General features: G+C 59.0%; 54 protein-coding genes and 2 pseudogenes (2 of these 56 cut by a window edge). 25 read left to right on the plus strand and 31 right to left on the minus strand.

What is annotated here, in order from left to right; all coding sequences use genetic code 11:
* From nuoE to CKW11_RS19875, 14 genes are all read right to left on the minus strand, one after another.
* Positions 1-8 carry the beginning of an NADH-quinone oxidoreductase subunit NuoE gene (nuoE, locus tag CKW11_RS19815; protein WP_003223804.1) on the minus strand. 490 nt of this gene lie to the left of the window's left edge, so the window shows 8 of its 498 coding nt (coding positions 1-8); the start codon lies at positions 6-8; its stop codon lies beyond the left edge, outside the window.
* A 2-nt stretch (positions 9-10) separates the two neighbouring features.
* Entirely contained in the window at positions 11-1,795 is a 1,785-nt protein-coding gene (nuoC, locus tag CKW11_RS19820) for an NADH-quinone oxidoreductase subunit C/D (protein ID WP_027614664.1), read from the minus strand.
* Between the two features lie 69 nt (positions 1,796-1,864).
* Complete coding sequence (locus CKW11_RS19825; protein ID WP_003223809.1) at positions 1,865-2,539, minus strand: NADH-quinone oxidoreductase subunit B family protein; 675 nt, start codon at positions 2,537-2,539, stop codon at positions 1,865-1,867.
* 10 nt (positions 2,540-2,549) lie between these two features.
* Entirely contained in the window at positions 2,550-2,963 is a 414-nt protein-coding gene (locus CKW11_RS19830) for an NADH-quinone oxidoreductase subunit A (RefSeq protein WP_003223812.1), read from the minus strand.
* A 643-nt stretch (positions 2,964-3,606) separates the two neighbouring features.
* Positions 3,607-4,932, minus strand: coding sequence for an isocitrate lyase (gene aceA / locus CKW11_RS19835; RefSeq protein ID WP_016775277.1), 1,326 nt, complete (start codon positions 4,930-4,932; stop codon positions 3,607-3,609).
* 473 nt (positions 4,933-5,405) lie between these two features.
* Positions 5,406-6,167: a secretin N-terminal domain-containing protein gene (locus CKW11_RS19840; RefSeq protein ID WP_095138928.1), complete on the minus strand. Its 762-nt coding sequence runs from the start codon at positions 6,165-6,167 to the stop codon at positions 5,406-5,408.
* A gap of 262 nt (positions 6,168-6,429) precedes the next feature.
* Positions 6,430-6,855, minus strand: coding sequence for a GNAT family N-acetyltransferase (locus CKW11_RS19845; protein WP_095138930.1), 426 nt, complete (start codon positions 6,853-6,855; stop codon positions 6,430-6,432).
* Positions 6,848-8,020: a cupin domain-containing protein gene (locus CKW11_RS19850; RefSeq protein WP_095138932.1), complete on the minus strand. Its 1,173-nt coding sequence runs from the start codon at positions 8,018-8,020 to the stop codon at positions 6,848-6,850. Before CKW11_RS19850 ends, CKW11_RS19845 begins: the two co-directional genes overlap by 8 nt.
* A gap of 86 nt (positions 8,021-8,106) precedes the next feature.
* Positions 8,107-9,477, minus strand: a complete 1,371-nt coding sequence (gene purB / locus CKW11_RS19855) for an adenylosuccinate lyase (protein WP_095138934.1) — start codon at positions 9,475-9,477, stop codon at positions 8,107-8,109.
* Positions 9,478-9,604: 127 nt separating this feature from the next.
* Positions 9,605-10,228 carry a high frequency lysogenization protein HflD gene (hflD, locus tag CKW11_RS19860; protein ID WP_003223824.1) on the minus strand — a complete coding sequence of 208 codons (624 nt, stop codon included), beginning with the start codon at positions 10,226-10,228 and terminating at the stop codon, positions 9,605-9,607.
* Positions 10,225-11,349 (minus strand): tRNA 2-thiouridine(34) synthase MnmA, encoded by a 1,125-nt coding sequence (gene mnmA, locus CKW11_RS19865; protein ID WP_027614667.1) that lies wholly within the window; start codon positions 11,347-11,349, stop codon positions 10,225-10,227. Before mnmA ends, hflD begins: the two co-directional genes overlap by 4 nt.
* A gap of 59 nt (positions 11,350-11,408) precedes the next feature.
* A complete protein-coding gene (locus CKW11_RS19870; RefSeq protein WP_095138936.1) occupies positions 11,409-11,855 on the minus strand; it encodes an NUDIX hydrolase in 447 nt (148 codons plus the stop codon).
* A 69-nt stretch (positions 11,856-11,924) separates the two neighbouring features.
* Positions 11,925-12,020 carry a hypothetical protein gene (locus tag CKW11_RS29180; RefSeq protein WP_159974168.1) on the minus strand — a complete coding sequence of 32 codons (96 nt, stop codon included), beginning with the start codon at positions 12,018-12,020 and terminating at the stop codon, positions 11,925-11,927.
* 33 nt (positions 12,021-12,053) lie between these two features.
* A complete protein-coding gene (locus CKW11_RS19875; RefSeq protein WP_095138938.1) occupies positions 12,054-14,279 on the minus strand; it encodes an NADP-dependent isocitrate dehydrogenase in 2,226 nt (741 codons plus the stop codon).
* 481 nt (positions 14,280-14,760) lie between these two features.
* On the opposite strand from CKW11_RS19875, the gene icd reads away from it, so the two are divergent.
* Complete coding sequence (gene icd, locus CKW11_RS19885; RefSeq protein ID WP_003223831.1) at positions 14,761-16,017, plus strand: NADP-dependent isocitrate dehydrogenase; 1,257 nt, start codon at positions 14,761-14,763, stop codon at positions 16,015-16,017.
* A gap of 61 nt (positions 16,018-16,078) precedes the next feature.
* Here icd and CKW11_RS19890 read toward each other — a convergent pair whose 3' ends face one another.
* Positions 16,079-16,360, minus strand: coding sequence for a cold shock domain-containing protein (locus CKW11_RS19890; protein ID WP_095139051.1), 282 nt, complete (start codon positions 16,358-16,360; stop codon positions 16,079-16,081).
* A 224-nt stretch (positions 16,361-16,584) separates the two neighbouring features.
* Here CKW11_RS19890 and clpS point away from each other — a divergent pair, with 224 nt between their 5' ends.
* Together clpS and clpA are read left to right on the plus strand one after the other, a co-directional pair.
* Positions 16,585-16,968: an ATP-dependent Clp protease adapter ClpS gene (gene clpS, locus CKW11_RS19895; RefSeq protein WP_011334948.1), complete on the plus strand. Its 384-nt coding sequence runs from the start codon at positions 16,585-16,587 to the stop codon at positions 16,966-16,968.
* A 30-nt stretch (positions 16,969-16,998) separates the two neighbouring features.
* Positions 16,999-19,269: an ATP-dependent Clp protease ATP-binding subunit ClpA gene (clpA, locus tag CKW11_RS19900; protein ID WP_007964841.1), complete on the plus strand. Its 2,271-nt coding sequence runs from the start codon at positions 16,999-17,001 to the stop codon at positions 19,267-19,269.
* A 1,559-nt stretch (positions 19,270-20,828) separates the two neighbouring features.
* Here clpA and infA read toward each other — a convergent pair.
* From infA to trxB, 4 genes are all read right to left on the minus strand, one after another.
* The gene (gene infA / locus CKW11_RS19905; protein ID WP_002553999.1) at positions 20,829-21,047 is read right to left on the minus strand and encodes a translation initiation factor IF-1; all 219 of its coding nucleotides are present in this window, start codon (positions 21,045-21,047) and stop codon (positions 20,829-20,831) included.
* A 112-nt stretch (positions 21,048-21,159) separates the two neighbouring features.
* A complete protein-coding gene (locus tag CKW11_RS19910; protein WP_095138940.1) occupies positions 21,160-21,867 on the minus strand; it encodes an arginyltransferase in 708 nt (235 codons plus the stop codon).
* A 57-nt stretch (positions 21,868-21,924) separates the two neighbouring features.
* Positions 21,925-22,605 carry a leucyl/phenylalanyl-tRNA--protein transferase gene (gene aat, locus CKW11_RS19915; protein ID WP_095138941.1) on the minus strand — a complete coding sequence of 227 codons (681 nt, stop codon included), beginning with the start codon at positions 22,603-22,605 and terminating at the stop codon, positions 21,925-21,927.
* Positions 22,606-22,667: 62 nt separating this feature from the next.
* The gene (gene trxB, locus CKW11_RS19920) at positions 22,668-23,627 is read right to left on the minus strand and encodes a thioredoxin-disulfide reductase (protein ID WP_095138943.1); all 960 of its coding nucleotides are present in this window, start codon (positions 23,625-23,627) and stop codon (positions 22,668-22,670) included.
* Between the two features lie 309 nt (positions 23,628-23,936).
* Here trxB and CKW11_RS19925 point away from each other — a divergent pair, with 309 nt between their 5' ends.
* The 6 genes from CKW11_RS19925 to cysG all read left to right on the plus strand — a co-directional run bounded on the left by CKW11_RS19925 (position 23,937) and on the right by cysG (position 31,619).
* Entirely contained in the window at positions 23,937-26,345 is a 2,409-nt protein-coding gene (locus CKW11_RS19925; protein ID WP_095138945.1) for a DNA translocase FtsK, read from the plus strand.
* Between the two features lie 65 nt (positions 26,346-26,410).
* Positions 26,411-27,031 (plus strand): outer membrane lipoprotein chaperone LolA, encoded by a 621-nt coding sequence (lolA, locus tag CKW11_RS19930; protein ID WP_095138946.1) that lies wholly within the window; start codon positions 26,411-26,413, stop codon positions 27,029-27,031.
* A gap of 200 nt (positions 27,032-27,231) precedes the next feature.
* The gene (locus CKW11_RS19935) at positions 27,232-28,554 is read left to right on the plus strand and encodes a replication-associated recombination protein A (RefSeq protein ID WP_095138948.1); all 1,323 of its coding nucleotides are present in this window, start codon (positions 27,232-27,234) and stop codon (positions 28,552-28,554) included.
* A complete protein-coding gene (gene crcB / locus CKW11_RS19940) occupies positions 28,554-28,928 on the plus strand; it encodes a fluoride efflux transporter CrcB (RefSeq protein WP_027614675.1) in 375 nt (124 codons plus the stop codon). The genes CKW11_RS19935 and crcB overlap by 1 nt, the downstream gene beginning before the upstream one ends.
* A 15-nt stretch (positions 28,929-28,943) precedes the next feature.
* Positions 28,944-30,224: a serine--tRNA ligase gene (serS, locus tag CKW11_RS19945; RefSeq protein ID WP_003223852.1), complete on the plus strand. Its 1,281-nt coding sequence runs from the start codon at positions 28,944-28,946 to the stop codon at positions 30,222-30,224.
* Positions 30,225-31,619 (plus strand): siroheme synthase CysG, encoded by a 1,395-nt coding sequence (gene cysG / locus CKW11_RS19950; protein WP_095138950.1) that lies wholly within the window; start codon positions 30,225-30,227, stop codon positions 31,617-31,619.
* Positions 31,620-31,735: 116 nt separating this feature from the next.
* Here the strand turns inward: cysG and CKW11_RS19955 are convergent, their stop codons facing one another.
* The 8 genes from CKW11_RS19955 to CKW11_RS19990 all read right to left on the minus strand — a co-directional run bounded on the left by CKW11_RS19955 (position 31,736) and on the right by CKW11_RS19990 (position 36,441).
* Positions 31,736-32,737 carry a glutathione S-transferase family protein gene (locus CKW11_RS19955; RefSeq protein ID WP_095138952.1) on the minus strand — a complete coding sequence of 334 codons (1,002 nt, stop codon included), beginning with the start codon at positions 32,735-32,737 and terminating at the stop codon, positions 31,736-31,738.
* 91 nt (positions 32,738-32,828) lie between these two features.
* The gene (locus CKW11_RS19960; protein WP_095138954.1) at positions 32,829-33,830 is read right to left on the minus strand and encodes a glycosyl transferase family protein; all 1,002 of its coding nucleotides are present in this window, start codon (positions 33,828-33,830) and stop codon (positions 32,829-32,831) included.
* The gene (locus CKW11_RS19965; RefSeq protein ID WP_003223861.1) at positions 33,827-34,162 is read right to left on the minus strand and encodes a TusE/DsrC/DsvC family sulfur relay protein; all 336 of its coding nucleotides are present in this window, start codon (positions 34,160-34,162) and stop codon (positions 33,827-33,829) included. Before CKW11_RS19965 ends, CKW11_RS19960 begins: the two co-directional genes overlap by 4 nt.
* Positions 34,159-34,452: a sulfurtransferase complex subunit TusB gene (gene tusB / locus CKW11_RS19970; RefSeq protein ID WP_095138956.1), complete on the minus strand. Its 294-nt coding sequence runs from the start codon at positions 34,450-34,452 to the stop codon at positions 34,159-34,161. Before tusB ends, CKW11_RS19965 begins: the two co-directional genes overlap by 4 nt.
* Entirely contained in the window at positions 34,452-34,808 is a 357-nt protein-coding gene (tusC, locus tag CKW11_RS19975) for a sulfurtransferase complex subunit TusC (RefSeq protein WP_095138958.1), read from the minus strand. The genes tusB and tusC overlap by 1 nt, the downstream gene beginning before the upstream one ends.
* Position 34,809: 1 nt before the next feature.
* Complete coding sequence (tusD, locus tag CKW11_RS19980; protein ID WP_095139052.1) at positions 34,810-35,202, minus strand: sulfurtransferase complex subunit TusD; 393 nt, start codon at positions 35,200-35,202, stop codon at positions 34,810-34,812.
* Positions 35,203-35,381: 179 nt separating this feature from the next.
* The gene (locus CKW11_RS19985) at positions 35,382-36,086 is read right to left on the minus strand and encodes a YoaK family protein (protein ID WP_095138960.1); all 705 of its coding nucleotides are present in this window, start codon (positions 36,084-36,086) and stop codon (positions 35,382-35,384) included.
* A gap of 25 nt (positions 36,087-36,111) precedes the next feature.
* Positions 36,112-36,441 (minus strand): DUF6388 family protein, encoded by a 330-nt coding sequence (locus CKW11_RS19990; protein ID WP_027614684.1) that lies wholly within the window; start codon positions 36,439-36,441, stop codon positions 36,112-36,114.
* A gap of 134 nt (positions 36,442-36,575) precedes the next feature.
* Here CKW11_RS19990 and CKW11_RS20000 point away from each other — a divergent pair, with 134 nt between their 5' ends.
* Positions 36,576-36,926 carry a hypothetical protein gene (locus tag CKW11_RS20000; RefSeq protein ID WP_095138962.1) on the plus strand — a complete coding sequence of 117 codons (351 nt, stop codon included), beginning with the start codon at positions 36,576-36,578 and terminating at the stop codon, positions 36,924-36,926.
* Between the two features lie 110 nt (positions 36,927-37,036).
* On the opposite strand, the gene CKW11_RS20005 is transcribed toward CKW11_RS20000, so the two are convergent.
* Complete coding sequence (locus CKW11_RS20005) at positions 37,037-37,462, minus strand: GNAT family N-acetyltransferase (RefSeq protein ID WP_095138963.1); 426 nt, start codon at positions 37,460-37,462, stop codon at positions 37,037-37,039.
* 147 nt (positions 37,463-37,609) lie between these two features.
* Here CKW11_RS20005 and CKW11_RS20010 point away from each other — a divergent pair, with 147 nt between their 5' ends.
* The 3 genes and pseudogenes from CKW11_RS20010 to CKW11_RS20020 all read left to right on the plus strand — a co-directional run.
* On the plus strand, positions 37,610-38,047 hold the full coding sequence (locus tag CKW11_RS20010; RefSeq protein WP_095138965.1) for a hemerythrin domain-containing protein: 438 nt from the start codon (positions 37,610-37,612) through the stop codon (positions 38,045-38,047).
* 222 nt (positions 38,048-38,269) lie between these two features.
* The gene (locus tag CKW11_RS20015; protein ID WP_095138967.1) at positions 38,270-38,905 is read left to right on the plus strand and encodes a lytic polysaccharide monooxygenase auxiliary activity family 9 protein; all 636 of its coding nucleotides are present in this window, start codon (positions 38,270-38,272) and stop codon (positions 38,903-38,905) included.
* Positions 38,906-38,945: 40 nt separating this feature from the next.
* Positions 38,946-39,968: pseudogene (locus CKW11_RS20020) on the plus strand (chitinase); the annotation flags it as partial.
* A gap of 127 nt (positions 39,969-40,095) precedes the next feature.
* On the opposite strand, the gene CKW11_RS20025 reads toward CKW11_RS20020, so the two are convergent.
* A complete protein-coding gene (locus CKW11_RS20025; protein ID WP_159974169.1) occupies positions 40,096-41,541 on the minus strand; it encodes a PLP-dependent aminotransferase family protein in 1,446 nt (481 codons plus the stop codon).
* Between the two features lie 188 nt (positions 41,542-41,729).
* Between CKW11_RS20025 and CKW11_RS20030 the strand changes: the two genes are divergently transcribed.
* The 11 genes and pseudogenes from CKW11_RS20030 to CKW11_RS20080 all read left to right on the plus strand — a co-directional run bounded on the left by CKW11_RS20030 (position 41,730) and on the right by CKW11_RS20080 (position 52,938).
* Positions 41,730-43,271 carry an FAD/NAD(P)-binding protein gene (locus CKW11_RS20030; protein WP_081730309.1) on the plus strand — a complete coding sequence of 514 codons (1,542 nt, stop codon included), beginning with the start codon at positions 41,730-41,732 and terminating at the stop codon, positions 43,269-43,271.
* Positions 43,268-44,479, plus strand: coding sequence for an MFS transporter (locus CKW11_RS20035; RefSeq protein WP_095138972.1), 1,212 nt, complete (start codon positions 43,268-43,270; stop codon positions 44,477-44,479). The genes CKW11_RS20030 and CKW11_RS20035 overlap by 4 nt, the downstream gene beginning before the upstream one ends.
* Before the next feature lie 46 nt (positions 44,480-44,525).
* Positions 44,526-45,719, plus strand: a pseudogene (locus tag CKW11_RS20040) (pyridoxal phosphate-dependent aminotransferase); the annotation flags it as partial.
* Positions 45,720-45,928: 209 nt separating this feature from the next.
* Positions 45,929-46,708, plus strand: coding sequence for a YqcI/YcgG family protein (locus CKW11_RS20045; RefSeq protein WP_095138976.1), 780 nt, complete (start codon positions 45,929-45,931; stop codon positions 46,706-46,708).
* Complete coding sequence (locus tag CKW11_RS20050; protein ID WP_095138978.1) at positions 46,708-47,547, plus strand: arginase family protein; 840 nt, start codon at positions 46,708-46,710, stop codon at positions 47,545-47,547. The genes CKW11_RS20045 and CKW11_RS20050 overlap by 1 nt, the downstream gene beginning before the upstream one ends.
* A complete protein-coding gene (dapF, locus tag CKW11_RS20055) occupies positions 47,540-48,397 on the plus strand; it encodes a diaminopimelate epimerase (protein ID WP_256582102.1) in 858 nt (285 codons plus the stop codon). Before CKW11_RS20050 ends, dapF begins: the two co-directional genes overlap by 8 nt.
* Positions 48,384-49,346 carry a cysteine synthase A gene (gene cysK / locus CKW11_RS20060; protein ID WP_027614693.1) on the plus strand — a complete coding sequence of 321 codons (963 nt, stop codon included), beginning with the start codon at positions 48,384-48,386 and terminating at the stop codon, positions 49,344-49,346. Before dapF ends, cysK begins: the two co-directional genes overlap by 14 nt.
* Positions 49,347-49,394: 48 nt before the next feature.
* Positions 49,395-50,546: a homoserine O-acetyltransferase gene (locus CKW11_RS20065; protein WP_095138980.1), complete on the plus strand. Its 1,152-nt coding sequence runs from the start codon at positions 49,395-49,397 to the stop codon at positions 50,544-50,546.
* Positions 50,533-51,276, plus strand: a complete 744-nt coding sequence (locus tag CKW11_RS20070) for an SDR family oxidoreductase (protein ID WP_095138982.1) — start codon at positions 50,533-50,535, stop codon at positions 51,274-51,276. The genes CKW11_RS20065 and CKW11_RS20070 overlap by 14 nt, the downstream gene beginning before the upstream one ends.
* Before the next feature lie 48 nt (positions 51,277-51,324).
* Complete coding sequence (locus CKW11_RS20075; RefSeq protein ID WP_095138984.1) at positions 51,325-52,239, plus strand: RimK family alpha-L-glutamate ligase; 915 nt, start codon at positions 51,325-51,327, stop codon at positions 52,237-52,239.
* A 108-nt stretch (positions 52,240-52,347) separates the two neighbouring features.
* On the plus strand, positions 52,348-52,938 hold the full coding sequence (locus CKW11_RS20080; protein WP_095138986.1) for an NUDIX domain-containing protein: 591 nt from the start codon (positions 52,348-52,350) through the stop codon (positions 52,936-52,938).
* A gap of 127 nt (positions 52,939-53,065) precedes the next feature.
* Here the strand turns inward: CKW11_RS20080 and CKW11_RS20085 are convergent, their stop codons facing one another.
* Positions 53,066-53,581 carry a methylated-DNA--[protein]-cysteine S-methyltransferase gene (locus tag CKW11_RS20085; RefSeq protein ID WP_095138988.1) on the minus strand — a complete coding sequence of 172 codons (516 nt, stop codon included), beginning with the start codon at positions 53,579-53,581 and terminating at the stop codon, positions 53,066-53,068.
* Positions 53,582-53,731: 150 nt separating this feature from the next.
* On the opposite strand from CKW11_RS20085, the gene ggt reads away from it, so the two are divergent.
* The gene (gene ggt / locus CKW11_RS20090; protein WP_095138990.1) at positions 53,732-55,459 is read left to right on the plus strand and encodes a gamma-glutamyltransferase; all 1,728 of its coding nucleotides are present in this window, start codon (positions 53,732-53,734) and stop codon (positions 55,457-55,459) included.
* A 68-nt stretch (positions 55,460-55,527) separates the two neighbouring features.
* On the opposite strand, the gene CKW11_RS20095 is transcribed toward ggt, so the two are convergent.
* Positions 55,528-56,486: the 3' portion of a hypothetical protein gene (locus CKW11_RS20095; protein WP_095138992.1), read on the minus strand. Its footprint extends 4 nt past the window's final position; only the last 959 of its 963 coding nucleotides appear in the window; the start codon falls outside the window, past its right edge; its stop codon occupies positions 55,528-55,530.

Here is a 56,486-nt window from a genome sequence, read left to right on the forward strand (position 1 = left end):
CTGTTCATGCTTAGCGGTCCACGTCGGCCATAACGAAGTCGATACTACCCAGGTACGCAATCAAGTCCGCGACCATGCTGCCTTTGATCACCGAAGGGATCTGTTGCAGGTGCGGGAAGCTCGGAGTACGGATCCGGGTACGGTAGCTCATGGTGCCGCCGTCGCTCGTCAGGTAATAACTGTTGATGCCCTTGGTCGCTTCGATCATCTGGAAGGATTCGTTGGCCGGCATGACCGGACCCCACGAAACTTGCAGGAAGTGCGTGATCAGGGTTTCGATGTGCTGCAGCGTGCGCTCTTTCGGCGGCGGCGTGGTCAGCGGGTGATCCGCCTTGTACGGGCCTTCCGGCATGTTGCGCATGCACTGGTCGATGATCTTGATGCTCTGGCGCATCTCTTCGACGCGGACCATGCAGCGATCGTAGGCATCGCCGTTGGCGGCCAGCGGTACTTCGAATTCGAAGTTCTCGTAGCCGGAGTATGGACGCGCTTTACGCAGGTCGAAGTCGCAACCGGTCGAACGCAGGCCGGCACCGGTGACGCCCCATTCCAGGGCTTCTTTGGTGTTGTACTGGGCGACGCCGATGGTCCGACCCTTGAGGATGCTGTTCTGCAGGGCCGCCTTGGTGTACTCGTCGAGGCGTTTTGGCAGCCATTCAACGAAGTCTTTCACCAGTTTGTCCCAGCCGCGCGGCAGGTCGTGGGCAACGCCACCGATGCGGTACCAGGCCGGGTGCAGACGGAAACCGGTAATGGCTTCGATCACCGTGTACGCCTTCTGGCGGTCGGTGAAGGTGAAGAACACCGGGGTCATGGCGCCGACGTCCTGGATGTAGGTACCCAGGAACAGCAGGTGGCTGGTGATCCGGAAGAACTCGGCCATCATGATGCGGATGACGTCGACCTTCTCCGGCACCTTGATGCCGGCCAGCTTCTCGACCGAGAGCACGTACGGCAGGTTGTTCATCACGCCGCCGAGGTAGTCGATACGGTCGGTGTACGGGATGAAGCTGTGCCAGGACTGACGCTCGGCCATCTTCTCGGCGCCACGGTGGTGGTAACCGATGTCCGGCACGCAGTCGACGATCTCTTCGCCATCGAGTTGCAGAATGATGCGGAACGCACCGTGGGCCGAAGGGTGGTTCGGGCCCAGGTTGAGGAACATGTAGTCCTCGTTCGCCCCGGAACGCTTCATGCCCCAGTCTTCAGGACGGAAGCGCGCGGCTTCTTCCTCAAGCTGTTGCTTGGCGAGGTTGAGGCTGAACGGATCGAATTCGGTGGCGCGCGCCGGGAAGTCCTTGCGCAGCGGGTGACCTTCCCAGGTCGGCGGCATCATGATGCGCGACAGGTGCGGGTGGCCTTTGAAGTCGATGCCGTACATGTCCCAGACTTCACGCTCGTACCAGTTGGCGTTCGGCCAGATGCTGGTGACGGTCGGCAAGCTCAGGTCGCTTTCGGACAAGGCGACTTTGATCATCACGTCACTATTACGCTCAAGCGACATGAGGTGATAGAACACGGTGAAATCGGCGCCCGATGGCAGCCCTTGACGCTTGGTGCGCAGACGCTCGTCCACGCCGTGCAGGTCATAGAGCATGACGTACGGCTTGGGCAGGTTGCGCAGGAAGGTCAGGACTTCGACGAGTCTGGCGCGCGCCACCCACAGCACCGGCATGCCGGTGCGGGTCGACTGAGCGGTGAACGCTTCGGCGCCAAAACGGTTGTTCAATTCGACGACCACATCCTGGTCGTCTGCCTTATAAGGCGGGATGTACAGAGCGCTGCCTGTAGTCATGGTTATTTTTTCGCTTTCGGTCAACGTAAAGAATGAAGCCAGCTTCTCGTTTCTTTGAAACAGACTGGATCAGACTTCGTCAGGGCTGCGCAGGTTGGTGACTGCGATTCGCTGTTCGCGGCGCTGTTCCTTCTGCGATGGCATGTCGGCGCGATAAACGCCTTGGTCGCCAACGACCCAGGAAAGCGGACGACGCTCCTGTCCAATCGATTCCTGCAACAGCATCAAGCCTTGAAGGAATGCTTCTGGACGAGGCGGGCAGCCAGGTACGTAGACGTCCACGGGCAGGAACTTGTCCACCCCTTGAACCACGGAGTAGATGTCGTACATGCCACCGGAGTTGGCGCACGAACCCATGGAGATAACCCACTTAGGCTCGAGCATCTGCTCGTAGAGACGCTGAATGATCGGCGCCATCTTGATGAAGCAGGTACCGGCGATAACCATGAAGTCGGCCTGACGCGGTGATGCCCGGATAACTTCGGCGCCAAAGCGCGCGATGTCGTGGGGCGCCGTGAAGGCGGTGGTCATTTCCACGTAGCAGCACGAAAGGCCGAAGTTGTACGGCCACAGGGAGTTTTTACGCCCCCAGTTGACCGCGCCACTCAGCACGTCTTCGAGCTTGCCCATGAAAATGTTTTTGTGGACTTGATCCTCTAACGGATCGGAAACGGTTTCCCGTTCGCCGATCGGATATTGCTCGTTAGGAGCATCGGGGTCGATTCTGGTGAGATTGTATTGCATTGCCAAAGCCTCATTGTTTCAGCTTCGCCTGCCGCTTGCGACGAGCTTCCGGAGCCCAGTCAAGGGCGCCCACTCGGAACAGGTAGACAAGACCTGCCAACAGAATTGCTATGAAAACGAGAGCTTCGACGAATCCGGTCCAGCCGCTTTCGCGGACGGACACAGACCATGCAAAGAGAAAGAGGGCTTCGATATCGAAGATCACGAACAGCATCGCGACCAGATAGAATTTGGCTGAGAGCCGCAAGCGGGCGCCACCTGTAGGTAGCATGCCGGACTCGAACGGTTCGTTTTTGCTGCGGCCCCAGGCTTTTGACCCGAGGAGGCTGGAGACGCCAAGCATGAAGGCACACAGGCCGACGACACCCAGAAGGAAAATGGCAAAGCCCCAGTTGTGGGCCATGAGTCCTGTCGCTTCGGGCATGCTGGTAATCCTTAACAGAGAGCAAAGGTCTCTGAGCTTGATAAAGAAATAGGCAGTGACGATATGTCGCAGCAATCAATCGCGCTGATTTTATGGCTAAACACCCGGCAAGTAAAATTCCTATAGCGAAATTATTTATTGGAATAAGGACATAGCGTACCTCCAATGCCCTGCAGGCCATGCGTTGCGGGCATTAGCCGGGTTTATGCAAATAATGTTTTGTAGAGAATGTAACGAACATAGTTGCGGCTAAATGATAATTGATATCGTTTGCAGGGGTTTTGTAACTGTTTAGCGGTGCAGTAAACAGAAAGTTGTCTTATATGCCTGTTACTGCAAGTAGCGGTGGCGCCCGTTTTAGCTGATTTTTCTGACCTGAGTACTGGTCAGGATCAATGTTTTGTCGCACGGCCGGCGCTAAATCTGTGGGAGCGGGCTTGCTCGCGAAGGCGTCTCGTCAGTTTGCATAGGCGGTGGCTGACACACCGCATTCGCGAGCAAGCCCGCTCCCACAGGGGTTTTGTGGTGTTTGGGGAATCGGCGGGCAAAAAAAACGCCCCGAACCAGTCGGGGCGTCAGTCTTGCGGCTCTGCGGTTAGCTTTCTATACGATCCGCAAAGGCCGTTTGCTCAGCGAAGCCGAATCAGTGGAACTGTTCTTCTTCGGTCGAACCGGTCAGTGCGGTTACCGACGACGAGCCGCCCTGAATCACGGTGGTCATGTCGTCGAAGTAGCCGGTGCCCACTTCCTGCTGGTGAGCCACGAAGGTGTAACCCTTGGCGGCGTCAGCGAATTCCTGCTCCTGCAGCTTCACGTAGGCAGTCATGTCGTTGCGGGCGTAGTCGTGCGCCAGGTTGAACATGCTGTGCCACATGTTGTGAATGCCGGCCAGGGTGATGAACTGGTGCTTGTAACCCATGGCGGACAGTTCGCGCTGGAACTTGGCGATGGTCGCGTCGTCCAGGTTTTTCTTCCAGTTGAAGGAAGGCGAGCAGTTGTACGACAGCAGTTGGTCCGGGTATTCCTTTTTGATCGCTTCAGCGAAGCGACGGGCTTCTTCCAGATCCGGCTTGGCGGTTTCGCACCAGATCAGGTCGGCGTACGGTGCGTAGGCCAGGCCACGGGCGATGGCTTGATCGAGGCCAGCGCGAACCTTGTAGAAACCTTCCTGAGTGCGCTCGCCAGTCACGAACGGCTGGTCGTACGGGTCGCAGTCGGAAGTCAGCAGGTCAGCCGCGTTGGCGTCGGTACGGGCCAGAATGATGGTCGGGGTACCGGCAACGTCAGCAGCCAGACGCGCAGCGGTCAGCTTCTGTACGGCTTCCTGAGTAGGGACCAGTACTTTACCGCCCATGTGACCGCATTTTTTCACGGAAGCCAGTTGGTCTTCGAAGTGCACGCCGGCGGCGCCTGCTTCGATCATGCTCTTCATCAGCTCGTAGGCGTTCAGAACGCCGCCGAAACCGGCTTCAGCGTCAGCCACGATCGGCGCGAAGTAGTCGATGTAGCCATCGTCGCCCGGGTTCTTGCCGGCTTTCCACTGGATCTGATCAGCACGACGGAACGAGTTGTTGATGCGCTTGACCACGGTTGGCACCGAGTCCACCGGGTACAGCGACTGGTCCGGGTACATGGATTCTGCGGAGTTGTTGTCCGCAGCCACTTGCCAGCCCGACAGGTAGATCGCCTGGATACCGGCCTTGACCTGCTGAACAGCCTGGCCGCCGGTCAGGGCGCCCATGCAGTTGACGAAATCTTTCTCTGGGCGGAAGGACGGCTTGGCACCCTGGGTCACCAGGTTCCACAGCTTCTCGGCGCCCATTTTTGCAAAGGTGTGCTCGGGTTGAACCGAGCCACGCAGACGGACGACGTCAGCAGCGGAGTAAGTGCGAGTCACGCCTTTCCAGCGCGGGTTTTCAGCCCAGTCTTTTTCAAGGGCTGCAATTTGCTGTTCGCGTGTCAGTGCCATGGAGATAAACCTCGTCGCGTCTTTATGAAAAGTTGTTCTGCGGTGGAAAATTCCTGCGCTCGCTGACCAGAAGCTTAGGTGGTCAAGTCGGATTCGGCGGGGTAGGCGACGGGATGAACGATGGGCTCGAGGGGAAGTGAGCAGGTAGTGGCGGACTGTGGGCGCATTCGGGCGTCGTGGGCCTTTATACGGTCTACAGCGTGAAGCCGGGTTACCTAATTACGCTTCCGTCCCTCGGGACAACTTCGTTCCAGTCGGCAACCTCGTCAAACACACCTTGTGGGCGGTACAGACACGAAGCGGTTCGCGGGGTAGGTGCGAACATCGCTTCGAAGGCCCTTGCCAGGGCCTCTGATTAGCGGGAGCGAGGCCATCATGCCTTCGCTTTTTTGGCCCGTCAAACGTTTTGTAGTGCTTTTTTTAAAGCACTACATCTTTCGTCTAATACGACTAATCAGTCAGTTTTCGGTGCTTTAGTCCAGAGCGTCGACTTTCACCCGCAAGGTCATGTCATCCCGGCCTTGAGTCGAGTAGCTGCGGGTCAGGCCCTGTTTGTCGGCCTGAGTCTGGCGATTCACGCCGGCGAGGGTGATCCATTCGCCCAGGCGTCCGCTGACCGTTGTGTCGGTACTTTGCACGTTCACTACATCAGGACGGTCCTGGCTCATACGGTCACGGTTGGTACTGATCGCCAGGTGAACGATGTCGCCGGTGACGCTGGCGGTAACGTAGAAGCCTTGGGTGACGTTGCGGTATTGGGTCTGGCTGTTGTAACCGCCGTAGGAGTCACTTTGAACATTGGTAATCGGCACGCTCTGACCAACCTGAATCAGCGCCGGCATGCCGTCGGTGGCCTGCACTTGCTGCACGCCGCCGTCACGGCTGGCGGTGCTGCGGCTGATGATCCGGGTCTGATTCGGCTGCGCGCCGTTGACTGAATAACCTTCATCGCCGCGACCGTTGTTTTCATTGGTGTCGACCGTGATCAGCAAGCGCTTGGGCGCAGTGTCCAGTTGCGTGATCAACGCCTTGAGTTCCTGGATCTTGTCCGGCTCGGCCTTGATGATCAGTTGGTTGCCATAGGCGCTGACCTGGCCGTCCTTGCCGATGAAGTCTTGCGCCATCGGCAGCATGTCGGCGCTGGTGCGGTAGTTGAGGGGCACGATTTCTGTGGCTGCCATCACCGAAAAACTGCAGCCGAGCAGCAGGGTGGTGAGCAGGGTGCGTAGGGACATGTCCGTTATCTCCGCTTTCGAAAGGCTTGATATTGCCAGTTTGTCGGCCCGGGGTGGGGCAAGTTGAATCGTAGACAGCAAAACGCCCCGGCATCTGAAGATGGCGGGGCGTTTTGAGGGTGCTCATATACCGCTTTTTGTGGCGAGGGAGCTTGCTCCCGCTGGGCTGCGCAGCAGACCCCAAATTTTCAGGGCCGCTTCGCGCCCCAGCGGGAGCAAGCTCCCTCGCCACAGGGTTTCACAGGTATGGGATCTCTGTTGATCAGGCCGAATGCCGAACCATATCGACATGCGGAATCCCGGCTTCGAGGAATTCCTCACTGACCAGGCTGAAGCCCAGGCGCTCATAGAACGCCGTGGCCTGTACCTGGGCGCTGAGCATCTGCTGCTGCAGGCCACGGGCTTCGGCTTCGGCGATGACCGCTTGCATCAGCGCATCGCCCACCTTCATCCCGCGCCAGTCCTTCAGTACCGACACCCGGCCAATGTGCCCGTCAGGCAGCAGGCGGGCGGTGCCGATCGGAAAGTCGCCTTCGAACGCCAGAAAATGCACGGCGGTCGCATCATCGGCGTCCCATTCCAGCTCGGGTGGCACCGATTGTTCGGCGATGAACACCGTTTCACGAATGCGCCGGATCTCGGCGATGTCCTTCTGCCAGTCTGCGACACGTACGCGAATCTTATTCATCGGCAAATCCCAGGCTGCCCTGTTTGACCAGTTCGCACAGCAGGCCGCGACCGTCTTCGTCGTTCAGCCACTCGCCGAGGTTGTCGACGTGCAGCGCATCGGCGGCGCAGATCAGCTTCAGCAGCTCGCGCAGCTTGCCCGGCAGGTAACGGCTCTGGCCGCTGGCGAACAGCAGCAGATCGTCATCTACTTCCGACCAGGCCAGGCGCGCGCTCGGGTTGCGGATCAGCACTGCGCCGTCCTGCAGGGCATTGAGGAAGTCATCTTCTTCAACGTCTTCCGGGCCGACCACCAGTTCCGGGTAGCGCGGCTCGGTCATGTACTGGCCGAACCAGGTCAGCAGCAGGCGCTCGTCGCTCATGTGCTCGGCGAGCAGGCTTTTCAGGCGGCCGAGTGCGTCGTGCTGGATCTGATGTGGATCATCGCTGACCGGTTTCGCATCGGCGTCGGTGTAGCGTTCTTCGTCAGTCAGGAACTGGCTGAGGAAGTCGGTGAAGTGGGTCAGCACTTCCGAGGCGCTCGGGGCGCGGAAGCCGACCGAGTAGGTCATGCAGTTGTCCACGGCGACACCGCAGTGGGCCAGGCGCGGCGGCAGGTAGAGCATGTCGCCCGGTTCCAGCACCCATTCTTCGGTCTCGTGGAATTCGGCGAGGATGCGCAGATCCGCGTGTTGCAGCAGCGGGCTCTCGGAGTCGCACATCTGGCCGATTTTCCAGTTGCGCTGGCCATGGCCTTGCAGCAGGAACACGTCGTAGTTGTCGAAGTGCGGGCCGACGCTGCCGCCCGGGGCGGCGAAGCTGATCATCACGTCATCGACGCGCCAGCTCGGCAGGAAGCGGAAGTTTTCCAGCAGCTCGCTGACTTCCGGAACGAATTGATCAACGGCCTGAACGAGCAGGGTCCACTCTTTTTCCGGCAGTTTGCTGAATTCGTCTTCGGCGAACGGGCCGCGACGCAGCTCCCACGGGCGCTCGCCGTGTTCGATCACCAGGCGCGACTCGACCTCTTCTTCCAGGGCCAGGCCAGCGAGTTCGTCGGCGTCGATCGGGCTTTCGAAGTCAGGGATGGCCTGTCGGATCAGCAGCGGCTTTTTCTGCCAGTAATCGCGCATGAATTCGCGCGCCGTGAGACCGCCCAGGAGTTGAAGAGGAGTATCAGGATTCATGTGTAACCTATTGAAAAAAAGCATTTTTCAGACGGGAATAAAAACGCCCGGCGCGGCCGGGCGTCTCAAACGGGTCAAGCGGTGAATCAGATGCGTCGGGCTTGCGCTACAGCGTTGCCGATGTAGTTGGCCGGGGTCAGCTGTTTCAGTTCGGCTTTCGCTTCGGCTGGCATGTCCAGGCCGTCGATGAAAGTCTGCAGCGCTTGCGGGCTGATGCCCTTGCCGCGGGTCAGTTCTTTCAACTTTTCGTACGGGTTTTCGATGTTGTAGCGGCGCATTACGGTCTGGATCGGCTCGGCCAGCACTTCCCAGCAAGCATCCAGATCGGCAGCAATCTTGTCGGCGTTGAGTTCGAGTTTGCTGATGCCCTTGAGGCTGGCTTCGTAGGCGATCACGCTGTGAGCGAAGCCCACGCCGAGGTTGCGCAGTACGGTGGAGTCGGTCAGGTCGCGCTGCCAGCGGGAGATCGGCAGTTTGCTCGCCAGGTGCTGGAACAGCGCGTTGGCGATGCCCAGGTTGCCTTCGGAGTTTTCGAAGTCGATCGGGTTGACCTTGTGCGGCATGGTCGACGAACCGATTTCGCCAGCGATGGTGCGCTGCTTGAAATAACCCAGGGAAATGTAGCCCCAGATGTCACGGTCGAAGTCGATCAGGATGGTGTTGAAGCGCGCAATCGCGTCGAACAGCTCGGCGATGTAGTCGTGCGGTTCGATCTGCGTGGTGTACGGGTTGAAACCCAGACCCAGCTCGTCTTCGATGAAGGCGCGGGCGTTGGCTTCCCAGTCGATCTGCGGGTAGGCCGACAGGTGCGCGTTGTAGTTGCCCACGGCGCCGTTGATCTTGCCCAGCAGCGGCACGGCAGCGACTTGAGCGATCTGACGCTCGAGACGGTAAACCACGTTCGCCAGCTCTTTACCCAAGGTAGTCGGGGAGGCCGGTTGGCCGTGGGTGCGCGACAGCATCGGCACGTCGGCGAAACGGATCGCCAGTTCACGGATCGCGTTGGCGGTCTGGCGCATCAGCGGCAGCATCACGTCGTCACGGCCTTCGCGCAGCATCAGGGCGTGGGACAGGTTGTTGATGTCTTCGCTGGTGCAGGCAAAGTGGATGAACTCGCTGACCTTGGCCAGCTCCGGCAGCTTGGCCGCCTGCTCCTTGAGCAGGTATTCGATCGCCTTGACGTCGTGGTTGGTGGTGCGCTCGATCTCTTTGACGCGCTCGGCGTGCTCCAGCGAGAAGTTTTCAGCCAGTTCATTGAGAACGGCGTTGGCCTCGGCGGAGAAGGCTGGCACTTCCGGGATACCGGCGTGGGCGGCCAGGCGCTGGAGCCAGCGCACTTCAACCAGGACGCGGGCACGGATCAGGCCGTACTCGCTGAAAATCGGGCGCAGGGCCTGGGTTTTGCCGGCGTAGCGGCCGTCAACAGGGGAAACCGCAGTGAGCGAAGAGAGCTGCATGGGGTGTTCTCGGACAGTCGGGCAACGAAATGGGGCGCGTATCATACATGAAAAAATCCGCCGGTCCGTTGCCAACTGACCGGCGTATTACGCGCTACAGACTACAAAACTTTTATTGCGCGACGATTTACTCGCTGCGCATCAACGGATACAGCTCTTTGAGCAGCTTGCGCCGGCTGATCACCAACTGCCAGCGGTGGCCGCCGAGCTGTCGCCACAGGCGTGCCGAACGGATGCCGGCCAGCAGCAGGGCGCGGATCTTCGAAGCGTTGCTCGGTTGCTGCAGGTTGCGCATGTCGCCATGCACCTGAATCCGCTGGCGCAGGGTGCTCAGAGTGTCCTGATACAGCGCACCGCAGGCGGCGATCACGTTTTCGTGGGCCGGGCCGAAGTGTTCGACCTGTGACTGGATCTGCGGCAGGCGCTTGCCAATGGTGTCGAGCATGTCGTCACGTTTGGCCAGCTGGCGTTCCAGACCGAGCATCGACAGGGCGTAGCGCAGCGGCTCGCGCTGCAGGGTGCTCGGGTCGCGCTCGAGGGCGCCGATCAATGCCCGATAACCCTCGCGCAGATTGAGGTCGTCGCCGCCGTACACATCCAGTGTGTCCTTCGGGTCGCGTACCAGCAGGCTGCCGAGCATGCAGCTCAGGCCGGCCTCGCTGGTCTGGCCGGTCTTGGCGATGCGGTCGACCAGCACGGCGGCGAGAAACACCCCGCCCAGCGCCGTCAGTTGCTCCTGAGTCGGGCTCATGCCTGGCCGCTCCACGGCTCGGCGACTTCGATCACGCCGCCACCGAGGCAGATTTCACCGTCGTAGAACACCACGGACTGGCCCGGAGTCACCGCGCGTTGCGGTTCGTCGAACACGGCGCGGTAGCCGTTTTCGGTTTTTTCCAGGGTGCAAGCCTGATCGCTCTGGCGATAACGCACTTTGGCGGTGAGGCGCAGTGGCTGGCTCAGGTCGATCGGGTTGACCCAATAGATTTCCGAAGCGAGCAGGGCGCTGGAGAACAGCCACGGATGGTTGTTGCCCTGGCCGACGATCAGCTCATTAGTGTCCAGATCCTTGCGCAACACGTACCACGGCTCGTCGCCGGCATCTTTCAGGCCGCCAATGCCCAGGCCCTGACGCTGACCGATGGTGTGGTACATCAAGCCGTGGTGACGGCCGATGACTTCGCCTTCGGTGGTCTTGATCTCGCCCGGTTGCGCCGGTAGGTATTGCTTGAGGAAGTCGCTGAAACGTCGCTCGCCGATGAAGCAGATCCCGGTGGAATCCTTCTTCTTGGCGGTCGCCAGCTCGTATTTCTCGGCAATGGCGCGAACTTCCGGCTTTTCCAGTTCACCGACCGGGAACAGGGTCTTGGCGATCTGTTCGCCGCCAACGGCGTGCAGGAAGTAGCTCTGATCCTTGTTTGGATCGAGGCCCTTGAGCAGTTCGGTGCGGCCATCGATGTCGCGACGGCGCACGTAGTGGCCGGTGGCGATCAGGTCGGCGCCAAGCATCATGGCGTAGTCGAGGAACGCCTTGAACTTGATCTCGCGGTTACACAGGATGTCCGGGTTCGGCGTGCGACCGGCCTTGTATTCGGCGAGGAAGTGCTCGAACACGTTGTCCCAGTACTCGGCGGCGAAGTTGGCAGTGTGCAGCTTGATGCCGATCTTGTCGCACACGGCCTGGGCATCCGCCAGGTCGTCCATGGCGGTGCAGTATTCCGTTCCGTCGTCTTCTTCCCAGTTCTTCATGAACAGGCCTTCCACCTCATAGCCCTGCTCGATCAGCAGGAGAGCGGAAACGGAAGAGTCCACGCCGCCGGACATGCCGACAATGACGCGCTTCTTGGATGTGTCAGAAGGGGCTGGATCACGCATAGGGATTCAATGAGTGTCTTGAAAAAGGACGCGATTCTAGCAGGCTCACGGCCTCAAGGCTAAAGAGAAGGGCGGATCAGTTCGAGACTGAAGTGATGGCCGGCCAGATAGTCGTCGATGCAGCGGATGATCAGCTCACTGCGCCAGTTGTCACGCTGAGCGATTAATTCGCTACGGGTCAACCACTTGGCGCCGACGATGCCGTCGTCAAGTTGATAGTCCGGGTGGTGTTTCACCGCTTTGGCGCTGAAGCACACGCGTTGATAAGTCACGCCGTTGCTCGGCGCGGTGTACAGGTAAATGCCGATCACGCCGGTGAGTTCGACGTCCCAGCCGGTTTCCTCAAGGGTTTCGCGGATGGCGGCGTCGATCAGGGTCTCGTTCGGGTCGAGATGGCCGGCGGGCTGATTGAGCACATTACGCCCAGCCTTGTGCTCTTCGACCATCAGGAAGCGACCGTTGTCTTCGACGATGGTGGCGACGGTGATGTGGGGGAGCCATTCCATAGGGTGTCCTCAAATATTGAATTGAAGCCCAATCCCTGTAGGAGTGAGCCTGCTCGCGATAGCGCAATGTCAGCCACCATAATCGTTGAATGGTATACCGCTATCGCGAGCAGGCTCACTCCTACAAGGGGCTTGTGTTGTGTTCGGAAACACAAACCCCGGCACACGGCCGGGGTTTGTGATGTTCCCTTTACAACCTTAAACCAGCGCAGCAATCGCCGCGTTGAAGGTTGCGCTTGGGCGCATGGCCTTGCTGATCAGCTCGGCGTCGGCGTGGTAGTAACCGCCGATGTCGACTGGCTTGCCCTGCACCGCGTTGAGCTCGGCAACGATGGTCGCCTCGTTCTCGGTCAGGGTTTTGGCCAGGGTCGCGAACTGCGCTTGCAGTGCCGCGTCTTCGGTCTGGGCGGCCAGGGCCTGAGCCCAGTACAGCGCCAGGTAGAAATGGCTGCCGCGGTTGTCGATGTTGCCGACCTTGCGCGATGGCGACTTGTTGTTGTCGAGGAACTGGCCGGTGGCCTGATCCAGGGTTTTCGACAGAACCAGCGCTTTCGGGTTGTTGTAGTTCACACCCAGATGCTCGAGGGAGGCTGCCAGAGCCAGGAATTCGCCCAGCGAATCCCAGCGCAGGAAGTTCTCTTCGACCAGTTGCTGCACGTGTTTAGGAGCCGAACCGCCGGCGCCGGTTTCGAACAGGCCACCACCGTTCATCAGCGGCACGATCGACAGCATCTTGGCGCTGGTGCCCAGTTCCATGATCGGGAACAGGTCGGTCAGGTAGTCACGCAGTACGTTGCCGGTCACCGAAATGGTGTCCTTGCCTTCGCGGGTGCGCTGCAGGGTGTACTTCATGGCATCGACCGGCGCCATGATCTGGATGTCCAGACCGCTGGTGTCGTGATCCTTCAGGTAAGCCTGAACCTTTTCGATCACCACGCCGTCGTGGGCGCGCATCGGGTCCAGCCAGAAGATCGCCGGGGTGCTGCTGGCGCGAGCACGGTTGACGGCCAGTTTGACCCAGTCCTGGATCGGCGCGTCTTTGGTCTGGCACATGCGGAAGATGTCGCCGGCTTCGACAGCCTGTTCCATCAGCAGGTTGCCCTTGCTGTCGGTAACGCGAACCACGCCGTCAGCCTTGATCTGGAAAGTCTTGTCGTGCGAACCGTACTCTTCAGCTTTCTTCGCCATCAGGCCAACGTTTGGCACGCTGCCCATAGTGGTTGGATCGAACGCGCCGTTGGCTTTGCAATCTTCGATCACAGCCTGGTAGATGGTTGCGTAGCAACGATCCGGGATCACCGCCTTGGTGTCGTGCAGCTGACCGTCGGTGCCCCACATCTTGCCGGAGTCGCGGATCATCGCTGGCATCGAGGCGTCGACGATGACGTCGCTCGGCACGTGCAGGTTGGTGATGCCTTTGTCGGAGTTGACCATCGCCAGCGATGGGCGAGCAGCGTAGACCGCCGCGATGTCAGCTTCGATCTGTGCTTGCTGCTCGGCCGGCAGGGCCTTGATGCGCGCGTACAGATCGCCGATGCCGTTGTTCAGGTTGAAGCCGATCTGGGCCAGCACGTCAGCGTGCTTGGTCAAGGCGTCTTTATAGAACTCGGCAACGATCTGGCCGAACATGATCGGGTCAGAGACCTTCATCATGGTCGCTTTCAGGTGAACCGAGAGCAGCACGCCTTGCGCTTTGGCGCTTTCGATTTCAGCGGCGATAAACGCGCGCAGGGCGTTTTTGCTCATCACGGCGCAGTCGAGGATTTCGCCGGCCTGAACGCTGGTTTTTTCTTTCAGGACGATAGCAGTGCCGTCTTTGGCGATCAGCTCGATTTTCACAGCGTCAGCGGCGTCGATCAGGGCAGCTTTTTCGCTGCCGTAGAAATCGCCGGTGCTCATGTGAGCGACGTGGGACTTGGAGTCTTTGGCCCACGCGCCCATTTTGTGCGGGTGCTTGCGAGCGTAGTTTTTTACCGACAGAGGAGCGCGGCGGTCGGAGTTGCCTTCACGCAGAACCGGGTTCACGGCGCTGCCCTTGACCTTGTCGTAACGCGCCTTGGCTTCTTTTTCGGCGTCGTTGGTCACGGTTTCCGGATAGTCCGGCAGGTTGTAACCCTGGGCTTGCAGCTCTTTGATTGCCGCTTGCAGCTGAGGTACCGAAGCACTGATGTTCGGCAGCTTGATGATGTTGGCTTCAGGCGTAACGGCCAGGTCGCCCAGTTCGGCGAGGTGGTCGGCTACGGCTTTGTCGCCCAGTTGCTCGGGGAAGCTGGCCAGGATGCGCGCTGCAAGAGAGATATCGCGGGTTTCCACGGCGATATCGGCCGAGGCGGTGTAAGCCTCGATGATCGGCAGCAGGGAGTAGGTGGCGAGGGCTGGAGCTTCGTCGGTGAAGGTATAGATGATCTTCGAGCGGGTGGGCATATTCGGATTAACTCTCTCTTCTTTGCTAAAGCGTGCGCAGAAACTCGAGGGGCGCCGGGTAAGCGCGTTCGTTCAAAGTCATCCATGAACCGAATGTCGAGAATCTTCGCGGTGATGTTGGGTGCATCAGTAGAGCGTCAAGCAGTCAGGCTGCGGTAACAACCCGACCAATCAGGCGGAAAGTCTCGTTCTAGAGAGGCCAGCCGTCGTGACCCTGTGGTCAGCGGGCGGCATTATACATAGGTAGCTGGCAATCTGCCGATGGTTCATATGCAACCAGTCTCGTACATTGGTCTAAAGGTCGCAGGGGCGGGTGGGGCGTAGAGTCGCTGCGAATGCTTGAGTTTGGCGCTTTTCCCTTTGCTTTCAGGCTTGTACGAAACCAGATGTGCCCGCGCCGTGAACAGAGGGTTTGCGTGTTGATTTAACTGGGTTACGCTCGAACCAAGCCAGATGTTCAATCCAAACAATGGAGTTCAGCATGGGTTACAAGAAGATTCAGGTTCCAGCCGTCGGCGACAAAATCACCGTCAATGCAGACCATTCTCTCAATGTTCCTGATAACCCGATCATCCCCTTCATTGAAGGTGACGGCATTGGCGTCGACGTCAGCCCGGTGATGATCAAAGTGGTTGATGCTGCCGTGGCCAAGGCCTACGGGGGCAAGCGCAAGATTTCCTGGATGGAGGTTTACGCTGGCGAAAAAGCGACTCAGGTCTATGACCAGGACACCTGGCTGCCCCAGGAAACCCTGGACGCCGTCAAGGATTACGTGGTCTCCATCAAGGGCCCGCTGACCACCCCGGTCGGTGGTGGCATCCGCTCCCTCAACGTTGCCCTGCGCCAGCAACTCGATCTTTATGTATGCCTGCGCCCGGTGGTGTGGTTCGAAGGTGTGCCGAGCCCGGTGAAAAAGCCTGGCGACGTCGACATGGTGATCTTCCGCGAGAACTCCGAAGACATTTATGCCGGTATCGAATGGAAGGCCGGCTCCCCTGAGGCCACCAAGGTCATCAAGTTTCTGAAAGAAGAAATGGGCGTCACCAAGATCCGTTTCGACCAGGATTGCGGTATCGGCATCAAGCCTGTTTCCAAGGAAGGCACCAAACGTCTGGTGCGCAAGGCCCTGCAATACGTGGTGGACAACGACCGCAAGTCGCTGACCATCGTGCACAAGGGCAACATCATGAAATTCACCGAAGGTGCCTTCAAGGACTGGGGTTACGAGGTGGCGAAGGAAGAATTCGGCGCCGAGCTGCTCGATGGCGGCCCATGGATGAAGTTCAAGAACCCGAAAACCGGCCGTGAAGTCATCGTCAAGGACGCCATTGCCGACGCCATGCTCCAGCAGATCCTGCTGCGTCCGGCCGAGTACGACGTGATCGCCACGCTGAACCTCAACGGTGACTACCTCTCCGACGCCCTGGCGGCTGAAGTGGGCGGTATCGGTATCGCGCCGGGCGCCAACCTGTCCGACACCGTGGCCATGTTCGAGGCGACACACGGTACCGCGCCGAAGTACGCCGGCAAGGACCAGGTCAACCCGGGCTCGGTGATTCTGTCGGCCGAGATGATGTTGCGTCATCTGGGCTGGACCGAAGCGGCTGACCTGATCATCAAGGGCACCAACGGCGCCATCAAGGCCAAGACCGTGACCTATGACTTCGAACGTCTGATGGAAGGTGCCACGCTGGTGTCTTCTTCGGGCTTCGGTGAGGCGATCATCAAGCACATGTAAGTCGTGCAGGTACAAAAAAACCGCCTTCGGGCGGTTTTTTCATGACTGGGTGACGGTTGAGTCAGCCTGATACCTTTTCTTGTTGGGAGGCATGCTTGGCCGATTCGTTTGTCTCCTTCTCCGCCTGGATTTTTACCGCGTGCAGGCCTTTGGGGCCCTGAACGATGTCGAAGTTGACGATTTGTCCGGCCTTGAGGGTTTTATACCCGTCCATGTCAATGGCGGAGTAGTGTGCAAAGAAATCGATCTCTTTGCCGTCCTCGTCACGTCCTTCCCGGGCATCGGTGTTGATGAAGCCGAACCCCTTGGCATTGTTGAACCACTTGACCTTGCCGACAGCCATGCTCAAATCCCTCTGCAACAGACTCCATCGCTGGAGTATCATCCAGGACATCCGCAATCTGATTCGTTAAAAGAATTGACTCCGCGGATCTTTTTTACCCACTGTGGGCTCTATTGGTTGTAACACCGTTTTCCCGATAGTCAAGGTGACCGGGCAGTCGGAGTTGAAAAGGTGTACAGCCGCCCCCACCACTGTATTTGCACAACTGACGAACCTTTCTTTCCATGCATGCAATCAGCCAGATTCGACTAACATTCAATCAGGATCGCCCGCTTCTCCAAAAGGATCTTCCACAGGAGCACGACGACGATTCGGCAGGCGTTGCTGTTCAGGAAGCAAAGCCTGCGTTACAGGCGCCGCCGATGTACAAGGTGGTTTTGTTCAACGATGACTACACACCGATGGATTTCGTCGTCGAAGTGCTCGAGGTGTTTTTTAACCTGAATCGCGAGCTGGCGACCAAGGTCATGCTGGCCGTTCACACAGAAGGACGGGCAGTATGTGGAGTGTTTACCCGCGACATCGCCGAGACAAAGGCCATGCAGGTCAACCAGTACGCCAGGGAAAGCCAGCATCCGCTACTCTGTGAAATCGAGAAGGACGGTTAATCGCCGACCACTTGGGTATGAGGTGAAGCTATGTTAAACCGCGAGCTCGAAGTCACCCTCAATCTTGCCTTCAAGGAGGCTCGTTCGAAGCGTCATGAATTCATGACCGTCGAACACCTGCTGCTGGCCCTATTGGACAATGAGGCTGCCGCCACCGTATTGCGTGCCTGCGGCGCAAACCTCGACAAACTCAAGCACGACCTGCAGGAGTTCATCGACTCCACCACGCCACTGATCCCCGTCCATGACGAAGATCGCGAGACCCAGCCAACCCTGGGCTTCCAGCGTGTACTGCAACGTGCTGTCTTTCATGTGCAGAGCTCGGGCAAACGCGAAGTAACCGGCGCCAACGTGCTGGTTGCAATCTTCAGTGAGCAAGAGAGTCAGGCCGTATTCCTGCTGAAACAGCAGAGCGTTGCGCGCATTGATGTCGTCAATTACATCGCCCACGGCATTTCCAAAGTGCCAGGGCACGGCGATCACTCTGAAGGTGAACAAGATATGCAGGACGACGAGGGCGGTGAGTCTTCTTCTTCAGGCAATCCGCTGGATGCTTATGCCAGCAACCTCAACGAACTCGCGCGCCAGGGTCGCATTGATCCGCTGGTCGGCCGCGAATCGGAAGTCGAGCGTGTCGCGCAGATTCTTGCGCGCCGGCGCAAGAACAATCCGTTGCTGGTCGGCGAGGCAGGCGTGGGTAAAACCGCGATTGCCGAAGGCCTGGCCAAGCGCATTGTCGACAACCAGGTGCCGGATCTGCTGGCCAACAGCGTCGTCTATTCGCTCGACCTCGGTGCACTGCTCGCAGGCACCAAGTATCGCGGTGATTTCGAGAAGCGCTTCAAGGCGCTGCTCAATGAACTGAAAAAACGTCCGCAGGCGATCCTGTTCATCGACGAGATCCACACCATCATCGGTGCGGGCGCTGCGTCCGGTGGCGTAATGGATGCCTCGAACCTGCTCAAGCCGCTGCTGTCGTCTGGCGACATTCGCTGCATTGGCTCGACCACGTTCCAGGAATTTCGCGGCATCTTCGAGAAGGATCGTGCGCTGGCGCGACGCTTCCAGAAGGTCGATGTCGTGGAACCGTCGGTGGAAGACACCATCGGTATCCTGCGCGGCCTGAAAGGGCGTTTCGAGCAGCACCACAACATCGAATACAGCGATGAGTCGTTGCGCGCCGCTGCTGAACTGGCATCGCGCTACATCAATGACCGGCATATGCCGGACAAGGCCATCGACGTGATTGACGAGGCGGGTGCCTACCAGCGCCTGCAACCGGTCGAGATGCGCGTCAAGCGCATCGAAGTGCCGCAGGTTGAAGACATTGTGGCGAAAATCGCGCGGATTCCGCCGAAACACGTCACCAGCTCCGACAAGGAACTGCTGCGTAACCTGGAGCGTGACCTGAAGCTGACGGTGTTTGGTCAGGATGCGGCGATCGATTCGCTGTCGACCGCGATCAAACTGTCCCGTGCCGGGCTCAAGTCGCCTGACAAGCCAGTCGGTTCGTTCCTGTTCGCAGGTCCCACCGGTGTCGGTAAAACCGAGGCTGCGCGGCAACTGGCCAAGGCGTTGGGTATCGAACTGGTGCGTTTTGACATGTCCGAGTACATGGAGCGCCACACCGTATCGCGTCTGATCGGTGCGCCTCCGGGCTATGTCGGCTTTGATCAGGGCGGTCTGTTGACCGAAGCGATCACCAAGCAGCCGCACTGCGTATTGCTGCTCGATGAAATCGAGAAAGCGCATCCGGAAGTCTTCAACCTGCTGCTGCAGGTGATGGACCACGGCACGCTCACCGACAACAACGGGCGCAAGGCGGATTTCCGCAACGTGATCGTGATCATGACTACCAACGCCGGTGCCGAAACCGCGGCGCGTGCTTCGATCGGCTTCACTCATCAGGACCACTCGTCTGATGCGATGGAAGTGATCAAGAAGAGCTTCACGCCGGAGTTCCGTAACCGTCTGGACACCATTATCCAGTTTGGTCGCCTCAGTCATGAGGTCATCAAAAGTGTGGTGGACAAGTTCCTTACCGAGCTACAGGCGCAGCTGGAAGACAAGCGTGTGTTGCTGGAAGTTACCGATGCGGCGCGCAGTTGGCTGGCGGCCGGTGGTTATGACTCGGCGATGGGCGCACGTCCGATGGCGCGTTTGATCCAGGACAAGATCAAGCGTCCGCTGGCGGAGGAGATTCTGTTTGGCGAGCTGGCCGAGCATGGCGGTGTGGTGCACATCGACATCAAGGATGGTGAGTTGACGTTTGACTTCGAAACCACGGCTGAGATGGCCTGACAGCTGTAAAACAAGAGGGCGCCTTCGGGCGCCTTTTTTGTTTTGTGTCTGGATTTGGTGTTTGGGTGTATATCCGTTGCTGCGGTAACGGCCGCTTAGGGTTCCGCCCTGACGGCGGGTCACTTTTGGCAAACGCCCCAAAAGTAACCAAAAGGTCTATGCCCTGACGTTCGGCCCTCGCTTAGGCTCGGGTTCCTTCGCTCCGGGATTCATCCGGGGGGCAGCGCCTACGGTTTGCTTCGCTGCACCTCCTCTCGCTGTGTTTGGCTGCGCCAAACGGTCGCTGCGCTCCCACCCCCGGATAAATCCCTCCACTCAGCCTGCCGACGGGCCCTCAGATCAAAAGCGGTACTCGAGCTAACGCTCATTGTGGTGAGTGGGGCGGCTTCGCCGCATGGGGTGCACGCTCTCTGAACTGTAGGAGCCAGCCTGACAGCCGACCAATTTCCAACTGAACACGCTCATTCCAACTGTAGGAGCTGGCTTGCCAGCGATGGCGGCCTGACAGCCGACCAAACTCCAACTGAACACACCCATTCCAACTGTGGGAGCGGGCTTGCTCGCGAAGGCGGCCTGACAGCCAACCAATTTCTAGCTGATTACACCCAATCCCACTGTGGGAGCTGGCTTGCCAGCGATGGCGGCCTGATAGCCGACCAATTTCCAACTGAACACACTCATTCCAACTGTGGGAGCGGGCTTGCTCGCGAAGGCGGCCTGACAGCCAACCAATTTCTAGCTGATTACACCCAATCCCACTGTGGGAGCTGGCTTGCCAGCGATGGCGGCCTGATAGCCGACCAATTTCCAACTGAACACACTCATTCCAACTGTGGGAGCGGGCTTGCTCGCGAAGGCGGCCTGCCAGCCAACCAATCTCTAGCTGATTACACCCGATCTCACTGTGAGAGCTGGCTTGCCAGCGATGGCGGCCTGACAGCCGACCAATTTCCAACTGAATACACTCATTCCAACTGTGGGAGCGGGCTTGCTCGCGAAGGCGGCCTGCCAGCCAACCAATTTCTAGCTGATTACACCCGATCTCACTGTGGGAGCTGGCTTGCCAGCGATGGCGGCCTGACAGCCAACCAATCTCTAACTGAAAACACCCCATACCATGTAGGAGTTGCCGAAGGCTGTGATCTTTTGATCTGTGCTTTGGCTTTGGCTTTGGCTTTGGCTTTGGCTCTTGATCTGGCTTTTGATTTTTTGCCCCTTCGGCAGGCCGAGCGAAGGTGTTCATCCGGGGGGTAGGCGCGTAGCGCCCTGCGGCGAAGCCGCATACATCGAGAGGAGGTGCAGCGAAGCAAACCGGAGGCGATGCCCCCGGATGGACACCGTAGCGAGGGAACACTGAGCCTCAGCGAAGTGCCGTACGCCGGGGCAAAGCCTTTTGGGTTACCTTTTTGGCGTTTGGAAAAGGTGACTCGCTGTAAGAGCGAAACCATAGGAGGCCGTTACCGCAGCAACGGATATACACCCAAACCAAAACCAAAACCAAAACCCAAATCCCAGATACAAAAACGCCCGGCAAAGCCGGGCGTCTTGTATTGACTTGATTAACGAGCGCGGTAAGTAATGCGCCCTTTGCTCAAGTCATAGGGCGTCAGCTCGACGCGCACTTTGTCACCGGTAAGAATACGAATGTAGTTCTTGCGCATCTTGCCGGAAATATGCGCGGTTACGACGTGCCCATTTTCCAACTCCACACGAAACATGGTGTTGGGCAGGGTGTCGACGACAGTGCCTTCCATTTCGAAGCTGTCTTCTTTCGACATGCAGTAAAGCCCTCGGTATCCAATGAATGGCCCGGTGCAACTGCGCCAGGCAAAAGCGGCGTGCATTGTGCCCGAAAAAGGGGGTTTAAGCCAAGGGGTTTACGGCTTGCGATCAGTTAAGGATCACCCAGCGCTGATTAATCAGCAATTCGATGGGGCGATATTGGGTCTTGTAGCTCATCTTTTTGCAGTTCTTGATCCAGTAACCGAGATACACCGCTTCCAGCCCCAGGCGCTGGCTTTCGGTGATTTGCCACAGGATTGCGAAACGGCCCAGGCTACGGCGCTCCTCGTCAGGTTCGTAAAAGGTGTAGACCGCCGACAGGCCGTTGGGCAGCAGATCGGTTACCGCGACGGCGAGTAACCGTCCGTCGAGACGAAATTCATAGAAGCGCGAAAAAGGCAGGTCGCGCACCAGAAAGGTCGAAAACTGGTCGCGGCTCGGCGGGTACATGTCGCCGTCGGCGTGTCGCTGTTCGATATAGCGCTGGTACAGATCGAAATATTCTTCGCTGAAGTGCGGTTTTACCGGGCGTACCTGCAGATCGGCATTGCGTTTGAAAATACGTTTCTGCTGGCGGTTGGGGCTGAACTGCGCCACCGGGATGCGTGCAGGCACGCACGCATTGCAATTCTGGCAATGGGGCCGATACAGATGATCGCCGCTGCGACGAAAACCCATTTCCGACAGGTCTGCGTAGACATGCACATCCATGGGCTGACTCGGGTCGAGAAACAGCGTCGTCGCCTGCTCCTCGGGCAGATAACTGCAGGAATGAGGCTGAGTGGCATAGAACTTCAAGCGCGCCAACTCGGTCATGATCAACCCTCGGGATAAGCTGGTGAATTAAGTGTAAGCCACGCGCGCAAAAGTCGCTCAGCAAACCCAAGTGGCACGACTGGGTTGATCCAGGTGGCGAGCCAGATAGTCGGCGAATTCCTGGCGGGGGATCGCGCGGGCGCCGAGGCTGTGCAGATGATCAGTCGGCATCTGGCAGTCAATCAGAACGAATCCCGCTTCTTTCAGATGCTGCACCAGCGTGGCAAAGCCGAATTTGGAGGCGTTGTCGGCGCGGCTGAACATCGATTCGCCGAAAAACAGCTGCCCCATCGCCAAGCCATACAGGCCTCCGACCAGTTGGCCCTGATCCCAGACCTCGACCGAATGGGCGAAACCGCGTCGATGCAATTCGAGGTAGGCGTCCTGCATGGCCTCGGTGATCCAGGTGCCGTCGGCATAATCCCTGGGGGCGGCGCAGGCGCGAATGACGGCGTCGAAATCCTGATCGAAGGTCACCTGGTAGCGTTGCTTGCGCAGCAGTTTGCCGAGGCTGCGCGAAACATGCAGTTCGTCGGGAAACAGCACGGTGCGTGGGTCCGGCGACCACCAGAGGATCGGCTGTCCTTCGGAAAACCACGGAAAACAGCCGTGCCGGTATGCTTGCACCAGACGATCGGCGGACAGATCGCCGCCGGCAGCCAGCAATCCATTGGGATCGCGCATGGCCTTATCCAGGGGCGGGAAAGTCAGGGAATTGCGTTGTAACCAAGTCAGCATGGCGTCCAGGCTTGCAGAAGGGGAGGGCGGTGCGGGCGCGAGGCCCGCGCTAAAGTGTGCCGTTAAATGACAGGAATGTCGTCCAGATACTTCTCCGCGTCCAGTGCCGCCATGCAGCCGGCGCCGGCCGAGGTCACGGCCTGGCGGTAGACATGGTCGGCCACATCGCCGGCAGCGAAGATGCCGGGGATCTCGGTGGAGGTGGCGTCACCGTCACTGCCGCCCTTGACCAGCAGATAACCGTCGCGCATTGGCAATTGGCCCTGAAACAGCTCGGTGTTGGGTTTGTGGCCGATGGCGATGAATACGCCGGCCAGTGCCAGTTCGCGGGTCTGCCCGGTATGGTTGTCACGCAGGCGCGCGCCGGTCACTCCGCTGGCATCGCCCAGCACTTCGTCCAGATTCTGGTTCCAGTGCAGGCGAACGTTGCCATTGGCGGCTTTTTCGAACAGTTTGTCCTGAAGGATTTTCTCCGAGCGCAATTTGTCGCGGCGATGGATCAAATGCACCTCTTTGGCGATGTTCGACAGGTACAGCGCCTCCTCGACAGCGGTGTTGCCGCCGCCCACCACGGCGACCACCTGATTGCGATAGAAGAAGCCGTCACAGGTCGCGCAAGCCGAAACCCCTTTGCCGGCGAAGGCTTCTTCCGAAGGCAGGCCCAGATACTGCGCCGAAGCGCCGGTGGCGATGATCAGGGCGTCGCAAGTGTAAGTGCCACTGTCGCCAATGAGCTCGAACGGGCGCTGCTGCAACTTGGCGGTGTGGATGTGGTCGTAAACGATCTCTGTGGCAAAGCGCTCGGCGTGTTTTTGCATGCGCTCCATCAGCACCGGGCCGGTCAGGCCTTCGACGTCGCCAGGCCAGTTGTCGACTTCGACGGTGGTGGTGAGCTGACCACCGGCCTGCAGCCCGGTAATCACCACCGGTTTGAGGTTGGCACGGGCAGCGTACACGGCGGCGCTGTAACCGGCGGGGCCGGAACCGAGAATGATCAGGCGTGAATGCTTCGCTGCGTTCATCAAATACACCTCATAAGCCTTTGTCACAAAAGGCAATGCATGCTCAAATTGAACCGCAGGATTTGTGCGCTTGGCTATGCTCAGCTATGGGGTTTGAAGCATGGCATCAGCCGCACAAACCCGTACAATGCCGGGCTGTTACAGAATATTTGTAGAGCGCTGTGTTTATGGCTGTGTTTATAAAAGCTGCGGCACAGTGTTAAAAGTAGTCTCAGATGCGCCGGTTCACTTTTTTACCTGCCTGGCTTGGGCAGTTTTTTATCGACATTCAATAGATGGACGCGCCCCGGGCGCAGGAAAAGAAGCGTTTTGAAGAAATCCACCGCAGCACCAAAAACAGTCGTTCCGCTCTGGCGCCAGCAATTGCACTACCGGCTCAAGGAAGGTGCATTGATCGCCATCGGAGCCTTGTGCCTGTTCCTGATGATGGCCTTGCTGACCTACGGCAAGGATGATCCGGGCTGGAGCCACAACAGCAAGATTGACGATGTGCAGAATTTCGGCGGCCCCGCCGGTTCTTACAGCGCCGATATCCTGTTCATGGTGCTGGGTTACTTCGCGTACATCTTCCCGCTGCTGCTGGCGGTCAAGGCCTATCAGATCTTCCGTCAACGTCACGAGCCGTGGCAGTGGAGCGGCTGGCTGTTCTCCTGGCGCCTGATCGGTCTGGTGTTTCTGGTGCTGTCGGGCGCTGCGCTGGCGCATATCCATTTTCATGCGGCCACCGGCCTGCCGGCGGGCGCGGGCGGGGCGCTGGGCGAAAGTCTCGGCGATCTGGCGCGCAATGCCCTGAATATTCAGGGCAGCACGCTGTTGTTCATTGCGCTGTTCCTGTTCGGCCTCACGGTGTTCACCGACCTGTCGTGGTTCAAGGTGATGGACGTCACCGGCAAGATCACTCTCGACCTGTTCGAACTGTTTCAGGGCGCGATCAACCGCTGGTGGTCGGCGCGTACCGAGCGCAAGCAACTGGTCGCGCAACTGCGTGAAGTCGATGACCGCGTCCACGATGTGGTCGCCCCGACTGTCACCGACAAGCGTGAGCAGGCCAAGGTCAAGGAGCGCCTGATCGAGCGCGAGCAGGCCCTGAGCAAGCACATGTCCGATCGCGAGAAGCAGGTACCGCCGGTCATCGCCCCGGCTCCGGCCAAGGCGCCCGAGCCAAGCAAGCGCGTGCAGAAAGAGAAGCAGGTGCCGTTGTTCGTCGACAGCGCCGTGGAAGGCACCTTGCCGCCGATCTCGATCCTCGATCCTGCGGAAAAGAAACAACTCAATTACTCGCCGGAATCCCTGGCAGCGGTCGGCCACTTGCTGGAGATCAAGCTCAAGGAATTCGGCGTCGAGGTAACCGTGGACTCGATCCATCCGGGCCCGGTGATTACCCGTTACGAAATCCAGCCTGCAGCCGGCGTCAAGGTCAGCCGCATCGCCAACCTGGCGAAAGACCTTGCACGTTCGCTGGCCGTGACCAGCGTGCGGGTGGTCGAGGTGATTCCGGGCAAGACTACGGTCGGTATCGAGATTCCTAACGAAGACCGGCAGATCGTGCGTTTCTCCGAAGTGCTGTCGACCCCCGAGTACGACAACTTCAAATCGCCGGTCACCCTGGCCCTGGGCCACGACATCGGCGGCAAGCCGGTCATCACCGACCTGGCGAAGATGCCGCACCTGCTGGTCGCCGGTACTACCGGTTCCGGTAAGTCGGTGGGCGTGAACGCGATGATCCTGTCGATCCTGTTCAAGTCCGGCCCGGACGACGCCAAGCTGATCATGATCGACCCGAAAATGCTCGAGCTGTCGATCTACGAAGGCATTCCGCACCTGCTGTGCCCGGTAGTGACCGACATGAAAGACGCCGCCAACGCCCTGCGCTGGAGCGTTGCCGAGATGGAACGTCGCTACAAGCTGATGGCGAAGATGGGCGTGCGTAACCTGTCCGGCTTCAATGCCAAGGTCAAGGAAGCCCAGGACGCCGGCGAGCCGTTGAGCGATCCGCTGTACAAGCGCGAAAGCATTCATGACGAAGCGCCGCTGCTGCAGAAGCTGCCGACCATCGTCGTGGTCGTCGACGAATTCGCCGACATGATGATGATCGTCGGCAAGAAGGTCGAAGAGCTGATTGCGCGTATCGCGCAGAAGGCGCGTGCCGCCGGTATTCATTTGATCCTCGCGACCCAGCGTCCTTCGGTGGACGTGATCACCGGTCTGATCAAGGCAAACATTCCGACCCGTATGGCGTTCCAGGTGTCGAGCAAGATCGACTCGCGGACCATCATCGACCAGGGCGGCGCCGAGCAACTGCTCGGCCATGGTGACATGCTCTACATGCCGCCGGGCACCAGCCTGCCGATCCGTGTGCACGGCGCGTTCGTTTCCGACGATGAAGTACACCGCGTGGTCGAAGCCTGGAAACTGCGTGGCGCACCCGAATACAACGATGACATCCTCAACGGTGTCGAAGAGGCGGGCAGCGGTTTTGAAGGCAGCAGCGGTGGCGGCGACGGTGATGATCCGGAGGCCGACGCGCTGTATGACGAAGCCGTACAGTTCGTCCTGGAAAGCCGCCGGGCGTCGATTTCTGCAGTACAGCGCAAGCTGAAGATCGGTTACAACCGCGCTGCGCGCATGATCGAAGCCATGGAAATGGCCGGGGTCGTCACCTCAATGAACACCAACGGTTCGCGTGAAGTTCTGGCCCCGGGCCCGGTTCGCGACTGATTAAAAGCAAAAGGCGGGACAATGATGTGCCGCCGCTCCCCCAACGAGTATTCAAGAGGACTCCCATGCGTCTTATCCGCATGCTGTTGCCAGTACTGGCGCTGACCACGTTCACGGCCCACGCCGATGACAAGGACGTGGCGCGTCTGACCCAATTGCTGGAAACGTCGAAAACCCTGACCGCGAACTTCTCGCAGCTGACCCTCGACGGCAGCGGCACCCAGTTGCAGGAAACCACCGGTGAGATGACCCTGCAGCGTCCGGGCCTGTTCTACTGGCACACCAATGCCCCGAACGAGCAGACCATGGTCTCCGACGGCAAAAAGGTCACCCTGTGGGACCCGGATCTGGAGCAGGCGACCATCAAGAAGCTCGACGAGCGTCTGACTCAGACCCCGGCGCTGCTGCTGTCCGGTGATGTGTCGAAGATCAGCCAGAGTTTTGATATCACCGCGAAAGAGGCGGGCGGCGTGATCGACTTCACCCTCAAGCCGAAGACCAAGGACACCCTGTTCGACAATCTGCGCCTGTCGTTCCGCAATGGCCTGCTCAATGACATGCAACTGATCGACAGCGTCGGTCAGCGCACCAACATCCTGTTCACCGGGGTCAAGGCCAACGAAGCGGTGCCGGCGTCGAAGTTCAAGTTCGACATCCCGAAGGGTGCTGACGTTATCCAGGAATAAACCCGGATCCCGGGTTGGGCTCTTGTGGCTTGGAGCTTTTGTGGCGAGGGGATTTATCCCCGATGGGCTGCAAAGCAGCCCCAAAAAAGGCGACTGCTGCGTAGTCCATCGGGGATAAATCCCCTCACCACAGGGTCACCAACAGGTGTCCACAGGTATTCCAACCGGTTTCAGACAATCAGAGGTTTCAACGCTACGTGATGGATCTGTTTCGCAGTGCACCGATTGCCCAGCCACTGGCCGCGCGTTTGCGTGCGACCAATCTGGATGAGTACGTCGGTCAGGAGCACGTGCTCGCTCGCGGCAAGCCTCTGCGTGAGGCGCTGGAGCAGGGTGCCCTGCATTCGATGATCTTCTGGGGGCCGCCGGGTGTGGGCAAGACCACCCTGGCGCGATTGCTCGCGGAAGTCTCGGATGCGCACTTCGAAACGGTCTCGGCGGTTCTCGCCGGGGTCAAGGAGATCCGTCAGGCCGTTGAAATCGCCAAGCAGCAGGCCGGTCAGTACGGCAAGCGCACGATCCTGTTCGTCGATGAAGTGCACCGCTTCAACAAATCGCAGCAGGATGCGTTCCTGCCGTACGTCGAAGACGGCACGCTGATTTTCATCGGCGCCACTACCGAAAACCCTTCGTTTGAATTGAACAACGCGCTGTTGTCGCGGGCCCGCGTCTATGTGCTGAAAAGCCTCGACGAGACGGCGCTGCGCAAACTGGTGCGTCGCGCGCTCACCGAAGAGCGCGGGCTGGGCAAGCGCAACCTGACCCTCAGTGACGAAGGCTTCCAGATGCTGTTGTCGGCCGCTGACGGCGATGGTCGGCGCCTGCTCAATCTGCTGGAGAACGCCTCGGATCTGGCCGAAGACAATAGCGAAATGGGCACCGAGTTGCTGCAAAGCCTGCTCGGTGACACCCGGCGACGCTTCGACAAGGGCGGCGAAGCGTTCTACGACCAGATCTCCGCGCTGCACAAATCGGTACGCGGTTCCAACCCCGATGGCGCGCTGTACTGGTTTGCGCGGATGATCGACGGCGGCTGCGATCCGCTGTACCTGGCCCGGCGCGTGGTGCGCATGGCCAGCGAAGACATTGGCAACGCCGACCCGCGCGCCCTGAGCTTGTGCCTGGCGGCGTGGGAGGTGCAGGAGCGCCTCGGCAGCCCGGAAGGCGAATTGGCGGTGGCTCAGGCCATCACCTATCTGGCCTGCGCGCCGAAAAGCAACGCGGTGTACATGGGTTTCAAGACTGCACTGCGCGCCGCTGCCGAATACGGTTCGCTGGAAGTGCCGCTGCACTTGCGCAATGCACCGACCAAGCTGATGAAGCAATTGGGCTATGGCGACGAATACCGCTACGCCCACGACGAACCGGACGCCTATGCCGCCGGCGAAGATTATTTCCCGGAAGAGCTCGAGCCGATTCCGTTCTATCAACCGGTGCCCCGTGGCCTGGAATTGAAGATTGGCGAGAAGCTCAACCACCTTGCCCAACTCGACCGTTTAAGCCCAAGACAGCGGAGAAAATAGTGCTTCCATTGATCGTTGCGGTCTCCGTCGGCGGGATTGCCGGCACCCTGTTGCGCTTCGCCACCGGCAATTGGGTCAACGCCAATTGGCCGCGGCACTTCTATACCGCGACGCTGGCCGTTAATATCGTGGGCTGTTTGCTGATTGGCGTGTTGTACGGCCTGTTTTTGATACGCCCGGAGGTGCCGATCGAGGTGCGTGCCGGGTTGATGGTCGGCTTCCTCGGGGGGCTGACGACATTTTCATCCTTTTCACTGGATACGGTGCGCCTGCTGGAAAGCGGGCAAGTGCCGCTGGCCCTGGGCTATGCGGCGATCAGCGTATTCGGCGGGCTGCTCGCGACGTGGGCCGGCCTGTCCCTGACCAAACTTTGATAACGAGAAACCGACATGCTCGATTCCAAACTGTTACGTAGCAACCTTCAGGACGTAGCGGACCGCCTGGCTTCCCGTGGCTTTGCTCTGGATACCGCGCGCATCGAAGCGCTGGAAGAACAGCGCAAGACCGTCCAGACCCGCACCGAAGCACTGCAGGCTGAGCGTAACGCGCGTTCCAAATCCATCGGTCAGGCCAAGCAGCGCGGCGAAGACATCGCGCCGCTGATGGCGGACGTCGAGCGCATGGCGGGCGAGCTGAGTGCCGGTAAAGTCGAGCTGGACGCGATCCAGACCGAACTGGATTCGATCCTGCTGGGTATCCCCAACCTGCCGCACGAATCGGTACCGGTCGGCAAAGACGAAGACGACAACGTTGAAGTGCGCCGCTGGGGCACGCCGACGCAGTTCGATTTCGAGGTCAAGGACCACGTCGCCCTCGGCGAGAAGTTCGGCTGGCTGGATTTCGAAACCGCCGCCAAGCTGTCCGGCGCACGTTTCGCCCTGCTGCGCGGCCCGATCGCCCGTCTGCACCGCGCCCTGGCGCAGTTCATGATCAACCTGCACGTCAACGAGCATGGCTACGAAGAGGCCTACACGCCTTATCTGGTTCAGGCCCCGGCGCTGCAAGGCACCGGCCAGTTGCCGAAGTTCGAAGAAGACCTGTTCAAGATCGCTCGCGAAGGCGAAGCCGATCTGTACCTGATCCCGACCGCCGAAGTGTCGCTGACCAACATCGTGGCCGGTGAAATCGTTGATTCGAAACTGCTGCCGATCAAGTTCGTCGCCCACACCCCATGCTTCCGCAGCGAAGCCGGTGCATCGGGTCGCGACACTCGCGGCATGATCCGTCAGCACCAGTTCGACAAGGTTGAAATGGTGCAGATCGTCGAGCCGTCGACTTCGATGGAAGCGCTGGAAGGCCTGACCGCCAACGCCGAGAAAGTCCTGCAACTGCTGGGTCTGCCTTACCGCACCCTGGCGCTGTGCACCGGTGACATGGGCTTCAGCGCCGTGAAAACCTACGACCTCGAAGTGTGGATTCCGAGCCAGGACAAGTATCGCGAAATTTCGTCGTGCTCCAACTGCGGCGACTTCCAGGCCCGGCGCATGCAGGCGCGTTTCCGTAACCCGGAAACCGGCAAGCCTGAGCTGGTGCACACCCTGAATGGTTCCGGCCTGGCAGTCGGTCGTACGCTGGTGGCGGTGCTGGAAAACTACCAGCAGGCCGACGGTTCGATCCGTGTGCCGGACGTGCTGAAGCCGTACATGGGTGGCCTTGAGGTCATCGGCTAAATGAAATATCTGCCGCTGTTTCACAACCTGCGCGGCAGTCGTGTGTTGGTCGTCGGTGGGGGGGAGATTGCCTTGCGCAAATCCCGCCTGCTGGCCGATGCCGGTGCGCTGCTGCGGGTGGTCGCACCTGAAATCGAAGCGCAACTGCGCGAACTGGTCACCGCCAGCGGTGGCGAATGTCTGCTGCGTGGTTACGTGGAAGCGGACCTGGACGGTTGCGGTTTGATCATTGCCGCTACCGACGATGAAACGCTCAACGCCCAGGTCTCCAGCGATGCCCATCGGCGTTGCGTGCCGGTCAACGTGGTCGACGCGCCGCAGCTATGCAGCGTGATCTTCCCGGCGATCGTCGACCGTTCGCCACTGATCGTTGCGATCTCCAGTGGCGGCGATGCGCCGGTGCTGGCCCGTTTGATTCGCGCCAAGATCGAAACCTGGATTCCTTCGACCTACGGCCAACTGGCCGGTCTTGCCGCGCGTTTCCGCAATCAGGTGAAAAACCTGTTTCCGGATGTGCAGCAGCGTCGTGGTTTCTGGGAAGACGTGTTTCAGGGCCCGATTGCCGATCGGCAACTGGCCGGGCAGGGCACTGAGGCCGAACGTCTGTTGCAGGCCAAGATCGATGGCGAAGCGACCGTTACCACCGGCGAGGTGTATCTGGTGGGGGCAGGGCCGGGTGATCCGGATCTGCTGACCTTCCGCGCCTTGCGTCTGATGCAGCAAGCCGACGTGGTGCTGTACGACCGTCTGGTGGCGCCGGCGATTCTCGAGTTGTGCCGTCGCGATGCCGAGCGTGTCTACGTCGGCAAGCGTCGCTCAGACCACGCCGTGCCGCAGGATCAGATCAACCAGCAACTGGTGGATCTGGCCAAGGCCGGCAAACGCGTGGTGCGCTTGAAGGGCGGTGACCCGTTCATCTTCGGTCGCGGTGGTGAAGAAATCGAAGAGCTGGCAGCCCACGGGATTCCGTTCCAGGTGGTGCCGGGGATCACGGCGGCCAGCGGTTGCGCGGCGTATGCCGGGATTCCGCTGACCCATCGCGATTACGCGCAGTCGGTGCGCTTCGTCACCGGTCACCTGAAGGATGGTTCCACCGATCTGCCATGGGCCGACCTCGTCGCCCCGGCGCAGACGCTGGTGTTCTACATGGGCCTGGTGGGCTTGCCGGTGATTTGCGAGCAGTTGATCAAACACGGTCGTAGCGCGGACACCCCGGCGGCGTTGATCCAGCAGGGCACCACGGTCAATCAGCGGGTCTTTACTGGCACGCTGGCCGACCTGCCGCGTCTGGTGGCGGAGCATGAAGTGCATGCGCCGACGCTGGTGATCGTGGGGGAAGTGGTGCAGCTGCGCGAGAAACTGGCGTGGTTCGAGGGTGCTCAGGCGCAGGTCTGAAACCTCGTTGCCCTCATTCGCGAGCAAGCCCGCTCCCACATTGGATCTGTGTCATGCACAAATCATCTGTGGGAGCGGGCTTGCTCACGAAGAGACCCTCAAAAACACCGAATCAATTAACCCCGCCGCCAAACCCCTTTCCCACTCAGCCGCTCCCGATCATGGGCGATGGTGAAATCCTGTTTCGGCCCCTTCGGCACAACCCCCGTCGGATTGATGGTCTTGTGGCTACCGTAGTAGTGATTTTTGATGTGCTGAAAATCCACCGTCTCGGCAATCCCCGGCCACTGATACAGCTCACGCAGCCAGTTCGACAGGTTCGGATAATCGGCAATTCGCCGCAAATTACACTTGAAGTGCCCGTGATACACCGCGTCGAAGCGAATCATCGTGGTGAACAAGCGCACGTCTGCCTCAGTCAGGTATTCCCCGGTGAGATAACGGTTGGCGCCTAAAACGCGCTCAAGATGATCGAGCTCGGCATACACTTCATCGAACGCCTCTTCATAAGCCTGTTGCGAGGTGGCGAAGCCGGCACGGTACACGCCATTGTTTACCGCCGGATAAATCCGTTCGTTCAGTGCATCGATCTCGCCGCGTAACGGTGCCGGGTAAAAGTCCAGCTCGTTACTGGTCAGGCCATCGAAGGCGCTGTTGAACATGCGGATGATTTCCGCCGATTCATTGCTGACGATGCGCTTGAGTTTTTTGTCCCACAACACCGGCACCGTGACGCGCCCGGTGTAGTTCGGGGTGTCGGCTGTGTAACGCTGGTGCATGAAATCGAAGTGATCGAGCTTGTCGCCGGTAGAGCCGAGGGCCTTGTCGAAGGTCCAGCCGTTTTCCAGCATCAGCCAGCTGACCACGGACACGTCGATCAGGTTTTCCAGGCCTTTGAGCTTGCGCAGGATCAACGTGCGGTGCGCCCACGGACAGGCGAGCGAAACATACAGGTGATAGCGCCCGGCTTCGGCAGCAAAGCCGCCTTCACCGCTCGGCCCGGGCTGGCCGTCAGTGGTAACCCAATTGCGCCGTTGCGCCTGTTCGCGCTGAAAGGCGCCGTCTTTGCTGCTTTCATACCACTTGTCCTGCCAGTGGCCATCGACGAGTAAACCCATGATCAATACTCCTGATTCCAATAAGCGTTGGAGCCGAGTCTATTCCGATGAGTTCGAACAAAAAGCGCAAAGATCGGGCGCCAATGATCGGTTAAATCGATTTGTTGCGCGCCGCCCAGTACTGCTCGGCAGTCGCGAACGCTTGCTCGCGGCTTTGACCAAGGCCGCGCAGGGCCAAGGCCATGGTCGAAATCAGGGCCATTTGCGGATAGCTGTCGACCACCTCGCCGCGCCACACGGCCTTGAGATGTTCGACGTCCAGCGAGGCCGGTTTGACGTGGCGCTGACTCGACAGCTGCGGCCATTCCTCGTCCCAGCTCTCGCCGCCCTTGGTGCCGTACAGATGGCTGTCGGCATCCGGGTTGATCTCGATTTCGCCGCCGTCGCCCTTGACCACGATTGCGGTGTCGCCGAGCAGACCGCTGGCCTCGCGATGCACCGCTTGATAGCCCGGGTGGAAAATGCTTTGCAGGCCACAACGGGCGCGCAGTGGATTGAGGATGCGTGCCAGCGAGTGAATCGGCGAACGCAGGCCCATGGTGTTGCGCAGGTCGATCATCTTCTGCAACTGCGGCGCCCAGTCGATCAGCGGCATGAACGCCAGACCGCCGTGGTCCAGCGCGCTGCCGACCTGCGCCCAGGTGCGGCACAGCGGGATGTTCAGCTCGCCAAGCAGTTGTTCGGTGTACAGACGCCCGGCGGTGTGCGCGCCGCCGCCGTGCATGAAGATCCGCACGCCGTTTTGCGCCAGGCACTTGGCTGACAGCAGGTACCACGGCAGATGGCGTTTCTTGCCGGCGTAGGTCGGCCAGTCCAGGTCGACATTCAGCGCCGGTGCCTGCAAGCGCTCGCGCAAGGCCTCGGTGAAGCCGGCCATTTCCTCGGCGCTTTCTTCCTTGTGCCGCAGCAGCATCAGAAACGCCCCGAGCTGTGTGTCTTCGACTTTGTCGTCGAGCACCATGCCCATGGCTTCCCGCGCTTCTTCACGGGTCAGGTCGCGGGCGCCGCGTTTACCCTTGCCGAGGATCCGTACGAACTGCGCGAACGGGTGCTCGGCGGGCGTTTCAAGGGTCAGCGCTGGAAAGTCGGTCATAAACAATTCGTCGGTTTGGGCAGGCCCGCCAGTTTCGCGGCGAGTTTGGCAGGGGTGCCTTTGAACAGTCGGTTCAGGTGCAGGCTGTTGCCTTTGTCCGGACCGAGTTTGAGTGCGGTGTACTTGATCAGCGGGCGGGTGGCCGGTGACAGCTGGAATTCTGCGTAAAAGCTGCGCAGCAGTTCGAGGACTTCCCAGTGTTCCGCAGTCAGTTCGATGTCTTCAGCGGCAGCGAGGGCGCTGGCAACGTCATGGGACCAGTCGTCGAGGTCGACCAGAAAGCCGTCCTTGTCCAGTTCGATGGCGCGGGCGCCGACAGTCATCGAGTTCATAGCCAACTGTTGACCTTGTCGTGATGGATCGACAGTTCGACGAACGCCGGGTAATCGATGGCTTCAGCCCAGTCGGGAGCAACGATGGCGCGGGCCAGCAGGTCTTCGGCGAGGGCGAACAGCTTGACCCGGCGCTCGTTCAGCGTGTTGAACGGCGCGGTTCCCGCTTGCAGGGCGTAGACCGCGTCGCCGGATAACAGCAAGGCGTCGGCAGCGCCGATCACGCGCAGGCAACTGTTCAGGCGCTCGTCGCCGAATGGGGAATGAGACAACACATGCAAAGTCGACATCAGAGGGTGATCACCTGGTCGTAACGGTCAATAAGGGCGGTGATTTCGCTAGCGCCGAGCGGCTGCGCTTCGTCCAGCGACAGACTGCTCAGGCCACGATTGCTGGCGCTGTCGGCGCAGTAGAACAGCTCTTCAACGCCGAACATCGGCAGCGCCTGCAGGTTGGCGCTGAGATCTTTCTGTTGCAGAACCTTGGCGTTCTGTCCGGCGGCCAGTTGCAACACGCCATCGTCGAGAAACAGCAGGCCGATCGGCAGATCGAACGCGCCACCGGCGAGGACGATGTCCAGCGCTTCGCGGGCGCCAGGGCCGGACCATGGCGACTGGCGGCTGATGATCAACAGGGATTTGGCCATCTCACGCGCCTCCGAAGCAGATCAGTCGATCGGCGTCCTGCACCGCATCGTGCAACTGGCCGAGGCCGGACAATTCCCACGGCGCGCTGACCGCGACGGCATCACGCTGGTAGCGTTTGGCTTCTTCGTCATTCAGTACGCCACGGCGCAAGGCGGCGGCGATGCACACCACGCCGTCCAGTTGCTGCTCGCTGATGAACGCGCGCCACTGTTTGGGCACGTCCAGCTCGTCCTGCGGGGTGACCACCACGTCGGAGGCGTTGTAGACGCCGTCCTGATAAAAAAACAGCCGGACAATCTCATGCCCGCCGGCCAGCGCAGCCTGCGCAAACAGCAGGGCGCGACGCGAGGAGGGCGCATGGGCGGCGGAAAACAGCGCAATGGCGAACTTCATGACGGACTCGATCAGCAAAACTGCGGCCATGATAAAGCTTTATGAAGGCAGCCGCGAAACCAAGTGAAGCACATGCCCTCTGTGGGAGCGGGCTTGCTCGCGAAGGCGTTGGGTCATTCGAAACATCTTTGACTGAAGCACCGTTTTCGCGAGCAAGCCCGCGCACACAGGATCGTCTTTCAACGGGGCATATAGCCCAGTTGCCAACGCCGCGGAATGCTCAGGGACAGCACGCCCAGCACCGCCGCCAGCAAGCCGCTGGCGAACAATGCCCGAAGCCCGAAATGCTGCTCCAGCAGCGCGCCGAGAATCGCGCCGATGAACATCCCGCTCCACGGCACCAGTTGCACCCGCCAGCCATTACGCCGCTCGCCGAGCATCCAGCGCCCCAGTCCACGGCCGAACCGCGACAGCGCTCCGGTCACGTAGGTCAGGCCCACCGGCAGGCCATTCACTTCCTCGACCGCCGCGTTGAGCATGCCCATCGCGATGATCGCCGCCAGCAACGCCGGCAGTTGCGTGTCATACGGCCAGGCCGCCGCCAGGCAGAGCAGGGTGGCGATGCACAGCAACAAGGGCAATGTGCGCCGACCACCGAGGCGCCCGATCACGATGCCCAAGGCATTACCGATCACGAAGGTGACGACGAGGATGATCAGGCGCAAAGTCAGTCCGAGGTCGCCGTCACTGATCGCCACCGCCAGCCGCGTGGTATTACCGCTCATGAACGAAACGAAATCGCCGCTGGCCATGAAGCCGATCGCGTCGGTCATGCCCGCCAGCACTGACAGGCTGGCCACCAGCGCCAGACCGATGCGGCCACGCCATTTCTGCCGGTGCAGATGCCCGGAAGTGGCGCGGTGAGTCGAAGTGGAGGGCAGCATCGGCGACGATATCCTTCAGCGGCGGTTACGGTTCCAGCCCATACAATTCGCAGTAATCTTCCCAGCGCATGTGGGCCATTTCCGCTACCTCGCGATGCACCTCCATGCGCTGGGCCTGATAGTCCTCGGGCGTTGCGGCCGTCAGGAGCAAGGTCAGTTCCCAGGCGAACAGGCCTTGATTCTCCGCCTCGGCCTCGAAGGCTTCGTGCAGGCGTTCTTCACGATACTGCGCAGCGGTTTCACCCTTGGCCTGGGCCAGCAGCGGATTGAGATGATCGAGGGTTTCGCGCAATTCGGGGCGCGCGTCGAGAAACAGTTTCAGGGCTTGTTCATGTCGCTGGTCGGTGGGCGCCATGTATGTTCCTTGTGAGGCTGATGACCCTAGGGTGCCGGAGCAGTCGCTGCATGTCGCGCTATAAATGCAGTAAAGCAGAACGATTTTGCCTGTTGCGATGATACAGTCCGCTTTTTTCTGAATGAGCGAATGCAATGCGAATTCTGATGGTAGCGCTGGCCGCGAGCGTGCTGGCCGGTTGCGCGGGTTCGGTGATGGACCATTCTCGCACCAAAGCCCCGTACAAGGTCCTGACCTCGGACAAGCCGGAGAAAGTTGTCGCTCAGTGCGTACAGTTCGGCTGGCAGGACGAAGCAGTGTTTGGCGTGGACGCCGGAGCGTATCTGCAACCGGGCAAGAAGGGTGGCTCGACGGTGTACACCCGTTCCGCAGAGTCGTTTGTCGACGTGACCAGCGATGCTTCGGGAACCGTGCTCAACTACTACGCGCAGAAGGATGATTTTGTTGCCAAGCGCCGGCTGGCGGCGTTGGCGACCTGCCTCTGATCATGCGTTGAAGCGGCTGCCGCCATCGCCAGCAGGCTGGCTCCCACACTGGATTTGTGTTTGCCACCGATCCTGTAGGAGTGAGCCTGCTCGCGATAGGGCCAGTGAATTCAACCGATCAGACGCTTCTGGAAATAATGCCGGCTATGCCCCGGCGGGTAATCAACGATCTCGCCAAACTGGCTGAATCCCAGCTTCTCGTAGAACGCCGGCGCCTGAAAATCGAAGGTGTCCAGCCAGATGCCGAGGCAGTTCTTCTCCTTGGCCAGATTTTCCGCCATGGCCATCAGTTTCGAGCCGATGAGTTGCCCGCGACCGTGCTCCGGGACGCACAGCAACTCGATGTACATCCACTGGAAGATCACCCGGCCGTACAAACCGCCGAGAATCGCGTCGTGCTCATCGCGCACCAGCAGGGCGAAAGGTTCAGAGGTGGAGCCGCCGGTCCGGGCGTCGTTATACGCAATCAAAGGCTCGAGAATGGCCTTGCGTTGTTCTTCCGTGGGGTTCTGCGACAGCTCGATTCGCAAAGTCATGCGTAACTTCCTTGTGAGGTGAACTCGCAGCCTATCCTGCCCGATGGGCGCTTTCCAAGTCCTTCCTCATCCCTTTGGAACCGCCGCTGTCGCGCCGGGGTCTAGCTTTTACAGCGTCATTCCGAACGCGGTTGATGAGGATCCCCCATGAATATTTTCGAAGCCCTTCGCGAAAGCCACGACCGCCAGCGCAGTTACGCCAAAGCCCTGGTCAAAACCAGCGGCGACACCCCGGAGCGGGTTGAAGCCTACAAACAGCTGAAAGCCGAGCTGCAGGCCCACGAAACCGCTGAAGAGCGCCACTTCTACATCCCGCTGATGGAGTTCGACAACGGTGTTGACCTCAGTCGCCACGCCATCTCCGAGCACCATGAAATGGACGAGATGATGGAAGAACTGGATGAGACCGAGATGTCCAGCCCGGCGTGGCTGGTAACGGCGAAGAAGCTCTCGGACAAAGTCCACCACCATCTCAAGGAAGAAGAGCAGAAGTTCTTCCAGATGGCCGGCAAATTGCTCGATGACAAGCAAAAGGAACAGCTCGCTGGCCAGTACGAAAAGGAGTACCAGGCGCAACTGCAATGAGTACTGAATGCCAGTTTTTGCAGTGTCGGCGTGTAGGCCTTTGGCCATGCGTTGGGTGGGTCTTGTCGTAATCAGCTGTATATTCATCCAGTGTTTTCGGCGTTTTTGACTTGAGACGCCGATTGACTGCGACAAAACCGCCGATGGACAAAAAAACCACCTCCGTTAGCTTGAAGGCCTCTCCTCGGACAGGAGAGTTCTTAAATCAACGGAGTGAAAAACATGAATCAACCACAAGCTCAAACCCAGCTGCGACACGGTCGCGTCACCTCTCCAGCCAGCCGCGGTGCGGTAGCCATCGAGCAAGGATTGCTCGGTGCCTGGCAGGTCAACGAAATGGAAGGCGGCAAGAACTTTCCGGCGCTGACGGCAGGGCCTTTTCCTGCGCCGTATGGCAGCGATAGTGACAGCGTCACGCCGCCCGCCGATGGTTACATTCTCAGCGGTGGCAAGACCGATGCCCGTGACTGCGTGAACTTCACCGACGAGGAAATGAGCAAAAAGCTCAATCGTCCGTTCAGTTGGCCACTGCTCAGTGTCACCCCGGGCCAGACGCTGGAAGTGAAGTGGGAATACACCGCGCCGCACACCACCCGTGGCTATCGCTGGCTGATCACCAAAGATGGCTGGGATCCGAAACAGCGTATTTCCCGAGCACAACTTGAGGCGCAGCCTTTCGCCGAAGACTTCTACACTCAGGTGCCGTATTACAGCTATCCGGGGGAATTGAAGGCCAAGGTCAATCATTCGGTGCAATTGCCGGCCAACAAAAAGGGCCGTCACGTCATCGTGCTGATGTGGATCGTCGCCAACACCGGCAACGCGTTCTATCAGGCGTTCGACGTCGACTTCAAATAACGGCGTTACGCTCAACCCACAGGTTCTGAAGGATTAGAACATGTCAAATATCGACTTCACGCTAGTGCAAAACCAGGCGGCCGACGCGGCCTCGCTGATGCCGAGCATCGCCGGCAAAAAAATACTCATGGGCTTCTGGCACAACTGGCCGGCGGGGCCGAGTGACGGTTACCGTCAGGGCCGCTTCGCCGAGATCGCTCTGGAAGCGGTGCCCAAGGAATACAACGTGGTCGCGGTGGCGTTCATGAAGGGCAGCGGGATTCCGACCTTCAAGCCGTACAACGTATCCGATGCCGAGTTCCGGCGTCAGGTCGGCGTGCTCAACAGCCAGGGGCGGGCGGTGCTGCTGTCCCTGGGTGGCGCCGATGCGCACATCGAGTTGCGCAGCGGGCAGGAACAACCGCTGGCCAATGAAATCATCCGTCTGGTCGAAACCTACGGCTTCGATGGGCTGGACATCGATCTTGAACAGAGCGCGATTGATTTCGCTGCCAACAAGACCGTGCTGCCAGCCGCGCTGAAACTGGTCAAGGATCACTACGCAGGCCAGGGCAAGCACTTCATCATCAGCATGGCCCCGGAGTTTCCGTACCTGACCACCAACGGCAAGTACGTCGGATACCTGCAGGCACTGGAAGGCTATTACGACTTCATCGCGCCGCAGTTCTACAATCAGGGCGGCGACGGGGTCTGGGTACCGGAAGCCAATAATGGCAATGGTGCGTGGATCGCGCAGAACAACGATGCGCTGAAGGAGGACTTCCTCTATTACCTGACCGAAAGTCTGGTGACCGGCACCCGGGGCTTCACCAAAATCCCGGCGGACAAATTTGTCATCGGCCTGCCGGCCAACGTCGATGCGGCTGCCACCGGTTACGTGATCGACAGCACCGCCGTCGGCAATGCGCTCAAACGTCTGGCGATCAAAGGGCTGCCGATCAAGGGCCTGATGACCTGGTCGGTGAACTGGGACAACGGCGTCAGCAAGGATCGCGTGCCGTACGGCTGGGAGTTCAGTCGGCGTTATGGACCGTTGATTCACGGAGCGAAAACAGCGACACAGGAAACGGATGACACGTTGTCGCGCGTCGCCCGTTAGCAGCAATTAAAGAGCCCGGTAGCGCTGCCGGGCTTTTTTGCGTGGGCCTGGCAAGTAATGCTCGGGTGTGAGTCATAGCGGAGCGGGTGGTTTATCCGATTGGGACGCGCTCGGTACATTGAGTAAATGACTTGACGAGATCCAGCAAGCAGGCAGCCGCCTGATTGATCTGCGTATCGGTAAGCGCCGCGTAGCCAATCAGCACGCCGGGTTTGACCGCGTGACTGCTGGTGAATGCGGATACCGGTTGCAGGCAAAGGTTGAAGAGGGCAGCCCGTGCGCAGAATTCTCTTTCATCAATGTCTGCGGGTAACCAGAGCACAAAATGTAATCCGGATTGCTCGCCGGAAATCTGCAGATGAGGGTTTTCTCGCAGCTTTGAGATCAGCAAATCGCGTCGATGTTGATACGTCTGTCGCGAGATGCGCAAATGCCGTACATATTTTCCGGTGCAGAGAAACTGGTTGAGTGCGAGCTGACCCAGTATGCCGGGCGTCTGGCCGGTGTCTTCGAAGAGGTTGATGACTTTCTTCTGTAAATGTTTGGGAATGACCATGAAGCCCAGACGAAAGTTGCTGAACAGGGTTTTATTGAAGCTGCCGCAGAAAATCACCCGGTCGTTTGTATCTATTGATTTGATGGCGGGCAGGGGAGCACTGCCATAGTTGTACTCGCTGTCGTAGTCGTCTTCGATGATGATCGCATTTGCAGCGGTGGCCGAGGCCAGCAGGGCCTTGCGGCGTGCCATGCTCATGCAGACACCCAAAGGAGCCTGGTGAGAGGGCGTGACATAAATGGCCTGAACCGGACTGGCGGGTGACAACGCTTCAACGATCAGACCTGCTTCGTCCACTGGAATATCGATGATTGTGTTGCCGGAACAATTGAATATCCGCCGGGCCCAGTAATAGCCGGGATCTTCCATGGCAACAACGGCCTCTTTTCCCAATACCCGGCTGATAAGGTCGAGACAGTGTCTGATGCCATGGGTAATCACGATGTCCTGAGGTGAGCAATCAATCCCGCGGTAGATCTGGATATGGTCGCAAATGGACTTGCGCAAGTTTTCGTCACCGCCGAGTGACGAGGCCGATACTGCGGTGGCGAGGTCTTTGGCGGAAGGTGTGCATAACGACTTTACATCTTTTTCTTCGAGCAATCCCGGATCGGCCAGTCTGGCAATAAACGGTACATACGGCTGTAAATAAGTAATGGGAGCAGGTGAATCGGATGACCGGTGAGTATCAAGTTCGACTTGCAGTTCCTTAGTTCTGGCCGCGGCGATCAGATTGTCCGGCAATGTTGCGCAGACCACCGAGCCGGCACCTCGCTTGCGAATGATGAAACCTTCTTCGCGTAATTGATCGAAAACAGTTTCCAGGGTCCCTCGGGAAACTCCCCATCTTTGCGCAAGCGTGCGTGTGGAGGGCAGCGCTTCGCCGGATGGGAGCCGACCGGAACTGATCAAGTGTTCAAGGAAACGGCACAAAAGCTGATGTTTGGTGGACAGCGAATGTTCGGTCAATTCGAACGGCAAGACTAGGTCGAGGCCAACTGGCCGCTTACCTCTGGTCATAGTGGTACACACCAAAATCCATTTAATGGATCTTCATCTTAGCGCGGCATACAAATACGCTCAACGCCGCTCAAGCTAACGCGTTGAGGGGTGGCGCGCGAGTCATTGGGGTCAAGAGAAACTGGATTGGTATAGGGATATCGTCGGCAATGACTGCTTTTGAAAAACTGTCAACACTCAATAAGACTAATCATCGCGAGCCGCAACTAAAGATTGCGATAGTCGGAGGGGGTGCAACAGCGATTAGTGTAATTGATGCGTTGCAGCGCGACGTTAAGCTGAAAAATATGGATGTTGCAATTACCCTCTATGAGCCTGACAAGAAAATTGGTCCAGGTCGCGCTTATCAAAACGATGGTGATTATGGATTGATTAATCGCCAGGCCCGATTCATGTCCGTGAAAAGTGACGATCCCCGGCACTTTGTAGGATGGGTCACTCATAAATATGGAAGTGCACTGGCGCAACTTGACTTCTTGCCCCGTCACTATTTTGGTGAGTACCTGTCCGATTGTTTTGCCGAGCAAGTGGCGCTGGCGCGTGACCTCAAGCGACCGATTCGGGTGATCGGGCAAAAGGTCACCAGTCTGACGATGCACGATGACAAAGCGGTCGTCGGTGTCGAAAACGGGCCGCAACAAGTATTTGACCGGGTGATTCTGTGCATCGGTACCGCTGAACCGGCGGATATCTTCTCGTTGGCCTGTTCCCAGAATTACATCGGCAATCCGTATCCGATGTGGACCAAGTTTTCCGCGATTGGCGGCGACGATCAGGTGGCGATCATTGGTTCCAGCCTCTCTGCTGTCGATGCAGTCCTGGCCCTGAATGCCCAGGGACACCGCGGCAAGATCGTCATGCTGTCGCGCAATGCGCTGCTGCCAGCGGTGCGCATGCCGCATCACGACTTCACTTACAAGGTCATCACCCGCGAACGCATCGAAGAGCTGCGTGATGAAGCGGGGATGATCTCGTGGTCGAAATGGCTTGGCCTGATCACCTTCGAACTGACAGCCCAAGGCGTGGATCTGGAGAAGCTCAAGGCTGAACTGGCGCCTGGTCAACTGCCGTTCGAGCGGCTGGAGCGCCATCTTCAGGCGTCGGCCCGCGGCGAAAAGTGGCTGTCCATCCTGATTGATATTGCCAACGACTACGTCGAGCTGGCCTGGGACAGCCTGAGTGCGGGCGATCGCAGTTACTACATGGCCAACTATCATTCGATTTTCATGAGCCTGTGCAACCCGATGCCTCCGGCGACGGCCAACAAGTTGCGCAACATGCTTGAATCCGGGCACCTCGTGATTCGCCCTGGCCTGAAGGGCGTGGAGCTGAGTCCTGGTGGCGGTTTTGTCTTGAATTATCAGGCAGGCGCCTGTCATGCCGACTGGGTCATCAATGCCACGCGATCTGAAACGGGTGGCGTCGGGCAGACAGGTACCGAGCTGGTGTCTTCGATGGTCAACAATGGCGTCGCTCAGCACCATCCGTTTGGTGGCCTGCACGTGTCATTCGGTTCGCACAAGGTCATCGACCGCAGTGGCAAGGCCAGCGACGCTATTTATGCCTTGGGCCAACTGGCTGCCGGTAACCATTACTACACCAGTTCACTGGCCATGATCACACGTCAGATCGACCGGGTTCTGCCGCATTTGCTGACGACTGATCAATACCTCAAGGAGCTTTCTGCGTGAAATCCAGCCGCCCCGGAATCCTGTTACCTGCAGCGTTGTTGTCGGCTGTAATCGTGCCGCAGCTCGGACTTGGCCTGATGACGCCTACGGTTGCAAAACTGGCGGAAGAGTTTCGAGTCCCCCATGAGGCGATTCAGGAAACATTTGTTGTTTACATGATCGGGTATGCGTTGTCCGTGGTATTGGCAGGGATTCTTGCCGATCGTATCGGAGCCCGTCGTGTACAGATTTCGGGGTTGTTGATTTGTGCTGCCGGGTGCCTGCTTGCAGCGTTCTCGGACTCCTTTTACCTGTTTGCGGTTGCGCGTTTCATGCAGGCCCTCGGAGGGTGTGTAGGGACCGTAACCACCAGACTGATCGTGAAATCCGATTATCCGGAAAGCAAACGCCTGCGAATTCTCACCACCCTTGCCTCGGCGATAGCGCTCACACCGTGTATTGCACCGTTGCTCGGCGGCATGCTGTTACCTTCGCTGGGATGGCGCTGGATGATGGGCGGCGTGGGGATCTTCAATCTCGCGGCATTGGTGCTTTTCTGGCAGGTCGACACCTCTCCGGGGGCATCGGATTCGACGGGGCGCAGCATCATTGCCGTTTATGCCGCCAACTTCAAAAATGCGGATTATCTGGCTTATGCCGCCGGGATCAGTCTGGTGTGGATGAGTTACTTCGTGTTCCTGTCCTGTTCGACTTATGCGCTGCAGACGGAGCTGGGCATGTCCAGCCTGGGTTACGGCGCGGTGATCTCCCTGTGCGCCGTCGGTTATGTGATTGGCAGTACGTTGGCGCGAGCATTGAGCGCCAGGTGGGCGTTGAACGAGATCCTGCTGCTTGGAAGCAGGGTAGGCATGGCCGGGTGCATGTTGCTGGGCATTCTGCTGTCGGTGTTCGGCAGTGTGCTGCCGGCGCTGCTGATTCCGATGGTGTTCATTCTGTTGTCGGTCGGGATGGTGATTCCCGCGACTCAGGCCGGGTTATTGAAGAGCGTCAGCCGCGATATCGGTATTTCCTCCGGGCAGTTTTTCTTTTTCCAGATGGCGGCGGGGGCCGGTTACGGTTTGCTGGTCAGCTCCTTTTCCGAACTGGGCGTTCGTGGCCTGGCACTGTTTATCGCCATTCCGATGGTCGTGTTGTTCGTTTTCCTGAATATGTCGCGGGCACTGTCGAAGTCCCCGGATGAGCAGTTGAAGGCAGTCTCTCGGACCTGAGATTGCTGTTGCTGCGACCCTGATAAAAAAACAAGGATGTGTAGTCGTGCAGTATCTGAAATCGCTGAAGTTGAACAGTGTGTGTTATGACATTCGTGGCCCGGCACTGGAGCAGGCCAGAAAGATGGAGGAGGACGGCCAGCGCATTCTCAAGCTGAATATCGGCAATCCGGCGCCGTTCGGTTTCGAGGCACCCGACGAGATACTCCAGGATGTGATCCGTAATTTGCCGAAGGCGCAAGGTTACAGTGACTCCAAAGGCTTGTTCAGCGCCCGCAAAGCTGTCATGCAGTACTGTCAGCAGAAGCAGATCGAGGGCGTCGGCGTCGACGATATCTACCTGGGCAATGGCGTCTCCGAGCTCATTGTGATGTCACTGCAGGCGCTGCTGAACAATCGCGATGAAGTGCTGGTGCCCGCACCGGATTATCCGTTGTGGACCGCTGCGGTGAGTCTTGCCGGGGGCAATGCGGTGCACTACATGTGCGACGAACAGCAGGACTGGTGGCCGGACCTTGATGACATACGGGCCAAAATCACCCCTAACACCCGAGCGCTGGTGATCATCAACCCCAACAACCCCACCGGTGCGGTGTATCCGCGAGACGTGCTGCTGGGAATGCTGGAGATCGCGCGCCAGCACAATCTGGTGGTGTTCTCCGACGAGATCTACGACAAGATTCTCTACGACGAGGCGGTGCACATCAGCACCGCCTCGCTGGCGCCAGACCTGCTGTGCCTGACCTTCAACGGGTTGTCCAAGTCGTACCGGGTGGCCGGGTTCCGCTCCGGCTGGCTGGTGATTTCCGGGCCGAAGCAGCATGCCGCCGGCTACATCGAAGGCATCGACATGCTGGCGAACATGCGCCTGTGCGCCAACGTTCCGGCCCAGCATGCGATCCAGACCGCGCTGGGGGGTTACCAGAGTATCAATGACCTGGTCTTGCCTCAGGGGCGCCTGCTCGAACAGCGCAACCGGGTGCATGAACTGCTCAACGCTATTCCCGGCATCAGTTGCGTCAAGCCGATGGGCGCGCTGTACGCATTTCCAAGGATCGATCCGAAAATTTGCCCGATCAAGGATGACGAAAAGTTTGTCCTTGAACTGCTGATGTCGGAAAGGCTGCTGGTGGTCCAGGGAACCGCGTTCAACTGGCCCGCAGCCGACCATTTCCGCGTGGTCACGTTGCCGGCATTGCCGGACATCGAAGACGCCATGGCGCGGATTCATCGATTCATCAGCAGCAGGTCAGTCAACAACCTGAGCGTTCGCCGAATGTCGAATAACGCCCGGGACCTGTGGCCGGTCTTCTGATTCCAGACGCAGATCAAGTAAGCAAGTTGTCATGCCAGACGTAAGTTCGTGGCAGGTGTGACAGCGCAAAGTGCCAGACGGCTGGATGCCACGCTCGGCCATCTCTCTAAGTTGTGCAGCATAAAGGAATGAGTATGCGGAACTTTGATGCGCAGGTTTCTTATCGGGTCATGCTTTCTCAGGATGAGATTAATCATCGTGGGGCCGGTTGGGAAAAAGAGGCCTTGAATGAACTGGAAGAGCGACTTGGGGCAGGGTCCGACTTTCCCTGCATCTTTTCCAAGAATGCATTCAAGAAGTCTTCGATCAAGTTTGTATTTGTCGACACTTTGGATGCCCAAGGGTTGGCGAAACTGGCTGAAGGCTTGAAAGAGTATGTGACGCTTTCCAGAACATGGAGTGGTTCAATCGAAGACGCTTATCCGCTTATCGTATTCTTTTCAACCGACGCAATATCCGCCAGTACGGCGCAGGACTATCAGGCCGCCGGGTGGGGCGTGTTGCAGAGCCTGCACTGGCTGGATGAAAGCCCGTGGCCGGACAGCGTCGATGTCGACCCGGAGTCACCGTTCTGGTCGATGTGCTTCGCGGGAATGCAACTTTTTGTGAATATGAGTTCTCCAGCACACAAACTTCGCAAGAGCAGAAACCTCGGGTCGAGATTTGCGCTGGTGATTAATCCGCGTGAACGCTTCGATGTATTTGCCGGCGATACCGTGGGCGGACGTAATGTTCGCGCCAATATACGTAAACGCATCCTTAAATATGATTCGGTGCCCCACGCCTTGCAATTGGGCGGGTTTGGCTCTGACGCCAAAGAGTGGTGGCAATACGGTTTGATTGAAGAAAATGCAGAGCGTACGGATGTTTGTCCATTCAAACATTCCAGCCATGAAAATAAAGAGGAAGCCTGATGTTCAAGTTGATTGTATCCAACGGCAGAGTGGCAGATCGCACGGCATTTACCCGTATCGGTGCGTTGAAGGCCGCGTCGGCACTTGAAGCAAAGTACGGTGTAGCGCCGCTGTATATCGGTGATGGCAGTTGCGAGCCGGCTGCCGATGACTGGACAGTCAGTCTGCCGGCAGGACGTGAGCAGATCGATTCGCTGCATCGCGCCGTGGCCTGTGCGGTAGAGGAGCAGCAACTCACAGTGGTCATCAACGGCACCTGCCCGGCCAGCCTGGGCAGCGTACCTGCGGTGGCCAGACATTACCCGGACCTTTGCCTGGTGTGGGTCGATGCCCATGGTGACTTCAATATTCCGACGACCACTGACACGGGCTACCTGGGCGGGATGGTGGTGTCGGCATTATGTGGCCTCTGGGACAGCGGCTGTGGCGCGGGCGTGCGTGCGGAGAACGTCATTCTGGTCGGCGCGCGCGACATCGACGGGCAAGAGCAGCGTCTGCTGAGCGCCAATAATGTGCGCACGCTTTCCCCGCAGCAGGCAACCGCCGACGCAGTGCGCAGCGCTATCGGCCAATCGAAGGTCTGGGTGCACATCGATTGGGACTCTCTTGAGCCTGGCTACGTGCCCGCCGATTACGCAGTGCCTGACGGTCTGCTGCCGCAACAGCTCTCGGCGATCCTGGGAGCGATTCCGCTGGAGCAGATCGTCGGCCTGGAAATCGCCGAGTTCAACGCCTCCTGCGATGCGGCGACGGCACAGCGTGCGACCCAGTGCATCATCGATATCGTTGACCCGCTCCTGTCCAAAGCGTGTCTTGAGGCGAGTGTGTGCCATGCATAAACCGCCTGCTGCTGACCGGCTGCGTTTCAGCAAGATGCACGGTGCGGGCAACGACATGATCATTCTCGATCTGCGTGATGCGCAGGATCCGTCGCGCGAGTTGTGCAAGTACCTGGCTAACCGCCATAAAGGTATCGGCGCCGATATGGTCTTGGGCATCAAGGCTGCGCGCAATCCATCGTCCGTGGCCTCGTTCGATATCTGGACGGCGCAGGGCGAGTCCTCCCGCCAATGCGGCAACGGCGCGCGGTGTGTCGCCGCATGGCTGGTTCGGGCAGGCCTGACGGAGGCGTCCGAGTTCACCCTCGACAGTCCTTCCGGTACCCACCGGGTCCGCGTCATGGAGGACGGCAACTATCAGATCAGCATGGGCGCGCCGAATTTCTCGCCCGCCGCCATCCCGGTGTTCGGCTTCGACCAAGCGCAGTCTGCTTATCAACTCGAACTCGCCGGGCAACACCTGGCGTGTGCGGCGGTATCGATGGGCAACCCGCATGCGGTGATCGAAGCCGAGCGTGATCAGTATGAGATTCCAGCTGTCGGCAGCGCCCTGCAAAACTCCGGGTATTTCTCCCCTGACGTCAACGTCGGGTTTGTACAGCTGCAATCGCGCAACAGGATAAAACTCAAGGTCTACGAATTCGGCGCTGGCGAAACGCTGGCCTGCGGCAGCGGTGCCTGCGCGGCGGTCGCGGTGCTGGCGCGGGCCGGGCGGGTCGACCGCTCGGTCGATGTCGAATTGCCCGGCGGAACCCTTGAAGTGACATGGGAGAGTGACTTGTCCGCAATGTACCTCTCCGGCCCTGCTGAATTCGTATTTGATGGAGAACTCGCTCATGCCGTTGTATGAAAGCATTCTGGACACGATCGGCCGCACGCCAATCGTCAAGCTGCAAAGGCTCGCCCCGGAACACGTCAGCATTTATGTGAAGGTCGAGTCGTTCAACCCCGGTGGGTCGGTCAAGGACCGGCTGGCGCTGGCAGTGGTACTCGATGCCGAAGCCAGAGGCCTGTTGAAGCCTGGCGATACGATCGCCGAATGCACCTCCGGCAACGTCGGCATTGCGTTGGCGATGGTTGCCGCGGCGCGCGGCTATAACTTCGTGGCGATCATGTCCGACAGTTACTCGATCGAACGGCGCAAGCTGATTCGCGCCTATGGCGGCAAGGTTCTGCTGTTTCCTGCTCATCTGGGCAGCAGCGGCGGCAACCAGATTGCCGATGAACTGGCACAGAAATTTGGCTGGTTCAGATCGCGACAATTCGATAACCCGGCCAACCCGTCCTATCACCGCGAAACCACCGCCACCGAAATCCTCGGTGATTTCGCCGGTAAACGCCTGGACTACTTTGTCACCGGTTTCGGCACCAGCGGCACACTGACCGGCGTTGGCCAGATGCTGCGAGTCGCGCGACCCGCGGTGCAGATCGTTGCCGCAGAACCGGAAAATGCTGCGTTGCTGTCGGGGGGCACCTGGGGCGTGCACCAGATTCAGGGACTCGCGCCCAACTTCACGCCGACCATCATGGACAAGACCGTCATCGATAAAGTCCTGACCGTGAACGAGTACGAGGCGCGCGACACTTCGCAGCGCCTGGCCAGGGAGGAGGGGATCTTTGTCGGCATTTCTTCGGGCGCCTCGGTCGCCGCAGCGTTGAAGGTTGCCGAGACCGCAGCGGCCGGTTCCGTGCTGCTGGCCATGCTGCCGGATACCGGTGAACGTTATCTCTCGACGTTCCTGATGGACGGCATCGCCGAAGGTTCCGACGATGACTGGTTGCAGTCGCTCGAGCCGTAACAGGCAACCGGTTACTTGGCGAAGCAGGCGCTCTAAGGGATTAGCATCATGGTGGAAACTCTTCCGGCAGCAGATTACATCGAGTTCGCGCGCCCGTTTCCAATGCATCGTGGAGGTGTACTGGAAGATTTCAGGCTGACGTATGAGACGTTCGGGCAACTGAATGATCGTCGCGACAACATCGTCCTGGTGCTGCCCGGCATGTCCGCCAACAGCCACGTCTGCAGTGTCGCCCGCGATCCTGAGGCGGGCTGGTGGGAGGACTTTGCCGGTTCAGGCAAGCCGATCGATACAGACCGCTGGTATGTCATCTGTTTCAACTACCTGGGTGGTTGCAAGGGCTCGACGGGGCCGCTGTCCACCGAGCGGGCGAGTGGCAGGCCTTACCAGTCGCGCTTTCCCGAGCTGAGCATCGAAGACATCGTCGACACGATCGTCATGGCCGTGAAAGCGCTGGGCATGGCGCAAGTGACCTGCCTGATCGGCGCTTCGATGGGTGGCATGTGTGCGCTGGCCCTGTTGACCCGGCATCCGGGGTTTGTCCGGCATCACATCAACCTGTGCGGCGCGGCCAGTTCGCTACCCGTGTCCACGGCCTTGCGTTCATTGCAGCGGGAAGCCATTCGCAGTGATCCGCTGTGGGCCGGTGGGGAGTATTCGCCGGATGCGCGCCCGATCCACGGCATGACGCTGGCCCGCAAGATCGGCCTGTTGAGTTATCGCTCCGGCGCGCAATTGAATCGCCGTTTCAGCCGCAGCGATCAGGCGGCCGGTAAATCCGCCGGCATGACCCACGACTTTGAAGTCGAGGATTATCTGCAGGCCAATGCCTGGCGATTCGCACGGGATTTCGACCCCAACAGTTATCTGCAGCTAAGCCGCGCGATTGATCTTTATGCCTGTCTGCAGCAGCCGCAGGGCGGTTTTCAGACTGCCGGGCTGGAGCAGGTTCTGGTGGTCGGCGTCGAGAGCGACACGCTGTTTCCTGTCGCGCAACAGCAGCACATCGCTCAAGGGCTCGAACAGGATGGTGCCGAGGTGACCTTTGTCCGGCTCGATTGCCCGGACGGACACGACGCCTTTCTGACCGATCTGCGGGCGTTCGGGCCGCTGCTGGAACATTTCATGAATCGTATTGGTTCCGTCCTCCCTGCGGGCAGGGCGGAGCGTTGTCTGGAGTTGCACGATGAACGATTTTGACAAGGTTGCATTGGTAACCGGCGCCAACCGTGGCATCGGTTTTGAGGTGGCGCGACAACTGGCCGTCGAGGGCGTGACGGTGGTGCTCAGTGGCAGGAATTATCAGGCTGTCGCTCAGGCGGCCGATGAGCTGACCGGCATGGGCCTGAAGGCGTTCCCGTGTCTGCTGGATGTCACGGATGAAGACAGCATCGCCTCGGCGGTCAAATTGCTGGAGGCGAAGTTTGGTCGACTGGATATCCTGATCAATAACGCCGCGATCCGTATCGAATCCTACGGGTTGAACCCTTCGCAACAACCACTTCAACAGTGGCGCCAGACGTTTGAAACCAACCTGTTCGGCATGGTCGCGGTGACCCAGCATTGTCTGCCGCTGATTCGTCAATCTGCGGCCGGACGCATCGTCAACGTATCCAGTCTGCTGGCATCGCTCACCACCCATACGGACGTCGATTCCTACGCCTATTCACCGATGTTCAAATCCTTGCCGGGCTACAGCGCCAGTAAAAGCGGGGTGAATTCGTGGACGGTTCACCTGGCTTACGAACTGCGCGACACGCCCGTCAAGGTCAATGCCGTGCACCCCGGTTACACCAAAACCGGCATGAATGACGGCGCCGGTGATCTCGATGTGCAGGAAGGCGCGCGAACCAGTGTCGCGCTGGCGCTGATCGGTGCCGATGGCCCCACGGGCACTTACCGCCATCAGGATCGCGTGATTCCCTGGTGAGTCGTTGCTGTTTTTCTGCTTTTAACTGTTCAGTAGAAAGGATTCTTCATGATTAAGCTTGCACTCGTCACCGATAAGCCGAACCTGCACATTGACTACGACATGCCGCCATTGCTGGAAGCCTGCAAGCAACTGTCGATCAACGCCGATGTGTGCTGCTGGGACGATCCGTCAGTCGATTGGGCGGCGTATACCGCCGTATTGATCCGTTCACCGTGGGACTGCATTGAAAGCCTCGACGAATTTTTTGCCTGGTGCGACAAGGTGCATGCACTGACCTGCCTGTTGAACGTGCCGTCCGTGGCCCGGTGGGGTTTGAACAAGTTGTACCTGAAGGACATTGCTGCGCGCGGCGTGCCGATTATTCCCAGTGTGTTCCTGGCGCCCGACGATGCCCCCGAGGGTTATCTGGCTGACTTCCTCGACGCGAACACCGACAGCCACGAATTTGTCGTCAAACCGACGATCGGCTCGTATTCGCGCGGGGTGAAACGGTTTGTCCGCGGCGGTTCCGAGGCCGCGCTGGCGCACATTCGCGCGCTGCAAAAGCGCGGTTCGCATGTGATCATCCAGCCGTACATCACCACCATCGACACTTACGGCGAGACGGACCTGACCTTCTTCGATAACACCTTCAGCCATTCCATCCGCAAGGGCGCCATGCTCATGGCGGACGGTACGGTGAACGTGCCGACCCCCGAATTTCGTCAGCCGCGCGAGGCGGATGCCGAGGAGCAGGCGGTGGCGCTATCGGCGCTGGTGGCTTCTGCCGAGGTGCTCGGGCTTGAGCTGCCGTTGCTCTACGGCCGGGTCGACGTGATCCGCGACTATGACGGTCGGCCGATGATCATGGAGATGGAGATTTGCGAACCGTCGCTCAACCTGCCGTTTCGCGCCGACAGTGCGATGAACCTGATCAAGGGCGTGCTCAAGCGCATCGACCGGCACCTGGTCGATCTCTGACAACCTCCGCGAACGCCAGTAAACAAGCCCGACAGCATTGCCGGGCTTTTTTTGCGTGCGCGATTATTCGACTATGGGCGTTTTCCGATGGCACAAGGAACAGGCGTCATGACCAAGACAGCCGAGCGGGTCAACATTGTCGACACTCAGGTGTTGTCCCACGACTGGTATCTGTTGCAGAAAATCACCTTCGACTACCTGCGCAACAATGGTGACTGGCAGCGGCAGACTCGCGAAGTCTACGACCGTGGCAATGGCGCGGCGATCCTGTTGTTCAACCGCGAAAAGCGCACGGTGGTGCTGACCCGCCAATTCCGCTTGCCGGTGTTTGTCAATGGCCACGACGGCTTGTTGATCGAAGTGGCGGCGGGGCTGCTGGAAGGTGCGGCGCCGGAACAGCGGATCCGCGACGAGGCCGAAGAGGAAACCGGTTACCGCGTGCATGACGTGAAGAAGGTCTTCGAGGCCTACATGAGCCCCGGCTCGGTGACCGAGAAACTGCACTTTTTTATCGCCGAATACGACGCGAAGTCGAAGGTCAGCGAGGGCGGCGGCCTGGAAGAAGAAACCGAAGAACTGGAAGTGCTGGAGTGGCGCTTTGATGAGGCACTGGCGGCGTTCCGGCGTGGCGAGATCTGCGACGCCAAGACCATCATGCTGTTGCAGTATGCGGCGATGAATAATCTTTTCGACAGCTGATTCAGCGCCAATCCATTGTGGCGAGGGAGCTTGCTCCGCTGGGCTGCGCGGCGGCCCCAGGTTTTTGCCAGTGCTGCGCACTGGAGCGGGAGCAAGCTCCCTCGCCACACATATGGCATTTACAGGGTTAAAACAGGTCGCCTGTTCTACCGACATCAGACCAGTCACCACCCTCCAGCACCAGCAACCGCTCTTTGGCCTCAAGCCCGCCCGCGAACCCGGTCAACTTCCCCGACGCGCCGATCACCCGATGACACGGCGCCACAATCGAAATCGGATTGCGCCCGTTCGCCGCGCCCACCGCACGCACCGCTGTCGGGTTGCCGATCTGCTCGGCGATCTGGCTGTAAGTGCGGGTTTCGCCAAACGGAATGGTCAGCAGCGCCGCCCAGACCTTCTTCTGAAATTCGGTACCGACAAAGTCCAGCTCCAGATCGAAACGATCACGGCGGCCGGCAAAATATTCTTCAAGCTGCTGCGCGGCTTGCTGCAGCAGCGGATTGTCCGGTGCTTCCGTCATCGGCCCGAGGCGCACCCGGCCCGGTTTGTCGTTTTCCCAGAGGATGGCCGCCAGTCGTGCGCCGTTCGCCACCAGCTTCAATTCGCCGACCGGTGAGGGCAGGGTGATGAACGTGTAAGACATGGTCAGAACTCCGGATCGGGACGGCGAGAGCGCCCAGCATACTGCCTGAGCGGGGAGGCGCAAATTGCAATAGCGACCATACTGCTTGGTGCTTTTGCTGCGTTCCCCTCTGTTCTGCACAGAACCCGAAAACAAAAAAGAGATCGACTCATGAAGTACGAACCTTTGGCCAAAACGCTGATCGCGACGTCACTGGCACTGAGCTGCCTCATGGCCCACGCCGCATCCGTGGCCCCGGTCGCCGCCGAAAACGGTATGGTGGTCACCGCTCAACACCTGGCCTCGCATGTCGGCGTCGATGTGTTGAAAAACGGCGGTAACGCGGTGGATGCGGCGGTCGCTGTGGGCTATGCGCTGGCGGTGGTGTATCCCGCAGCGGGCAACCTCGGCGGTGGCGGTTTCATGACCATTCAACTGGCGGACGGGCGCAAGACGTTCCTCGACTTCCGCGAAAAGGCCCCGCTGGCGGCGACGGCCAACATGTACCTGGACAAGGACGGCAACGTCGTCCCGGACCTGAGCACCCGTGGTCACCTCGCCGTGGCGGTGCCGGGCACCGTGTCGGGCATGGAGCTGGCGCTGAGCAAGTACGGCACCAAACCGCGCAAGGACATGATCGCTCCGGCGATCAAACTGGCTGAGGACGGTTTCGAACTGGAGCAGGGCGACGTCGATCTGCTGGACTACGCCACCGATATGTTCAAGAAGGACATGCGCGATTCCGGCTCGATCTTCCTGCACAACGGCGAGCCGATGCAGGTCGGACAGAAACTGGTGCAGAAGGATCTGGCGAAAACCCTGCGCACCATCTCGGACAAAGGCGCCGACGGTTTTTACAAGGGCTGGGTGGCCGACGCCATCGTCACATCCAGTCAGGCCAACAAGGGCATCATCACCCAGGCCGACCTCGACAAATACAAGACCCGCGAACTGGCCCCGGTTGAGTGCGATTACCGTGGCTACCATGTGGTCTCGGCGCCACCGCCAAGCTCCGGCGGGGTGGTGATCTGCGAGATCATGAACATTCTCGAAGGCTATCCGATGAAGGATCTGGGCTTCCATTCGGCCCAGGGCATGCACTACCAGATCGAAGCGATGCGCCACGCCTATGTGGATCGCAACAGCTATCTGGGCGACCCGGATTTCGTGAAGAATCCGATCGAGCACCTGCTGGACAAGAACTACGCCACCACGCTGCGCAACGCGATCCAGCCGCAGAAGGCCGGGATCTCCGCCGAGCTGAAACCCGGCGTCGCCCCGCATGAAGGCAACAACACCACGCACTATTCGATCGTCGACAAGTGGGGTAACGCAGTGTCGGTGACTTACACCCTCAACGACTGGTTCGGCGCCGGGGTGATGGCGAGCAAGACCGGTGTGATCCTCAACGACGAGATGGACGACTTCACCTCCAAGGTCGGCGTGCCGAACATGTACGGTCTGGTGCAGGGCGAGGCCAACGCCATCGCCCCGGGCAAAACCCCGCTGTCGTCGATGAGCCCGACCATCGTCACCAAGGACGGCAAAGTGGTGATGGTGGTCGGTACGCCGGGTGGCAGCCGCATCATCACCGCGACCTTGCTGACCATGCTCAACGTCATCGACTACGGCATGGGCCTGCAGGAAGCGGTCGACGCGCCGCGTTTCCATCAGCAATGGATGCCTGAGGAAACCAACCTTGAAGACTTCGCCGCCAGCCCGGATACCAGGAAGATCCTCGAGAGCTGGGGCCACAAGTTTGCCGGGCCGCAGGATGCCAACCACATCGCCGCGATTCTGGTCGGCGCGCCGTCGCTGGGCGGTAAACCGGTGGGGAAAAACCGTTTCTACGGGGCCAACGATCCACGGCGTAACACCGGGTTGTCATTGGGTTACTAATATACCTGTTACTTGTTAAGGGTAAGAGCCGTTCTAATGGAAACAGTTTTGGGACGGCTCTCTTGGTTTTAGTGTTGTATTAGTTCTTCTATTTGTTTGATGAACTGTTCTTGTTCGGTAGGTGTTTGGGTGAGTTCGAAATTTTCAGCTTTAAGCTCTTCCATTTTGCTGATTATGGAATTGATGTTCTGTAGAAGTGAGGCAAGTCGCTTCGTTCGTTTAAGTGCCGCGAGGTCTGCTTCAGGCCATTCGAGAGTCAGTTTTCTGTAGGGTATGTTGTAGTCGTAGTAAGTGTCGAGTTGCTCGTTGTCATATATTTTTTCCTTTATATCAGATTTTGAGATTTTGCAGTCCATCAGTAACAGCAAGGCAGGGACGTCAATTCCCATGTTCTCCATGCAGCACTGGTAAATTAAGCTATTGCTTTGGAAAGATTCATTGAAGAATCCTGTTTCCGAATAAAGGCATGAAGTTAGGCTGTCGCGAACGAAGTAGGCGTGTTCGATTAGAGTCGTATCTTCCTTGAATGATTCAAGGTTTGAAATGGCTGTAGTGTGGAAGCTGCAAAGTAATGCTTCGGTGTAGCATTCAATATTCAATGCGTACTCCTCGAATGCTTCCGATTTTTTGTAGGTTTGCGGGTAGTGATTGATCTCATCTCTTGCCCAGAGATAAGAGTTTTTCAGATCTGTAAGTGAATGCTTTATTGAATTCATTGCCTTTTCAGCTTCAATCACTAAGGCAGTCGAGAATCCGTTCTTCTGTTCTTTGTTTGACGTTGTGCGAAATCGAGACCATGTATTAAAAATGGTATGTCTGTTTACTGAAAGACCTTTTGCCTGAATCTGATTTGCTTTTTTATTTAATAGGGTGTGAAAGTTGTCAACGACGATGCTGAAGTCGTAGAGTGTGTTGGTGTTTTGCGTGGTTGTGATTCTAAGGTAGTCGACCAAGCTTACTTCGTTGATGGCTTTTATGTATTTTTTATCGGCGCCTACCATTAGCGATCTTACGGTGATTTCGTTAC

This window comes from Pseudomonas sp. Irchel s3a10, from assembly GCF_900187525.1.
GTDB classification, from domain to species: Bacteria; Pseudomonadota; Gammaproteobacteria; order Pseudomonadales; family Pseudomonadaceae; genus Aquipseudomonas; species Aquipseudomonas koreensis_G.

Bases quoted from the DNA above. Each gene is read 5' to 3' on its own strand.
- cysG (WP_095138950.1), top strand. From the start codon at position 30,225: ATGAAATATCTGCCGCTGTTTCACAACCTGCGCGGCAGTCGTGTGTTG.
- CKW11_RS20080 (WP_095138986.1), top strand. From the start codon at position 52,348: ATGACCAAGACAGCCGAGCGGGTCAACATTGTCGACACTCAGGTGTTG.
- CKW11_RS19825 (WP_003223809.1), bottom strand. From the start codon at position 2,539: ATGCAATACAATCTCACCAGAATCGACCCCGATGCTCCTAACGAGCAA.
- purB (WP_095138934.1), bottom strand. From the start codon at position 9,477: ATGCAGCTCTCTTCGCTCACTGCGGTTTCCCCTGTTGACGGCCGCTAC.
- CKW11_RS20000 (WP_095138962.1), top strand. From the start codon at position 36,576: ATGCGAATTCTGATGGTAGCGCTGGCCGCGAGCGTGCTGGCCGGTTGC.
- CKW11_RS20070 (WP_095138982.1), top strand. From the start codon at position 50,533: ATGAACGATTTTGACAAGGTTGCATTGGTAACCGGCGCCAACCGTGGC.
- icd (WP_003223831.1), top strand. From the start codon at position 14,761: ATGGGTTACAAGAAGATTCAGGTTCCAGCCGTCGGCGACAAAATCACC.
- CKW11_RS19875 (WP_095138938.1), bottom strand. From the start codon at position 14,279: ATGCCCACCCGCTCGAAGATCATCTATACCTTCACCGACGAAGCTCCA.
- CKW11_RS19830 (WP_003223812.1), bottom strand. From the start codon at position 2,963: ATGCCCGAAGCGACAGGACTCATGGCCCACAACTGGGGCTTTGCCATT.
- tusD (WP_095139052.1), bottom strand. From the start codon at position 35,202: ATGAAGTTCGCCATTGCGCTGTTTTCCGCCGCCCATGCGCCCTCCTCG.
- CKW11_RS19960 (WP_095138954.1), bottom strand. From the start codon at position 33,830: ATGACCGACTTTCCAGCGCTGACCCTTGAAACGCCCGCCGAGCACCCG.
- tusC (WP_095138958.1), bottom strand. From the start codon at position 34,808: ATGGCCAAATCCCTGTTGATCATCAGCCGCCAGTCGCCATGGTCCGGC.
- CKW11_RS19985 (WP_095138960.1), bottom strand. From the start codon at position 36,086: ATGCTGCCCTCCACTTCGACTCACCGCGCCACTTCCGGGCATCTGCAC.
- serS (WP_003223852.1), top strand. From the start codon at position 28,944: ATGCTCGATTCCAAACTGTTACGTAGCAACCTTCAGGACGTAGCGGAC.
- CKW11_RS19990 (WP_027614684.1), bottom strand. From the start codon at position 36,441: ATGGCGCCCACCGACCAGCGACATGAACAAGCCCTGAAACTGTTTCTC.
- aat (WP_095138941.1), bottom strand. From the start codon at position 22,605: ATGCTGACTTGGTTACAACGCAATTCCCTGACTTTCCCGCCCCTGGAT.
- aceA (WP_016775277.1), bottom strand. From the start codon at position 4,932: ATGGCACTGACACGCGAACAGCAAATTGCAGCCCTTGAAAAAGACTGG.
- CKW11_RS19870 (WP_095138936.1), bottom strand. From the start codon at position 11,855: ATGGAATGGCTCCCCCACATCACCGTCGCCACCATCGTCGAAGACAAC.
- CKW11_RS19935 (WP_095138948.1), top strand. From the start codon at position 27,232: ATGGATCTGTTTCGCAGTGCACCGATTGCCCAGCCACTGGCCGCGCGT.
- CKW11_RS19845 (WP_095138930.1), bottom strand. From the start codon at position 6,855: ATGAATAAGATTCGCGTACGTGTCGCAGACTGGCAGAAGGACATCGCC.
- ggt (WP_095138990.1), top strand. From the start codon at position 53,732: ATGAAGTACGAACCTTTGGCCAAAACGCTGATCGCGACGTCACTGGCA.
- nuoC (WP_027614664.1), bottom strand. From the start codon at position 1,795: ATGACTACAGGCAGCGCTCTGTACATCCCGCCTTATAAGGCAGACGAC.
- CKW11_RS19965 (WP_003223861.1), bottom strand. From the start codon at position 34,162: ATGAACTCGATGACTGTCGGCGCCCGCGCCATCGAACTGGACAAGGAC.
- CKW11_RS20045 (WP_095138976.1), top strand. From the start codon at position 45,929: ATGCGGAACTTTGATGCGCAGGTTTCTTATCGGGTCATGCTTTCTCAG.
- CKW11_RS20075 (WP_095138984.1), top strand. From the start codon at position 51,325: ATGATTAAGCTTGCACTCGTCACCGATAAGCCGAACCTGCACATTGAC.
- tusB (WP_095138956.1), bottom strand. From the start codon at position 34,452: ATGTCGACTTTGCATGTGTTGTCTCATTCCCCATTCGGCGACGAGCGC.
- CKW11_RS20005 (WP_095138963.1), bottom strand. From the start codon at position 37,462: ATGACTTTGCGAATCGAGCTGTCGCAGAACCCCACGGAAGAACAACGC.
- CKW11_RS19840 (WP_095138928.1), bottom strand. From the start codon at position 6,167: ATGTCCCTACGCACCCTGCTCACCACCCTGCTGCTCGGCTGCAGTTTT.
- CKW11_RS19890 (WP_095139051.1), bottom strand. From the start codon at position 16,360: ATGGCTGTCGGCAAGGTCAAGTGGTTCAACAATGCCAAGGGGTTCGGC.
- CKW11_RS20010 (WP_095138965.1), top strand. From the start codon at position 37,610: ATGAATATTTTCGAAGCCCTTCGCGAAAGCCACGACCGCCAGCGCAGT.
- trxB (WP_095138943.1), bottom strand. From the start codon at position 23,627: ATGAACGCAGCGAAGCATTCACGCCTGATCATTCTCGGTTCCGGCCCC.
- CKW11_RS20030 (WP_081730309.1), top strand. From the start codon at position 41,730: ATGACTGCTTTTGAAAAACTGTCAACACTCAATAAGACTAATCATCGC.
- CKW11_RS19955 (WP_095138952.1), bottom strand. From the start codon at position 32,737: ATGGGTTTACTCGTCGATGGCCACTGGCAGGACAAGTGGTATGAAAGC.
- lolA (WP_095138946.1), top strand. From the start codon at position 26,411: ATGCGTCTTATCCGCATGCTGTTGCCAGTACTGGCGCTGACCACGTTC.
- CKW11_RS19850 (WP_095138932.1), bottom strand. From the start codon at position 8,020: ATGAATCCTGATACTCCTCTTCAACTCCTGGGCGGTCTCACGGCGCGC.
- CKW11_RS19910 (WP_095138940.1), bottom strand. From the start codon at position 21,867: ATGACCGAGTTGGCGCGCTTGAAGTTCTATGCCACTCAGCCTCATTCC.
- mnmA (WP_027614667.1), bottom strand. From the start codon at position 11,349: ATGCGTGATCCAGCCCCTTCTGACACATCCAAGAAGCGCGTCATTGTC.
- CKW11_RS20085 (WP_095138988.1), bottom strand. From the start codon at position 53,581: ATGTCTTACACGTTCATCACCCTGCCCTCACCGGTCGGCGAATTGAAG.
- clpA (WP_007964841.1), top strand. From the start codon at position 16,999: ATGTTAAACCGCGAGCTCGAAGTCACCCTCAATCTTGCCTTCAAGGAG.
- hflD (WP_003223824.1), bottom strand. From the start codon at position 10,228: ATGAGCCCGACTCAGGAGCAACTGACGGCGCTGGGCGGGGTGTTTCTC.
- clpS (WP_011334948.1), top strand. From the start codon at position 16,585: ATGCATGCAATCAGCCAGATTCGACTAACATTCAATCAGGATCGCCCG.
- CKW11_RS20050 (WP_095138978.1), top strand. From the start codon at position 46,708: ATGTTCAAGTTGATTGTATCCAACGGCAGAGTGGCAGATCGCACGGCA.
- CKW11_RS20065 (WP_095138980.1), top strand. From the start codon at position 49,395: ATGGTGGAAACTCTTCCGGCAGCAGATTACATCGAGTTCGCGCGCCCG.
- cysK (WP_027614693.1), top strand. From the start codon at position 48,384: ATGCCGTTGTATGAAAGCATTCTGGACACGATCGGCCGCACGCCAATC.
- dapF (WP_256582102.1), top strand. From the start codon at position 47,540: ATGCATAAACCGCCTGCTGCTGACCGGCTGCGTTTCAGCAAGATGCAC.
- CKW11_RS20015 (WP_095138967.1), top strand. From the start codon at position 38,270: ATGAATCAACCACAAGCTCAAACCCAGCTGCGACACGGTCGCGTCACC.
- infA (WP_002553999.1), bottom strand. From the start codon at position 21,047: ATGTCGAAAGAAGACAGCTTCGAAATGGAAGGCACTGTCGTCGACACC.